Here is a 55865-nt window from a genome sequence, read left to right as displayed (position 1 = left end):
TCGCGGATCGGGCTGGAGGCGAGCGCCATTCCCTTCGAGCCGCACGAGGACCTGTTTCGGCTGATCGCGGCGCTGAGCGGAGAAGGGGCGCCGATTGCCTGTGTCTTCGTCGACGAGGCGCATTTCATGACGCCTGCCCATGTCTGGCAGCTTGCCCGCGTCGTCGACAGGCTCGGCATTCCTGTGATGGTCTATGGCCTCCGAACCGATTTCCAGGGCAAATTGTTTCCGGCCTCGCAGGAACTGCTGGCGATCGCCGACGAAATGCGCGAGGTGCGGACGATCTGCCATTGCGGGCGCAAGGCGACGATGGTGGTGCGGCTCGACGCGGAGGGCAAAGTGCTGCACGAAGGCGCGCAGATCGATGTCGGCGGCAATGAGAAATATGTCTCGCTCTGCCGCAGGCATTGGGACGAAGCGATGAACGGGGCCTGGATCGCCGAGCCGGTCTGAAGCCGCGATGCCGCCTGTTTTTAGCAGCGCAAGCGACCTGCTTTCCATTTTACGCCATTCCGGACGGAAAACCGCTTCACACTTTTCGGCATCATGCTCTAGCTTGGACAATACGAGATTCCTGGAGAGGCCTGTGCGCAAACCTCCGCCATTCCAAAGCCAATACGAAACTGCCTGCAGCCTTGCCGAGAGGATTGCGGCCGACGGAGCCTATTGCGTGGCCGCGATCAGCGCCTTCGGCGGCGATGAAGCACGTTCGGCCGACGAGATCTTCCTCGAGCAGAATGCCCGGTTCCAGGACCATATCGCCGATGCTGCAGCACTCGACGCCCTGCAGGCCGAACTGGTCTTCTCCCTTGACCGGCTGACGGCCGAGGTTTCGGCCGATCTCGACAGTTTCCGGGCGCTGACGCTGCGCGAGAAGCTGGCCGGCTGGACGTCACGCCAGCGGATGTGGCGCATGTATACCGACCGCGTGCGCGAGGCTCCGGTCATCGAACGGCTGCTCGAACTTCTGACGAAATCGGATGCGCTCGCCAGGCTGATCGGCGGCCAGCGCGCTGCGATCATCGAACGGCACAGGGCCGCCGAACGCGGTCTGGTCGACATCGTCGAGCAACGGCGCCGGCTGGTCGATTCCATCGATATCGCCCGCCTCAAAATGAAGGAGCTCAACGCCAAGGCGCTGACGACGCAGGGCCGTATCGGCGTCTACGGCAACAGGGCGCATTGGGAGCAGATGGAGGCGGAGCGGCGGGCGCTGAAGGCCGAGGCCGAGCAGATCTCCGCCGGCGAGCACGAGATGCGCGACGACAGCCAGCGGCGCGAGCGTTTCATCGGCCTGTTCCAGACCTTTGTCGATTCGCTGAACGGCCGGATCGCTGCCTGCAACGTGCTGCTGCGCAAGCTGATGATCGACGTCGAGGAACGGCTGATCATCTACCAGGCGCAGGTCGATACCGACAGGCCGGGGATGAAGATGCGGATCAAGCCGGAACTCTTTCCCGATATTGCCGCGCCGATCGGGCTGTTTGCGAAGGGTACGCTGGTTGCTCAGGATCTGGAACGGCGCAAGAGCCGCGCCGATCTGGAATTTACCGGCAGGTTTCCGACCTATGCCGAACCGCTGCCGGGGACATCGGGAGCGCCTCTGATCGACACGGCGCGCAAGTCCTTCCGTTTCAGCCTGCCTTTCCTGCGTTCCTGACCCGTAGGGCCTGGTCCGCGCCCCTGCGGCGATTCCTTCAATCCGAAAAATCGAAGGGCTCGTGTTGTGCTCGGCCCGTCGAGCGCATATGTGGGTGTGGCAATGTCCCACTGCATAACTCCTTAAATCGGAGTCGATTTAAGGAGTTATGCAGTAATTGAAAGTGTTACAGCGTCGTTGGCGCGTCTGAAAAGACGCGCGGCGCTGTGGTGTTCGCCTCGCCTTACAGGAGACGACGATGCTTGACCGGATAGCCGGTTTTTTCAGGCTGATCGGCCAGATGATCGGTCGCTGGGCCCGCCTGTTTTCCGCCTGGGCCTTCTGGCCCTTTCTTGCCGCGCATGGCTGGTATCAGCGCCGGAGCTGGATGATCCGGCTGCCGGTCATCGCGCTGGTGGCGCTCTTGGTCGTGCTTTACGGCTATTTCTTCTGGCAGACGCAGGCCTGGTCGAATTTCAACACGGCCTTTGTCGATCAATACCGGCTTTCCGAACGCAAGGTCGCCGCCGGGCAGGAAGTACCGGTCGCCGAGGGAAGCAACACCTCGGCCTCCAAGACCTGCCAGCGTTCGGCCATCGTCGACGTCACGGCCGACCTGACCGACTTCAATGTCAACCAGAACGCATGGATCTCTTCCATGCTGCTCTATAAAATGGGCTTTTTCGGCATCGACTGGGATCACACGCCTTTCCTCGACAACAAGGCGTCGTTCCAGCGGGGCATCAATCAGGCGGTCCGGCGGACGTCGGCGGAGCTTGTCGATACGCTGGGGCGCGTGCGCGGCACGTCTGGTATCAACAACGATCTGCAGAGCGCCCGCGGCAACCTGCAGTTCGACGAATACAGCTGGTATTTCGGGCTCAATCCTTTCGGGCCGAAAACGCCGACGCCCTCTTATTACCGCTCGGCGATCGGCAGCTTGCGCAAGTTCAACACCGATCTTTCCGCCTGCAATGTCATTTTCGACGGCCGCGCCGACAACCTCATGCAGTTCATCGACCGCATCGCCAACGATCTCGGCGGCACGTCCGACATGCTCGCCGAGCGTTCGGAAAATCATAATCGCGGCTGGTTCGATACGCGTGCCGACGACCGGTTCTGGTTCGCCTACGGCCAGCTCTACGCCTATTACGCCATCCTTGCCGCCGCGCAGGCGGATTTCTCGCAGGTGGTGCAGGAGCGTAATCTCGGTGCGGTCTGGGGCAGCACGATGCGGCAGTTCCAAGCGGCACTGCGTATCCAGCCGGCGATCATCTCGAACGGACGCGAGGACGGCTGGATCATGCCGAGCCATCTCGCCACCATGGGCTTCTATATTCTGAGGGTGCGTTCGAACCTCGTCGAAATCCGTTCCGTGCTCGACCGTTAACACCTTCTGGAGTCAGCGGCGCGTCGTATTGTCCTCGAAGCCGACGACGCGCAGTTTCTCGACGAACTCATAGGTGACGCCGACGATGCCGCCGCCGCTTTCACCGTCCCGGAAGCGGCCGACGCTGCGCACCAGCTTGTGGCCGCCAAGCCGATTGTCGACGCGGTATACGAAATGGAAGCCGACGCCGCGAAGGCTCGCCTCTTCGAAGGTCTGAGCGATCAGGCTGCGATCATCCTCGTGGATGCGCGACATCAGCTCGGTCAGATTGACGGGCCCGTCGCTGTAGGGGAGGTCGAAGATTGCGTGCACATCCTCGCTTGCAAAGAAATGCCCTGTCTCGATGTCGATGCGCCAGAAGCCGAAAAGGCGATAGGCAGCAAGCATCTGGACGATTTCCGCATCGGTGATGCCAATGTGGGCGCGGGATTGCTCCATCTTGTCCATGATGGGCTGTTCGAAGCGAAGAGACACGTTTCCCCCAGATCACGGGTCCCCCAGATCACGGGACGACGTCCTGACTCTCTTCCGATACCTCAGTTGATCAGCTTCAATCGAATTGCCTTGGCGACCAGCTGGGTGCGGTTGACGCAATCGAGCTTTTTGATCGCATTCGTCATATAAGCATTCACCGTATGGTCCGAGAGCGTCAGGATCTGGCCGATTTCGATCGAGGTCTTGCCCTGGGCAGTCCAGCGCACAACCTCTAGTTCTCTTGTCGACAGCGCGTTATGCGCGCATTCCTCGTTCCGCTTGACTGCGTTGTATGCGTCGAGGGCATGCAGAATGATCATCGCCAGCTCGTTGACCTCGCTCTGGCCGAGTGCGGCGCGCTCGCCGCAGAACCAGAAGACCAGGCGCTGGCCATTGGCTGCAATGGTCGGCATGGCAACACCCGCCGGTATGGCATGGCGCAGCATCAGGGCACGTAGCTCGGCGGGGAAGGCCTGACCATTGACGGCGTCGTTGAGGTGCCAGGCCGGCGGGACGGCGGATTCCCTCAGCCGTAAGCCGAAAGGGCAGCCGCGCATCATGTGCGCGCGGTCGAACTCCCTGATGTAAGCGGCCGGAAGCGAACTTTCGATCAGCAGGGGTTTCAACAGGAGATCTTCCGGGGAGGGCGCGTGCATCAGCGTCGCATGCGACAATCCAAAAGCTGCGGAGACCCTGCCGAGCGCTTGGGCAAACAGACTGCGCGTTCGGGCAGTGGCGAGCTCTGACGAAAGCAATGACTGTCTTTCAGAGGTGGTCATGTAAGACATTTATACGCCCCCGGCAGTCCCAATGTTAACGCTATCAAACACAGAAAGGCGGCCGAATGCTAGTCCCAATTGACTTCACATCTGCTGATTTACTCATATTGTGTAAAATTATCGACAGGGGATCGCGCTTTAGTTGAGTTGCGACTTGCAAATATAGCGTTGTGGTATCTTGGACTTCCTCCATGCGTATAGTCATGGGTCTCGCGCAGTGATGCAGGAAGAGAATCGCCTTGGAAAGTGTCTGGCGGCAACACTTGTCGAAAACCGGCTTGCTGGTGATCAACGCAATTGCTAAGCGTCTTGCCATGTATAATTGAGGCAATTTAATCGTGCGCTCTGCGATTTCTTTTTTCGTGAAGTCCCTATTTTCCCCGATATTGCTTGTTTTATTATTTCTGACCCTGCTGATCGGATCTGCAACCTCGCAGGCTGCCGGGCAGAAGAAGCAGGCGGGGCAGCCGCCGATGCGCTTCATCCTCGTGCGCAGTCTCCTGTGCATGGAAGACTGTCCGGAATGGATATCGGCAGAGGGACGTATAACCTCGGATACGCCGGCTCAGCTCCGAAAAATTCTGAAGAAGATCGGCGAGCGGAAATTGCCGATTGTCTTTCTTTCGGAGGGGGGTGAAGTCGACGCGGCCTATGCAATGGGCCGAATGATCCGCAAGGCCGGACTGGAAACAGCGGTCGGCGGCACCCGGCTGAAGGACTGCCCGGCGGAAGACATGCGTTGCGATGCTGCTGTCGCAAAGGACGGGGCCTCGCTTGGTGACACCTATTCCTATGGTGCATACTGCTTTTCCGCTTGTCCGCTGGTGTTTGCTGGCGGAACCGTGCGTGCGGCGCCGCAATGGGCGTTCATCGGCGTCCATCAGATCACCACCATTTATAGCAAGGTGCGCGTTTCCTATCGCATCGAATACAAGATGGTGAACGGCAAGAAGACGGAAATCTCCCGCAAGGAGGTTGGACGCAAGTCAGCGGGGCAAAGCAGTTCGACCAAACTTGGAAAGAAGGCAGCCGCTGCCCTGACCGCCTATCTGAAGGAAATGGGCGTCAGCGCCGATCTAGTCGGTGTGATGATGAGTGCCACGCCTGACAAAATTAACGTCGTACCGCCCGAAGACGCACTTCGAATGGGCCTCGCAACCGACGTGTTGGCGTATAACGAATGGCCCGGCATGCCGCTTTGCGCGTCGGACGCGGCGGCTGAGGCCGTTTGTCACCGCCGCCCGGCGGCCGAGGCGCCGGCCCAGGATGCGGCTGCGGTCACCCGCGAGCCGGAAAGCCGGCCGATGGATTTTCTGGTGATGTATGACGGCAATTGCCAGGACGAGTGCACGCAGTGGATTTCTGCGGAAGGAGACATCACGCCGGAGACCCCGGCTCGGCTGAAGGCGATCTTGAAAACGCGTGGCGAAAAAAAGCTGCCGGTCGTTCTTCAGTCCAATGGCGGAGACATGGATGCGGCTTTCGCGATGGGGCGTATGATCCGGGCTGCTGGCCTGGAGACCTCGATTGGCAGAACGCGGTTACCCAACTGCCCAACGCTGGATCCGCGCTGCAAGGCGAACATGGTCAAAAGCGGGCCGACCAAGGGCGAAGTCTCTGCCGGCGGTGCATACTGCCTTTCGACCTGTACTCTCGTCCTGATGAGCGGAACGCCGCGTCTTGTCGGATATTCCGATATCGGCCTCGTCAGACCCACGAAGGCTGAATATCCAAAATTCTTCGCCTATGTTGACGAGATGGGCGTCAATGCCGAGTCTTTCGAGACGATGATGCTCGCCAGCTCGATTGGGCAAAAGACCATACCTCGTTCCCAGGCGCTCGAGCTTGGCATCATCAATGGTATCATCCCTTATGGTGACGAACCCGGTTATCGCCTGTGTGGACCCGATGCCAATGAAAGTCTCCGGTGCCCGAGAAAAGCCGAGGCAGGGATCGCTCCTGCTGCTGCCTCGCTAAATTGATATCAGATTGCGGAAGAGAGTAACTCGGCGTTCCCGCTGTCGAAGCGTCTCTCTTCCCTTCTCTAAGCCTTATCCTTCAAGTCATTCTTCGACGTCGCGCTCATCAGCTTCTCCAGGAAGCCGAGCATGACGGCGGAGGCGACGAAGGCGAGGTGCATCAGCGTCAGCCACATGATCTTGCCATCCGCATATTTGTCGGCGTTGAGGAAGACCTGCAGCAGATGGATGGAGGAGATGGCGACGATCGAGGAGGCGACCTTGATCTTCAGGCTGCCCGAATCGAGCTTGCCGAGGAAGGAGACTTCGTTGTCGGCTTCGCTGGCTTCATCGAAGCGGCTGACGAAATTTTCATAACCGGAGATCATCACCATGACGATCAGGCTTGCGACGAGGGCCGCATCGATCAGGCTGAGCATGGCAAGGATCATCTCGGCCTCGTCGAGAGCGAAGACGCCGGCGGCGATCTTCAGAAGCTTATAGCCGAAGGAAACGGCATAGACGGCTAGCGCCGCGACCAGACCGATATAGAAGGCGACGAGGATCCAGCGGCTCGACAGAATGATGCGCTCGATGATGAGTTCCAGTGCTTTCATGTTTTCACCTCGGGGGAAATCGCGATCTTTGACCGCCACATAAACATCCAGCGTGGCGGCCGCAAGGCGCTGCACTATTCACACCCCGCCGATATTTCGCTATCCCGATGAGGAGAGAGCAACGCCTCCGCGCCCGGCGGAAGGCCGGGACGGGGAACATCCATGCCAGCGATCAAATCCGATATCGAAATCGCGCGTGCTGCGGCCAAAAAGCCGATCTTCGAAATCGGGGCGAAGCTCGGCATACCGGTCGAGCATCTCGTTCCCTACGGTCACGACAAGGCAAAGGTCAGCGCCGAATTCATCGCCGGAGAAGCGGACAAGAAGGACGGCAGGCTGATCCTCGTCACTGCGATCAATCCGACGCCGGCGGGCGAGGGCAAGACGACGACCACCGTCGGGCTCGGCGACGGGCTGAACCGGATCGGCAAGAAAGCCATCATCTGCATCCGCGAGGCCTCTCTCGGCCCCTGCTTCGGCGTCAAGGGTGGCGCGGCCGGCGGCGGTTATGCGCAGGTCGTGCCGATGGAAGACATCAACCTGCATTTCACCGGCGATTTCCATGCGATCACCTCGGCGCACAATCTCTTGGCGGCGATGATCGACAATCACATCTACTGGGGCAATGAAGAGAATATCGATATCCGCCGCATCACCTGGCGGCGGGTCATGGATATGAACGACCGGGCGCTCAGAAGCATGGTCTCCTCGCTCGGCGGCGTTGCCAACGGCTTCCCGCGCCAGGGCGGGTTCGACATCACCGTCGCCTCCGAAGTGATGGCGATCCTCTGCCTCGCCACCGATCTCAAGGATCTGGAGCGGCGGCTCGGCGACATCATCATCGGCTATCGCTTCGACAGGACGCCGGTGCATGCGCGCGACCTGAAAGCCGACGGCGCCATGGCGGTGCTCCTGAAGGATGCGATGCAGCCGAACCTCGTGCAGACGCTGGAGAATAATCCGGCCTTCGTGCATGGCGGGCCCTTCGCCAATATCGCCCATGGCTGCAATTCGGTGACGGCGACGAAGACGGCGCTCAAGCTCGGCGACTATGTGGTGACGGAAGCGGGTTTCGGTGCCGATCTCGGCGCCGAGAAATTTTTCGACATCAAGTGCCGCAAGGCCGGGCTGAAGCCGGATGCGGCGGTCATCGTCGCAACCGTCCGGGCGCTGAAGATGAATGGTGGGGTGAAGAAGGAAGATCTCGGCACGGAGGATGTCGCGGCGCTGAAGAAGGGCTGCGCCAATCTTGGCCGGCATGTCGCCAATGTGCGCCGGTTCGGCGTGCCGGTCGTCGTGGCGATCAACCATTTCGTCTCCGATACCGACGCCGAGATCGCGGCGGTGAAGGAATTTGTGTCGCGGCTCGGCGCCGAGGCGATCCTTTGCCGTCACTGGGCGCTGGGTTCGGCCGGGATCGAGGAACTGGCACACAAGGTAGTGGAACTGGCCGAATCCGGCCAGACGAAATTCCGGCCGCTCTATGGCGACGATATTTCGCTGTTCGAGAAGATCGAGATCGTCGCCTCGAAGATCTACCATGCCGGCGAGGTGACGGCCGACAAGGCGGTGCGCGACCAGTTGCAGACATGGGAGGAGCAGGGCTACGGCAAGCTGCCGGTCTGCATGGCGAAGACGCAATATTCCTTCTCCACCGATCCGAATCTGCGCGGCGCGCCGGAAGGCCACATCGTTACTGTGCGCGAGGTGCGGCTTTCGGCCGGAGCCGGCTTCGTCGTCGCCATCACCGGCGAGATCATGACCATGCCCGGCCTGCCGAAATCACCGTCGGCGGAGCGGATTTTCCTGAACGAGCAGGGCTATGTCGAAGGGTTGTTCTGATCAGAGAACGGCTTTCCAAAGCGCCCGACCAGACGACGCTCTCGGCACTTTTCAAAGTCTGGATCGATAAATAGCTGGATGAAAAGGCTTTGCAGCGTACCGAGAAGCAGCATGCCGATGGCAAAGACCCAATGGAATTCACCGGTAAAGATGAAGCCGACAGTGACGATCAGGAGTGCCGCGATGATGTTCGCCACGATCTTCATTTGTCGCTGATCCTCTTTACCCGGTTGCAGCTTCGATTTGGGTATTTCGCGGCACAATTCAAGCAAGATCGCATTCGTTGAATGATCAATGGCAATAACGATAGCCCCCCTTCCGTTCGATCACGTCGAGATGGAAATGGGTTTCATGGGCAGCGTCGCTTTCGGGGTCGAGGACGGTGGTGAAATAGAGGCAGCCGGCGGCGCTGACGGTGCGCTGGAAGGCGCCGGTTAGTGTGGAGTCCTCGCGGCGGGAGCGGACGGCGACGTCCTCGCCCTTTTCGAAATGGAAACTTGCAATATCGATGGCGTTGCCGCGGGCATGTTCGGAGATCTTGCCTGTTCCGGCGCCGTTGCGCAGGCGGCACATATAGGACGTCGCCTGGTTGACGGTGGTGAGACGCCGCTGTTCCGGCAGGGCGGCGGAGGCGGCGGGGATCACGCTCTCCTTCATCCAGCGGGCAAGGGCGAGTGCGGCCGGGCAGCGGATCGTCGCCTCCGGCTTCAGCGTGATGCCGGGCAGGGCTTCGGAAACGATGATCGGCTTGTCGATCCCGCAGCCGTTCCCGTCGTCGATGCGCGGCGCGTCCTTGAAGACGACGCCCAAGGCCTTGAGCGCAGCGGTGCATTCCGCGTGCTCTGCATCGTTTTCGGGTTCGATCGTCAGATGCTGCTCTTCGAGCGTCTGTTCGGCGGGTGGCTTATTGTCTTCCTCCGGCGTCTGCGGGCCTTTGCCCGGCGGCAGCGGCGGACCCTGCATCGGTTCTGCCGGCGCGGGCTTTGCCGGTTCGGGCTTTCCGGGTTCGGTTTGGGGCGCCAACGGCTGGTCCGGTTCCCGTGTCTCAGGCTCCTTCACATCAGGCTTCGGCTGAGGTGCGGGCACGTCATCGGGTGCCGGCGGTTCAGCCTTGTCAGGCAGCGGGGCAGGGCTGGTCGTATCGCCGGTATCCGGCCGAGGTTGGGGTAAGGGACCATGCGGGGGCAGGCGGGCACCGCCAAGAAAGGTGGCTGCCGCGAGGAGGATCGCCAGTATCGAAAGTTTTCTCAACGCATCCGTTTCCGTCATGTCGATCGCGTAGGGGGTAACGCATTATGGCGGTTTTCGTTGCAATTGCGCAACGTCAGGAAAGATCGTTAAAACTTGATTGGTATATTCAGCATAAGTCATCGGATTATGTTGACAAAACTTCTCATGTTTTTTATGCGGCGAAAAGAAGGCGGAATTTCGCACCGTCTTCATCCGCAAAAGCCCAGCCAGCCCCTCGAGCGTTCGACGCGCCACGACCAGCCAGCCCGGTAATCATCATGAGAGGGTAGGTTATGATCGTCCGGTATTGGCGCTCGGTTCTATTGGTTTGCACGGCAGTTGCAGCTGTTCTTCCTGTTTCGCAGTCTTTCGCGCAAAGCGCTGCGGCGACCACGCCGCAGGCGACGACGGATGACAGCACCGTTCTGCAGAAGATCGTCGTCAAGGGCAACCGCGTGGCGCCGGGCAGCGTCGCCGATACGCCGCTTGCAACGGAGATCACCCAGAAGCAACTGGAAGAGAAGCAGGTCACCAATTATGACGATATCGGCCGTAGCATCGATGCGGGCGTAAACTATTCGCGCGGCGACGCCGGCTTCAACCTGCGCGGCCTTTCCGGTGCTCGCATCCTGACCACGATCGACGGAATTCCGATCCCCTACATTTCGAACAGCTCGCGCCAGGGCGCTTTTGCGCCGGCCAACGCCAATGGTGGCGGCGACACTTTCGATTTCGACTCGCTGTCCTCGCTCGATATCGTGCGCGGCGCGGATTCGAGCAAGGGCGGTTCAGGCATGCTCGGCGGCGCCATCGTTCTCAATACGCTGGAGCCGGAGGATCTCATCCCCGAAGGCCGGGACTGGGGTGCGATCGTCAAGTCGACCTATGACAGCGAAGACAGGAGTCTTTCCGGCTCGGCTGCCGCCGCCAAGAAGATCGGCGGCACCTCGATCCTGTTCCAGGGCGGCTACCGCAAAGGCCATGAACGCGACAATATGGGCGATAACGACAGCTATGGTCGTTTCCGTACCCAGGCGAATCCGGCTGACTTCGATCAGAACAACCTGCTCTTCAAGCTGCGCCAGGACCTGGAAGGCGGCCATCGCATCGGCCTGACGGCGGAACGGTTCCGCCGCGATCTCAAGACCGACCTGAGAGAACTGCAGGGAACCGGGCGCCCCTACATGATCGACAATTATGACGGCCGCGAACGGCGCGACCGCGATCGTGTATCGCTCGATTATGACTATGAAGCGCAGTCTTCCGACGCGTTCTTCAGCAGTGCGCGCGCCACGCTTTATTGGCTGGATTTGAAGAAGGAAGCCGGTAGCAGGGGCCGTACGACCGCCAATGTTGCCTATGGCCGCAACAACGAGATCGAAAACGAAACCTGGGGCTTCAGCGGTACGGCGACGAAGGATTTCGAATATTCCGGTCTCAGTCATTCCGTTCGCGTCGGCCTCGACGTCGGCGTCTCCAACTGGAGCCAATATAGCTGGGCTCTTTGCCCCACATCGACAACATGCCCGGCACTGAACAACCAGGCGGAAGTTCCCAATGTGGACAGCCAGACCCTTGGTCTTGTTGTCGAAGACAAGATCGAGATCGGCAATACCGGCTTCGCGCTGACACCCGGCTTCCGCTTCGACTGGCTCAGCTACGATCCCTCGACCGGCGGCGATTTTGCCAACAATACCGGCCTTACCCGTTTCGGTGGTCTTCGCGACCGGACGGAAGCCGCCCTGTCGCCGAAGATCCTTGCGACATACGACCTGACGCCTGACGTAGAGCTCTACATGCAACTGGCGGTCGGTTTCCGTGCGCCCACCGTCGACGAACTCTACAGCCGTTTCTACAACCCCACGGGTCGCTACGCCCAGCTTGGCAATCCCGATCTGGAACCGGAAATCGGCCGCGGCATCGAAGTCGGCGCCAATTTTGACACGGGCGATGTTACCGGAAGGGTCGCGCTTTTCCACACCCGCTACCAGAACTTCATCCAGACGGTGACGAGCGTCGACGCGACCGGCTTCACGGAGTTCAATTACACGAACGTGGCAGCAGCCACGATCTCGGGTATTGAAGCCAGCGCCGTCAAGACCTTCAACAACGGCATCAACCTTCATGCGTCGCTCGCCTATGCTTATGGCAGGAACGAGGAAACCACCCAGCGGCTGCGCTCGGTGGCCCCGTTCAAGGCGATTGTCGGCGGCGGCTGGAGCAACGAGACTTTCGGCTTCGACCTTTCCTCGACGCTTTCTGCCGGCATGCTGACCGATCACCTCAAGACGCCCATCACCAACACTGCCGACACGACCTTCGATGCGCCCGGTTATGCCATCGTGGACCTGACTGGCTGGTGGACGCCGGAACAGCTGCCGGGCCTGCGCGTTCAAGCTGGTGTCTATAACATCTTCGACCAGGAGCACTACAACGCGCTCGCCGTGCGCGACGTCAATCTCAGTTCGGCGGCGGCGTCCCAGCCGCAGGAGTGGTATTCCGAGCCTGGCCGCACATTCAAGGTGTCGCTCACCAAGACCTTCTGAGCCAGTCATGCCTTCAAGGCTGGGGCAGGGGCGGCTTTCGGGCCGCCCCTTTCATTCGCGCAATCGCCTCTTGCGCGGCGGCTGATCTCAGGCTAACTGTTTCCTCCATGATCAAGTCCTTGAACATTGCTGTTTGGTGGTGGGCTCGCTAAGGCGGCCTCGACCAATCGTGTCCAAAGACGACGAGTGAGCCGCCCGAAACTTCGAGGCGGCTTTTTTATTTATCGGCGCCTGTCGTCCGGGCCCCGATAACGGAGTGGAACAATGGTAACGATCCTGCGGGATGATGGTGCGGAAATCTACGAGACGAAGGGCGGCATATCAGTCACGCGGCAGCGGCGGGCGATCCCCTACGGCGATGCGGTCTCTTCCTATATCGACAAGCTCGACGAGCGCCGCGGTGCGGTTTTCTCGTCGAACTATGAATATCCGGGCCGCTATACGCGCTGGGATACCGCCGTCGTCGATCCGCCGCTCGGCATCTCCTCCTTCGGGCGCGACGTCTGGATCGAAGCCTATAATGAACGCGGCGAGGTGCTGCTCGGCTTCGTGACCGAGCGGCTGAAAACGGTGTCCGACCTCGTGCTTGGCGCTTCCTCCGCCCGCCGTCTCGACCTCTCGGTCAAGGCGCCGGACCGGGTGTTTACCGAGGAAGAGCGCTCGAAGATGCCGACGGTCTTTACCGTGCTGCGCGCCGTCACCGATCTGTTTTATTCGCAGGCGGATGCGAGCCTCGGGCTTTACGGCGCCTTCGGCTACGACATCGCCTTCCAGTTCGACGCGATCGAGCTGAAGCTGACGCGACCGTCTGACCAGCGCGACATGGTGCTCTACCTGCCCGACGAGATCCTCGTCGTCGACAACTACGCCGCCAAGGCGTGGATCGACCGTTACGATTTCGCCAAAGGCGGCGTGACGACGGAAGGCAAGGCTCAAGATATTGCGCCGGAGCCTTTCAAGCACACGGATGCCATTCCCCCGAAGAGCGATCATCGGCCGGGCGAATATGCGGAGCTCGTCGTCAAGGCGAAGGAAAGTTTCCGCAAGGGCGACCTCTTCGAAGTCGTCCCCGGGCAGAAATTCATGGAGCGCTGCGAGAGCAAGCCTTCCGACATTTCCAAGCGGCTGAAGGCGATCAATCCGTCGCCCTATTCCTTCTTCATCAATCTCGGCCACCAGGAATATCTGGTCGGCGCTTCGCCCGAAATGTTCGTGCGCGTTTCCGGCCGACGGATCGAGACCTGCCCGATCTCGGGCACGATCAAGCGCGGTGACGACCCGATCGCCGACAGCGAGCAGATCCTGAAGCTTCTGAATTCGAAGAAGGACGAATCCGAGCTGACCATGTGCTCCGATGTCGACCGCAACGACAAGAGCCGCGTCTGCGAGCCCGGCTCGGTCAAGGTGATCGGCCGCCGGCAGATCGAAATGTATTCGCGCCTCATCCACACGGTCGACCATATCGAGGGCAGGCTGCGCGACGACATGGATGCCTTCGACGGTTTCCTCAGCCACGCCTGGGCCGTCACCGTCACCGGCGCCCCGAAGCTCTGGGCGATGCGCTTCATCGAGAGCCGTGAAAAAAGCCCGCGCGCATGGTATGGTGGCGCGATCGGCATGGTCGGCTTCAACGGCGACATGAACACCGGCCTGACGCTGCGCACCGTGCGCATCAAGGACGGTATCGCCGAGGTGCGCGCCGGTGCGACGCTGCTCAACGATTCCGACCCGCACGAAGAAGAAGCCGAAACAGAACTGAAGGCCTCTGCCATGCTTTCCGCCATCCGCGACGCCAAGACCGGCAATTCCGGCAAGACCCAGCGCGATGTCGCAAGCGTCGGCAAGGGCGTCAGCATCCTGCTCGTCGACCATGAGGACAGCTTCGTTCACACGCTTGCCAATTATTTCCGCCAGACGGGGGCGACCGTTTCGACAGTGCGCACGCCGGTGCCGGAGGAAATCTTCGACCGGCTGAACCCGGATCTGGTCGTGCTATCGCCAGGACCCGGAACGCCCAAGGATTTCGACTGCAAGGCGACGATCAAGAAGGCCCGGGCGCGCAACCTGCCGATCTTCGGAGTCTGCCTCGGCCTGCAGGCGCTCGCCGAAGCCTATGGCGGGGAATTGCGCCATCTGGCGCTGCCGATGCACGGCAAGCCCTCGCGCATCCGGGTGCTGGAGCCGGGCATCGTCTTCTCCGGCCTTTCCAGGGAAGTAACGGTTGGCCGCTACCACTCGATCTTCGCCGATCCCTCGACGCTGCCGCGCGAGTTCATCATCACGGCGGAAAGCGAGGACGGCACGATCATGGGCATCGAACACGCCAAGGAGCCGATCGCCGCGGTGCAGTTCCACCCGGAATCGATCATGACGCTCGGCGGCGATGCCGGCATGCGGATGATCGAAAATGTCGTGGCGCATCTGGCGCGCAAGGCGAAGACGAAGGCTGCCTGAGCGCAATTCCTTCGCCCTTCCTGCGTTTGCGGGAAGGGCGGGCGTCTGCCGAAAAGTTCGGTTGACTTTCCCTAGCAAATCAGAACATTTCAGGAACGATCAACCGGAACCCGTTGCCGTGGCCAGTGAAAAGTTCATCGTTCTCCCTTATCGCAAGAACCGCGGCAATCTCGTGCCCGGCGAAATGCGCCAGGCATCGAACTCCGTCAGCGCGGAAAAGATCGCCTCGGCGATGGCTGAGCGTTTCGTCGGCGTGGCGGCCTATGCCGTGATCGTCGACGAGGAAACCGGCGATATGTCCTCACCGCGACTGCTGGCGCGATATGGCGAGATTGCCGATCTCAACGCCGCCTGAGGCATCGGTGTGCCATGGAGACGTCGCTTTACCTGCCCGTCAAAGCCTTCCTGGAGGCCGCCGGCTATGTCGTGAAGGGTGAGGTCGGAAAATGCGATCTCGTCGGCTTGAGCGATGGCGACCCGCCGGTCGTGGTGGTCTGCGAATTGAAACTCTCCTTCAACCTCGAACTCCTCCTCCAGGCGGTCGACCGTGCGGCGATGAGCGATGAAGTCTGGATCGCGGCGCGCGTTTCCGCCAAGGGACGCGGGCGAGAGGCCGACAGGCGCTACCGCGACCTCTGCCGGCGGCTCGGCATCGGCATGCTCGGCGTCTCCGACGGCGGCGAGGTCAGCATCATCGTCAGTTCGATCTCGCCGATGCCACGGACCAACCCGAAGCGGCGCTCGCGCCTCGTCAGCGAGCACCAGCGCCGCCGTGGCGATCCCGCCGTCGGCGGCGGTTCGCGCGCACCGATCATGACCGCCTATCGTCAGCAGGCGCTGCTCTGCGCCTCGGCACTCGAGCAGGGGCTCAAGCGGCCGCGGGAGATGAAGGAACTTGCGGCCAACGCCGGAGCGATCCTGCGCGACAACGTCTATGGATGGTTCGAGCGAATAGAAAAGGGTATCTACGCGCTGACACCGGCAGGGCAGGCCGCGCTCCTGCGCTGGCCGCAGCCGGTCCGTTCCGACCCGGCTCCTTGAACCGTCCGGCAGCCGCCCGTGAACGACGTTTCATTCCCTTTGACAAATCCTGCTTCATCACCCATACCACCTTCAACTGAACCGCCTTCGCGATAGTCGCGTGGGCGGTTTTGCGTTTCAATGGCTTAAGAGCTGCAATTCATTCGCAACCGCAGGGGGACGATATGAGTGACAACGGCGACCTTACGGTTCGGACGCTGGCGATGTGGGGGATTCCGCTGTCGCTCGGCGTCATGGGCCTGAAGATGGTGGCCTGGTGGGTCACCGGGTCGGTGGCACTGCTATCGGACGGGCTGGAATCAACGGTCAACGTCGTTGCCGCTTTCATCGCCTTTTTCGTCATCCGCTATGCGCAGAAGCCGGCAGATCACGACCATCCTTTCGGCCATCACAAGGCGGAATATCTGTCAGCCGTCACTGAAGGCGTGCTGATCGTCGTCGCCGCACTTCTGATCGTCAACGAGGCTGTCGGTTACCTCGCCGAGCCGCGCATGCTTGATGCGCCGGGGCTCGGCCTGGCAATCAATGTCGCGGCCGGTGTCATCAACGCGGTCTGGGCGCGGCTGTTGATCCGGACCGGGCGCAAACACCGCTCGGCGGCGCTTGCCGCCGACGGGCAGCATATCATGTCCGATGTGGTGACCTCCGCCGGCGTGCTCGTCGGCCTGCTGCTGGCGCTGGCGACAGGCTATGCGATCTTCGACCCGGTGCTTGCCATTCTCGTCGCCGTCAACATCCTTTATCAGGGCTGGAAAGTGATCTCGCAATCGATTGGCGGACTGATGGACCAGGCCGTCGATCCGCTGAACGAGGAGGCGATCAAGCAGGCGATTGCCACCCATGCCGCGGGTTCGATCGGCGTGCACGACCTGAAGACCAGGCGGGCGGGCGCCGTCACCTTCATCGATTTTCATATGGTGGTGCCCGGCACTATGTCCGTGCGGCAGGCGCATGATATATGCGACCGCCTTGAGGATGCCATCAGTGCGGTGCACGAGGGCGCCAAAATAGCCATTCACGTGGAGCCGGAGGGCGAAAAGGCCCATGGCATCCGCGTCAAAGTCGTCAAGGAGGCATGATGCCGAATACCGATGTTTCCAGCCTGTCGATGCTGGGCCAGCAAACCGAAACCGCACAATCGCCGGAGGCGGCGGTGCTTGAAAAAGTGCCGTCCAACCATGCCGGCACCGACTACGTGGTGCGCTTCACCGCGCCGGAGTTCACCTCGCTCTGCCCGATGACCGGACAGCCGGATTTCGCCCATATCGTCATCGATTACATTCCGGGCGAATGGCTGGTGGAATCGAAGTCGCTGAAGCTCTTCCTGCATTCCTTCCGCAACCACGGCGCATTCCACGAGGATTGCTCGATCTACATCGCCAAGCGCATCGTCGAACTGCTCGATCCCAAGTGGCTGAGGATCGGCGCCTACTGGTATCCGCGAGGCGGCATTCCGATCGACGTGTTCTGGCAGACGGGCAAGCCGCCGGAAGGCGTGTGGCTGCCGGAGCAAGGTGTCGCCACCTATCGCGGACGTGGGTGAGCTGCGGTCGGGCGCAGCCCGAGCAATCGATCCAGTGAATCGATTGCAGCAGCGAACGCCCTGAGCCAAAGCGAAGGGCCGGGCGAGGGTGCGGCAACCGGTGTCCCTTGTCCGACCGATGGCCGAAGGCTTCAGCGCTGGTTCTCAAACATCCGTAACGTCGGACGAATCATCGCTGTAATCGTCACCGTCGTCGTAATCGGCCTGCTGCACATTGGCATTGTCGTTGTCATCGGCAGCGTTGTCCGAGGCCTGGCGGGTGTCGTCATTGCCGTAATAGTTGTTGATGACGGTTTCCTCGGTGGGCGCGCTGGCATTGCCGAAGGGGTTGGCGCCGAAGGGCGAGCCCCAGCCGAGCGAGGACATGTGATTGCCGAAGATGCCGCTCAGCGAATTGGCAAGCAGCATGCCGCCGGCAACGCCGGCTGCCGTGCCGAGCGCGCCGCGCAGGAAGCTGCCGCCGGCCGATGGCGCAGAGGCCTGCTGGCTCCAGGGGCCTGTCGGCTGCTGCTGCGGCTGGCGGCCATCGCGGTCGTAACCGCGCGAATCGTCATAGGCGCGGGACTGGCCCCAGGGACCGGGATTGGCGGGAACGGGTGCAGGCTGCTGCGTCTGGGTGTTGCCGAAGATCGAGCTCAGGAAGCCGCCGCCCTGTTCGGCCTGGCGGTGTTCGCTCGCGCCGGCTTCCAGCTGGCGGACATGCTCCTCGAGTTCCTTGATATGGTTGGCGGCCGCCTCCAGCCCCTTTTCCTGAACGATGACGGCCTGGGCGAGGTAATAGGTGGCGGAGGGCTGTTCGCGCGTCGCCTGGTCGATCAGGGCCTCGGCGTCGCGGTCGCGCGGCTGGGCAGCTGCGGTGCGCACGCGGTCGAAGAGGGCGGTCAGCAATTGGCGTTCTTCGGGTGACATGTCCTGCCTCCTGTTGGTCCGGAGCGCTCCCGTATCCGACCGGACGCGTAAAGTGCTCCACGATTTTTCGGTGCAGCTATCGCTGCGTGAGGTTGAGGTAGGAACCGATTCAGGCTTTTCAAAGCCTTTCACCGTTACATTTCAGTAAGGCTTGCAGAACGGCGCGCGGCTTCTTAAGGATATCTCCATCGCTTCGGTGCCTTGTGTTTTTCCCGCATTGTTTTAGGCATTGAGTCGCACTATGTGCGGGGAAGCCGAATTCATCTCCAAGAGGTTCGAATGAACGACGAAGACCAGGACGACAAGACGAAGGAACTGCCGCTCGGCAAGGAAACGGAGGCGAATCTTTTCAAGTCGCGTTCGATCTTCATCTACGGACCGATCAATCAGGAATTGGCGCAGAAAGTCTGCTCGCAGCTCGTGGCGCTTGCCGCGGCCAGCGACGAGGACATCCGCATCTATGTGAACTCGCCCGGCGGCCACGTCGAATCCGGCGATTCCATCCATGACATGATCAAGTTCATCAAGCCGAAGGTCTGGATGATCGGCACGGGCTGGGTCGCCTCGGCCGGTGCGCTGATCTATGTCGCCGCTCCGAAGGAGCAGCGCCTGTGCCTGCCGAACACCCGCTTCCTGCTGCACCAGCCCTCGGGCGGCACGCGCGGCATGGCATCGGACATCGAGATCCAGGCACGCGAAATCATCAAGATGAACGAGCGCCTGAACAAGATCATGGCGGCGGCCACCGGCCAGCCGCTCGAAAAGATCGCCAGGGATACGGATCGCGACTACTGGCTGTCGGCCGAAGAGGCGAAGGACTATGGCCTCGTCTCGCGGATCGTGACGTCACAGGCCGATATCTGAGGTTTCTCATTCAAAACTGCTAAGAAACCGCCCTCGCCCTGCAGATCGCAGGCGAGGGCGGTTTGCTTTTGGCGATGCCTGAACGGAGATAGGGCCTATCGGCGAGGACTGAACGGAAAGAGCTGAATTCGGACTTGCGCCTGCGGCAACCGTCATGCTCCATGCGCCATTCCCGCAGATCGCGAGTCCCGCCATGCTCAAAGATTTTTCCGTCCAGGCCCTGTTCATGGGGCTGCTGACCGCCTTCGTCGGTTCCGCCAGCTCGTTTGCCGTCGTGCTGCACGGGCTCGAGGCGGTCGGTGCTACGGATGCGCAGGCGGCCTCGGGGCTGATGGCCTTGTCGATCTCCATGGGTGTCTGCGCGATCGTGCTCTGTGCCGCCACACGATTGCCGATCAGCATCGCCTGGTCGACGCCGGGCGCGGCGCTGCTGGCCAGCACCGGGCCGATCGAGGGCGGCTTCAATGCGGCGGTCGGGGCATTCCTGATCTGCGGCGCGCTGATAGTCGTCGCCGGCCTGTTCAAGCCGCTCGGCCGGGCGGTCGCCGCCATTCCCGCGCCGCTTGCCAATGCGATGCTCTCAGGCGTGCTGATCGGCCTCTGCTTCGCGCCGGTGAAGGCGATCGGCTTCAACCCGCTCCTCGGCCTGCCGATCGTCATCGCCTGGATCGTCGTCGGCGCCTTCAAACGGCTCTGGGCGGTGCCGGCGGCACTCGCAGCTTTCGTGCTGGTGCTCACCTTCGGCGTCGATATTCCGGATGGTGCGCTCAATTCGCTCGAACAATCGCTGGTGCCGACGGCGGAAATCATCCCGCCGGTGTTCAATCTTGCCGGCCTCGTCTCGATCGCATTGCCACTGTTCATCGTCACCATGGCCTCGCAGAACATTCCTGGTATCGCCGTCCTGAAGGTCAATCACTACGATCCGAAGCCCGGTCCGCTGTTTGCCGTCACCGGCTTCTTCTCGCTGCTGTCGGCGCCGTTCGGCGGCCACGCCGTCAATCTGGCGGCCATCACCGCGGCGATGTGCGCCGGGCAGGATGCTCACGCTGATCCGAAGAGGCGCTATTGGGCAGCGCTGATCGCCGGCATCGGTTATATCATCCTCGGGTTGCTCGCCGGCGCGGTGACGGCTTTCGTCGCGCTTGCGCCTCCGATCCTGATCGAGGCGGTGGCCGGGCTGGCACTGGTCGGGGCTTTCTCTTCCTCGGCGATGTCGGCCTTCCAGGCGCCGGAGTCGCGCGAGGCGGCGGCGATCACCTTCCTCGTCACCGCTTCAGGCGTTTCCTTCGGGGGCATTTCCGGCGCCTTCTGGGGGCTGATCGCCGGCGGGCTGATGCTGGCGTTGTCGCGGCTGGTGAGTGTTTGGAAAGACCGAGGCCAGCCGCGGTAGCGGAGTGTCGTTTGCGCCGTCGGCGGCCAAAAGCCCGGGCAAGGGCTTGCCAGTTTCACCGCCCAAGGCTATAAGCGCGGCCATGAAGACCACAGGCGCCAGAATTTCCGACACGATTGCACGCGGCCGCATCGCCCTGCGTGACAATACGCGCGCCCTGACCTCGCTTCTTCTCCTCGGCCTTACGCGCGGTTGCCGGGTCCTTTGAGGAGCGCCCGGCGGCCGAAAGCCCGCCCGGCCATCGCTCCTCGCGACTCACTTTCAAAATTGACCGAACGACCGACAAGGTCCGCATTTGTTTATCGCCAAGCCTGACACGATCGGCTAAGAGCGGAGCAAATGCCGGGACGAGGAGACGATATGATGAACGCAAAGACGCAATTCTCCGAGGGAAAAACGGCCTCCGCCAAAGGCATGCCTGACGCTGCCGTGAAATATCGGGCCTATCCACAGGTGAACATTCCCGACCGCACCTGGCCGACGAAGACCATCACCAAGGCTCCGGTCTGGTGCTCGGTCGACCTGCGCGACGGAAACCAGGCACTGGTCGATCCGATGGGCCATGACCGCAAGGCGCGCATGTTCCAGCTGCTGCTGGAGATGGGCTTCAAGGAGATCGAGATCGGTTTCCCCTCCGCTTCGCAGACCGATTTCGATTTCGCCCGCTGGTGCGTAGAGGAGGGCAACGTGCCCGCCGACGTCTCTCTGCAGGTGCTGGTGCAGTGCCGCCCGGAACTGATCACCCGCACCTTCGAAGCACTGGAAGGCGCAAACCGGCCGATTGTGCATTTCTACAACTCGACCAGCGAGCTGCAGCGCCGCGTCGTTTTCGCCAAGGATGTGCAGGGCATCAAGCAGATCGCTGTCGATGCCGCCAAGATGATAACCGACATGGCCGTCAAGGCAGGCGGCGGCTACCGTTTCGAATATTCCCCCGAGAGCTTTACAGGCACGGAACTCGAAGTGGCGCTGGAAATCTGCAATGGCGTCATTGAGGTGGTCAAGCCGACGCCCGATAACAAGCTGATCATCAATCTGCCGTCCACCGTCGAGATGGCGACGCCGAACGTCTATGCCGACCAGATCGAGTGGATGTGCCGCAATCTCGACAATCGCGAGAACCTGATCATCTCGCTGCATCCGCATAACGACCGTGGCACCGGCATCGCCGCTGCCGAACTGGCCTTGCTGGCAGGTGCCGACCGCGTCGAAGGCACGCTCTTCGGCAATGGCGAGCGCACCGGCAATGTCGACATGGTGACGATGGCGCTGAACATGTTCACGCAAGGCGTCGATCCCGAGATCGACTGCTCCAATATCGAGCGCATCAAGGAAGTGTTCGAATATTCCAACCAGATGGCTATCGGCGAACGTCATCCTTACGTCGGCGAGCTGGTCTATACGGCTTTCTCCGGTTCGCATCAGGATGCGATCAACAAGGGTATGAAGGCTGCCCAGGTCGCCAACCACCCCGTCTGGGAAGTGCCGTATCTGCCGATCGATCCGCGTGACGTCGGCCGTTCCTACGAGGCGATCATCCGCATCAACTCGCAGTCCGGCAAGGGCGGAATCGCCTATATCCTGCAGCAGGATTACGGGCTGAACCTGCCGCGCAACTTGCAGGTGGAATTCCGCGAGGATATCCAGCGCATTACCGACGTCGAGGGCAAGGAGCTTCCGTCAAAGCGGATCTACGACCGTTTCATCGAGCGCTACGTGACGCAGCCCGATGGACGCCTCAAGTTCGCCGACCACCACACCTATCCCGATACTGAGCACAAGGGCCAGCGGATCGTGGCGGCCGAGATTACCGACAATGGCGAGATCAAGCGCATCGAAGGGCGCGGCAACGGCCCGATCGACGGCTTCATCAACGCGCTGTCGCATTATCTCGGCATCGAGATGTCGGTTGAGGACTATTCCGAGCATTCGCTGCAGCACGGCTCGAACGCGGCGGCGATCTCCTATGTCGAGACCTCCTATCCCGGCGGCAAGCTCTTCGGCGCCGGCATCAATACCAACATCGTCGCGGCCTCGCTGGAAGCGATCGTCTCGGCCGCCAACCGCGTGCTCGAGGTGAAGGCCGGCAAGGCCTGATCGAATTGGGTCAGGCCGCGACCGCGCTGGTGTGGCGCGGCCTGATGATGCAGTCGGCGATCATGCCGGCTTCGTCATTCGCCTCGGCATGGCGCTGGCCCCAACGGCAGAGCGCCAGCAGCACCGGCTCGAGTTCGAGGCCGAGTTCGGTCGCGCTGTATTCCACACGGGACGGGACTTCTGCAAAGACCTGGCGGGTGACCAGCCTGTGCTCTTCCATCTCACGCAGCTGCTGGATCAGCACCTTTTGGGTGATCGCAGGCATCATGCGCTTCAGCTCGGAAAGACGCTTCGGGCCGGAGAAGACATAGTAGAGGATGACGGGTTTCCAGCGCCCTGAAATCACCTTCAGCGCGCGCTCGACCGGCAATTCCGGCAGTCTTTTCATCGGTTCGGCCATGGTCACCTCCTGGTGGGTAGGGCACGAAAGAGTATGTATTCTTGCTTCCCATCCTATTGCTAAACCTGCCCCACGCCAATCAAACGTGAGGTTCCCTGTCATGAAAGCCATTCAGTTCACTCGCTTCGGTGCGCCGGATGTTCTCGAACTTGTGGAGCTGCCGGTTCCGGAGTTCAAGCGTGATGAGGTGCTGGTCCGTGTCCATGCTGCGGGCGTCAACTTCTTCGAGGTGCTGATGCGGGCCGATCGTTATGCCGTGACGCCGGAGCTGCCGATGTTTCCCGGCGTCGAAATTGCCGGTGTGGTCGAACGGGCGGGGCCGGACGCCGACGCATCGCTGGTCGGCGCACGCGTGGCGGTTCCTCTCTTCGCGGTCGGGCGCGGCGCGGGTTATGCGGAATTCGTCGCGGTCGACGGCGGATCGGTGGTGCGGCTGCCGGATGCGATCTCTTTCGGGGCGGCTGTCGGATTGATGGTGCAGGGGCTGACGGCGCTGCATCTGACGCGCCGCAGCCTTCCGAAAGGCAAAAGCGTACTCGTCAGTGCCGCAGCCGGCGGCGTTGGCTCGCTGCTTCTGCAATTGGCAAGGCGCAACGGGGCCGAGATGGTGATCGCGGCAGCGAGCGGCGAGGAGAAGGGGGCGCTTGCCCTGTCGCTCGGCGCCGATCATGCCGTCGATTATACCGCGCCTGGCTGGCAGGAAGATGTCAGGAGGCATAGCGGCGGGCGCGGAGCGGATATTATCTACGAAACTGTCGGTGGTGCGTCCTCAAAGGCTGCGGTCGATGCGCTGGCGCCTTGCGGCGAGCTGGTTCTGGCGGCGATGGGGAGGTTCGGACTCAAAGCGGAGGAGATCGAGCGGATGCTCGGCGACAACCAATCGATCAAGGGGTTTTCGCTGTTGCCGCTGCTGACGCCGCCCCACAGGCTTCGGGAGGATCTCGGCGAGCTTTTCGATCTTGCGGCAACGGGCCGGCTGACGGTCGTCGAAGGTAGTCGCTTCCCGCTGCACGAGGCGGCGGAAGCCCATCGCACCATCGAGGAGCGAAGAGCTGTGGGCAAGGTGGTGCTGGTGCCTTAAATCGAAAAAGGCGGATGCGACGCGGCTCCGCCTTCTCGCATTTTAAAGCGCGTCGCATCAAACTTGATTCATGCGACGCGCTTTAGCTCTTTGTTCTTACGCATGTCGTTGCCGCAAAACCGCTGCACACTTTTGCGCGACATGCTTTAGATCGCCGTGGCGATCTTCATGGCGAGCTGGCCGAGGGTCGCTTCGGCGGAGGGGCCGGCAAGCACATAGGAGGTGCCGGCATTGTGCCAGGTCACGAGGCCGATCTCGTCCTTGATTGTTTCCTTGAAGTCGTCGGTCTCCGGTGGCTGCGCGTCCTTGCGGAAGCAGATGGAGATGACGTCGCCGTCGGCGTTGGAATAAACGAGCTGGCCGACAGGGCGGCTGTCGCCGAGGATGACGCGCGCGCCCTGGAAGGTCCAGGCTTCGGCGCTGAGGTCGGGCACGCGGAAGGGCACGCCGATCGCCGTCGTGAGCCAGCTGGAGATTTCCTCGGCCTGCGAGGCCGGCACTTCGACGAGATGACGAGGCTGGCGGATCAGCAGGCGCTGATAGGCGGTGACGTCGCCCAGCCAGTCGCTGGTATTGGCCGGCGCCGTCGCGGTGGTCGTGCTGGCGATTTCGTCGGCATCCGGGCTGGTGCCGACGAAATAGCCGATGCCGCAACCGACGACGAAGAGGATAAGAGCGGCGGCCAGCGCCTGCGGGCCGCTCGGGGCCAGCTTCACCGGCGGGCGCGTGGCGCGCTGGGCGATCGGCGTCTTCGGCGGCTGCGTGCTCTTGATCGAGCGGACGAGGGCGAGCGGCACCGGCTCCTTCAGGATGTCGTCGAGGCGGTGGCGGCCGAAATCGGCGCCGTGGCGAAGCTTCTCGTGCAGCCGGCGCGCATTCTCGTCGGTTGCCAGGCGCTGCTCCAGCTCGTGGCGCTGTTCGGGCGAGACCTCGCCATCGAGAAGGGCGGTGAGCTGGGCTTCGAGCGGCAATTTCCTAAGATCGAGCAATTCAGTACCTGTGGATCGGGTGAGTGCTGGCGAGCCCGGCAAAATGCAGCCTTGCGGTCGCGAGCTGTGAGACGACATTTGCCACCGGCGTGCCCATGATGTCGGCCGCCTGCTGATAGCTGTGGCCTTCGACGTCGACGAGCAGGAACATGCTGGAAAGACCTTCCGGCATATCGGCGATCATGTGATGGATTGCGTCGGGATCAACTGCGGTCGAGCGTTCGCGCGCGGCTTCGCGAATATCGGTGACATTGCCGCGGAGAGAGGCCTTGGGCTTGCGCTTGCGGCTGTCGTCGGTCCATTGCTGGCGGGCAAGCGTGTAAATCCAGCTTTCCAGCCGGCCTTCACCGCTCCATTGATGGCCCTTGGCGATGGCGCGCTGACAGACCGCCTGGACGAGTTCGTCGGCCAGAGCAGCCTCACCCGCGAGCGTGATCGCGAAGCGGCGAAGGCGGGGCAGAAGGCCGACGAGATCACGCCGGAGATCGATGGTCGTTGCGGGTTGACGCATTGTTTATCCAAGAAGCATTCACAATGGTTTCGCGGACGAAGGGTTCGCCGTCGGGCGCGAAACCGGCTTTATCGACGCCGACGATGCATGTGCTTTATGAAACAAGTCTCCTGCACTTCGCAAGCATCCGGCCGTCTTCATCCCCTTTTCTCAAGGGATTTTCGTATTGTAGACCACAAAACTTGCGTCAATATGTCTTGTAGCCATTCAAGCTTTGCAGCAGAGCGCGATAGGCCCACGTGCCTTCGCCGCCGCGATCGCGGATTTCCACGAGCTGCACGCGGGCGCCTTGGATATCTCCCTGTTCCACCAGCGCCATGCCCATGTAGGAGCGGGCGAGGATGTAGTTCTCATCCGCCTGCAGCGCCTTGCGGTAGTAGGACATGCCGAGCTCCATGCGGCCGGCCTTGCGGTTGGCGTAGCCGAGGTAGTTTAGGATGCGCGGGTCGTTCTGGTTGCGGGCGAGATTGAGCACGGTGATGGCATTGTCATACTGGCCGGCATAGGCAAACTCGCGGGCGAACTTGTAAAGATCGTCGTCGTTGAAGCTGCTCTTCTTCGGATTAACGCATTCCTTCTTGGCCTTGTCCCAGACCTTGCCGCCGGTGCAGGTCTTGGTCGTTTCGGTCTTCGGCGGCGGATTGGTGTTATCGTTGCTGTCGCCGACCGCGAAAGCGGCGGTGGCGATGCCGAAGGCAAAGCCTGCGGCGAGCGAAAGTCTGGACAGGTGACGGAAAGAAGACGTCATTGGCGGGGCTCCGTTCTGAGGCGATGCAGTTGGCCGGATTGTACGCCTACCGCTAAAAATACCAAGAGGGTAAGCGGCCGCCATGGCAATTGTTGCGGCGATGGCCCGACCTCCTCTCAGGTCGGGTCAAGTGCTGGATAAAAGAGTCCGGAGCCGGCGCTAACGCGCGAAAATATCAACGCTTTCCGCCATCACCGCGTCGCCGGACCGGTTGACGCTGAAGCGCTCGCCGCTGAGCTCCCAGGCGCCGGGAGAGCCGTCGATGGAGAAGAGGTTGTAGGCGCCGGGCGGCTTGATGCTGCCAGGTCCCTGCGAGGCTGAGGCGATGCCGACGACGGGCACCGGCTGCACCTGGCCGCGCAGCCAGTGCAGCGTGTTCAGGTGTGTGTGTCCGTGCAGCACGAGCTCGGCGCCGCCGGTCGAAATTACCGCGGCGAAGCGGCGGATGCCGATCATCCGCTTGTAGAAGGTCGTGGCGCCGCGGATCGGCGGATGATGGATCATGACGACCCTGAAGAGGCCGGCTTCGCCGGCCGCCCGCAACATGTTGACGGTATCGCGCGCCTGGCGCGCGCCGAAAAAGCCGGAGGCGGCAAAGGGAGGGGTGGCGACCGCCGTCGAGCAGCCGACGATTGCGACTTTGCCGCGGACGCGCAGATAGGGAAAGATGTGGCGATCTTCCTGCCATTGCGGTGGGGAGAGATCGCCGCGGACATACTCGTACCAGGCGCGCATCGATTTCTCGTAGGCACCGGGCACATAGGCGTCATGATTGCCGGGAACGACGGAGGTGTCGGCGGGATCGCCGAGCGCGCGCAGCCAGGCGGCGGCGGCGCGGATCTCAATGCCGCTCGCCAGATTGACGAGATCGCCGGTGACGGCCAGATGATCCGCCTGATGGGCGCGGATGTCATCGAGCAACAGATCCAGCGTGCTGCCGAAAAGGTGCTTGCGTCGATTTCGATGCCAGTTCACAAAGCCCGTTATGCGTTTTGAAAACAGCTCCTGGATGGAAAGACGGGGCAGCGGCCCGAGGTGGACGTCGGAAATATGCGCGAGCTTGAACATGCTACGAGACATAGACCAGCTTATTGACAAATCAAACACATCCGGTGCGATGAAGGGCTGAAACGGAACGATGGTGGATAAAGAAAAGCGGCCTCTTCATATCAGGACGGCCCTGCGCCTTCTGCATGTCTATTTCTCCTTCGCCCGCGGCATGACGATGGGCGTCAGGGCCGCCTGCTTCGATGCGGAGGGGCGGATTTTTCTGGTGCGCCACAGCTATATCGGCGGCTGGCATATGCCGGGCGGCGGGCTGGAGCGCAACGAGACGGTCGAAGAAGCGCTGGCCAAGGAATTGCGGGAGGAGGGCAACCTCAGGATCCTCGGCAAGCCGCAATTGGTTCAGGTCTATTTCAACACCACGACCACAAGCCGGGACCATGTCGTGTTCTACCGGGCGAGTGTCGAGCAGACGGCGCCGCGCCCGCCCGATTGGGAGATCTCCGACAGCGGCTTCTTTCCGCTCGACAGCCTGCCCGAGGGCACGACCGAGGCGACGCATCGCCGCCTGGCCGAGCTTCGTGGCGAGCAGGAGCCCGACCACCGCTGGTGAGGGCTGCGCAGTTTTTTAGGCCGCGGCAAGCAATTTAAAGTTCTACAGCGTCCTTTGCGCGTCTGAGAAGACGCGCGGCCCTGTAGCACGGCCATGCGGGCTGTCGAGATCGAGCGCCGGGCCGACGGGAACGATGCCCGTCGGGTTGATCGTCTTGTGGCTGCGGTAATAGTGCTGCTTGATGTGCGTGAGGTTCACCGTTTCGGCAACGCCTGCGGTCTGGTAGAGGTCGCGCAAATATCCAGGCAGGTTGCGGTAGTCGGATATCCGGCGGATGTTGCACTTGAAATGGCCGACATAGACGGGATCGAAGCGCACCAGCGTCGTGAACAGGCGCCAGTCGGCCTCGGTCTGGCGGTTGCCCAGGAGATAGCGGCCCCTGTCCAAGCGTTCATCGAGCATGTCGAGCGTTTCGAACAGCTTACCGACATTTTCCTCATAGGCTTCCTGGGTAGTGGCAAAGCCCGCCTTGTAGACGCCGTTGTTGACAGTGTCGTAGACGATGGCGTTCAGCGCATCGATTTCGGCGCGGAGATCTTCGGGATAAAAATCGGCCTTTGCGCCGGTCAGCGCGTCGAAGGCGCTGTTGAACATGCGGATGATCTCGGCGGATTCGTTGCTGACGATCGTGCCGGTTTTCTTGTCCCAGAGGACGGGAACGGTGACGCGGCCGGAATAGTGCGGATCGGCCTTCACGTAAATCTGCCAGAGGGTGGTGGCGCCGAAGAGCTGGTCGCCGGTGGCGCCATCGCCGACCTTGAATTCCCAGCCGTTGTCGAGCATCAGCGGGTCGACGACGGAGACCGAGATAAAATCCTCCAGCTTTTTCAGCTTGCGGAAGATCAGCGTGCGGTGCGCCCAGGGGCAGGCAAGCGAGACATAGAGATGGTAACGCCCGGCCTCGGCCTTGAAACCGCCGCTGCCGGAAGGGCCGGCCTCACCGTCCGATGTCACCCAGTTGCGGAACTGCGAAGGCTGCCGCTTGAACTGGCCCTTGCTCTCCTTCGTGTCGTACCACACATCGTGCCAGACGCCGTCCACCAGCATTCCCATGATCTTCATTCCTTTGGTTGCGTGTCGGGACCTGATTTAGCTGAGATAGCGAGGCTTTGCAGGCGGTAAAGGTTGAACAGTGTGTCGCGCCGTTCCGGCACTGCATGGTCCCGGTGCCGTCATGTGCATTTTGCGTTGGACGGCGGAAATTTTTCCTGCTATCGGCCTTCACACGATTTTAGGATCCCTGCGTGATGTTCATTTCCAGAAACCCGCGACGACGCTGATGCTCCCGAACGCCGAAGGCGTGTTCGAGACCCATCAATCTGTCCATCCGGTTTCTGTCATCATGTACAAGCACGATCTCGTCTACCTCACCGAAGACGCGTCCCACGACGCCGCCATCGAACACATCAACGAAGAAGCCTTCGGTCCGGGCCGCTTCACGCGGGCGGCGGCTCGCATCCGCGAGCAGGGGCCGCACGACCTGTCTCTCTCCTTCATCTGCGCCGACGACGGCGAGACGATCGCTTCGGTGCGCATGACGCCGGTGCTGGCCGGCACGGTAAAAGGCCATCTGCTCGGCCCGCTTGCCGTCCGGCCCTCGCACAAGAATATAGGCATCGGCCGGGAGCTGGTGCGGATCGCAGTGGAGGCGGCAAGACGCAAGGGTTCGGAAGCCGTCATCCTCGTCGGCGATCCGCCCTATTACGGCCCGCTCGGCTTCGAGAAAGTCGCCTATAACGCGCTTTCCTTCCCGGGGCCGGTCGATCCCGGCCGCGTGCTCGTCGTTCCGATCGCCGAGGGCGTGCACGAGCGGCTGAAGGGCATCATCGCCTGGCACGGATGATTAGAGGTTTTTCCGGAGGAAGCTGCGCGTGCGGCCCTCCGGGAAATCCTCGAGTTCCCCAAAGACCTCATAACCCTGGCGCAGATAGGCGCTGAGAGCCTGCGGGCTGAAGGTGTCGATCCAGGCGCCGCGGCAGCCGCGCGCCCTGGCCTCTTCTTCCGCCTTTGCGAGGATCCTGCCGGCGAGGCCGGTGCCGCGCAGCGTGTCGGGAATATAGATCATCTGGGTGAAGAGCCAGCCCCAGGCAGTAAAACCAGACAGGCCGCCGGTCACCTTGCCGTCGGTGTCGCGGATGAGAACGGCGAGCGGCCGGCGGTCGGCGGGGCCGACATCAGCGGCGTTGAAGGCCGAGAGCGCATCGGTGATCGCCGCCAGTTCCTCCGGTGAGGGCGAGGCGGTCAGCTCGAATTCCGGCATGCGATTATCGCCCTTCACGCCACCACATGGTTCCGAAGGCAAGCAGCAGGATGCCGACGCCGGCAAAGCCGGCAAAGAGCGGCAGCGTGTTGATACCCTTCAAGACCGTTTCGCTGGTCATGCGGATCATCATGCGATCGTTATCGGCGACGCGGACCTGGCCGCGCACCGGCAGGATCGGCGGCACGGTGATCCTGCCGCTTTCGTTGGCGACGCGGGTGACGAGACCCTTGCTTCTGTCGGCCACCGGCTTCAGCACATCGGTCGTCGAGATCATCGCCTTGAACTCCGGCGCGTCGACGGCACCGATATGGACGAGCGTCGACAGCTTGCCGTTGTGGATTTCGAAGAGACCGATCTCGTCCATCCTTTTCTCGGCCTTGTAGAGCCCGGGTTCGGTCTGGGTGAGCGGCAGGGTTTCGGTCTTGCCCGAGGGATAACGCACGGTGGCGTTGCCGGGATTGTCGCCGATCGTCTGGCGCGTGACTTCAAGCGTCCGGCCGGAGGCGCGCGCCGTCAGCGCCTCTTCCTCGAGCGCCGGCTCCTTCATCAGCCAATGGGCGATGCGGCGATAGAGCGATACGTTCGGACCGCCGCCTTCGAAGCCGCGCGCCCAGAGCCAGCCCTGATCGGAAAGCAGCATGGCGACCCGGCCCTGGCCAGCGCGGTTCAGCACCAGCAGCGGGTGGTTGTCGGCGCCCAGCATGATCGTCTCACCCTGCGGCCGGTCGACATCGACGCTGCGGAACCAACGGCCCCAATGCGGCGGATCCTCGCCCGAGCCGTCGAGGCCGCGGGTGACGGGATGTTTGCGGCCTTCCTCGGAGAGGCGCGGGTAGAAAGCCTTTTCGATCATCTCCCCGGTGGGGGTTGCCGGCAGCACCGAGGAAAGCGGTGTCAGTGCGATGGAATCGGGGCCGGCATGCTCGGGACCGGCGGCGATCAGCAGCGCGCCGCCATTGTCGACATATTGGGCGATGTAATCGTAATAGAGCAGTGGCAGTACGCCGCGGTGCTGGTAGCGGTCGAAGATGATCAGGTCGAAATCCTTGATCTTGTCGACGAAGAGCTCGCGGGTCGGGAAGGCGATCAGCGACAGCTCGTTGATCGGCGTGCCATCCTGCTTTTCCGGCGGCCGCAGGATGGTGAAATGGACAAGATCGACCGAGGCATCGGATTTCAAAAGGTTGCGCCAGGCGCGTTCGCCGGCATGCGGCTCGCCGGAGACGAGCAGGACGCGGAGATTCTGGCGGATGCCGTCGATGACGTGAACGGCGCGGTTGTTGGCGGTGGTGACTTCGCCCGGAAGTGTGGCGACCGAGAATTCGAGCACGTTGCTGCCGCCGGCCGGCACATTGAAGGAGAAGGGCGTGTCCTGGCCGGGCGTCGCCTGCAGGGTGGCGATCTCGTCTCCGTTCAGCTTCACGGTGACATTGGCGGTGCCGCCGGGGCTCGGGCCGTCGTCGAAGACGCGCAGAACGACCTGCTGCTCCTCGTTGACGATGCCGAAGCGCGGCCCCTTGATGACTTCGATGCGGCGATCGAATTCATTGGCCTTGCCGGTGATGAGGCCATGGATCGGCGCATCGAAACCGAGCGCCTGATTGGCGGCCGGAACATCGTGGACTTCACCGTCGGTCAGCATGATGGCGCCGCCGATGCGGGCAGGCGGGACATCGGCGATATTGGCCGACAGCGCGTCGAACAGGCGTGTCGACGGCACGTCGGAATTGGGATCGCCTTCGACATCGACGAAGCGGGGCTCTATCTGGGGGAAGCGGGCGAGCTGTCCCTTCAGGGCCGCCAGCGCATCGTCGGTCGTCTTGACGCGATCGGGCGTCTGCTGGCTCTGGCTTCGATCGACGAGAACCGGGACGATCGTCGACAGCTGATCCCGGTCCTCCTGCAGCAGCACTGGATTGGCAAGGGCGGTCAGCATGGCCAGCGCCGCCAGCGTTCTGATCCAGGCGCCGCGAATGCCACGCCAGATCGCGAAGGCGGCGATGAGGACGCTGACGGCGGCCAGTGCGGCCAGAACTGGCCAGGGCAGGAAGGGCGAAAAGTCGAACGTCATCTCACTGTCCTAACCGTTCGAGAAGGTCGGGAACATGGACCTGGTCGGTCTTGTAGTTGCCGGTCAGCATGTACATCATGATGTTGACGCCGGCACGGTAGGCATATTCGCGCTGCGCTTCATCGGACGGCACGGTCGGAAGCATCGGCACGCCGTTGTCGTCGATTGCCCAGGCGCCGGCGAAATCATTGCCGGTGATCAGAATCGGCGAAACGCCGTCGGCGGTCGCAGCCGATTTTTCGGTCGCTTCGCGGCCGCCCTGCCGAGCCTCGATCCAAAGCGGGCTGCCGGTGTAACGGCCGGGAAAGCTCGACAGGAGATAGAAGGATTTCGTCAGCACGTGATCGGAGGGCACGGGTTCCAGCGGCGGAATATCGAGATTGGCAAGGATTGCCTGCAGCCTCTGGCCGTTGGCGCTGACATTGCCGCCATTGTCCAATGCGCTGATCTGATCGCGTGTGTCGAAAAGCACGGTGCCGCCATTGCGCATATAGGCGTCGATGCGGCTGATCGCCGCCGCCGACGGCATCGGCGCCGTTGCCGAAACCGGCCAGTAGATGATCGGATAGAAGGCGAGCTCGTCTTTGGTTAGGTCGATGCCGACGGGCGGCGCCGGCTCCAGGGTCGTGCGAAACGTCAGGAACTGGGTGAGGCCCTCGAGGCCGCGCTCGGATATCTCGTCCACTTCCCGTTCCCCGGTGACGACATAGGCGAGGTGCGTGTTGTCGAGCCTCTGCAAGATCAAGTCGTCGCCGGGCTGGGAGTCGTTGGCGTGAAGCGTGCCGGGCTGCATGAGAAAGCCGGCACTGAGCGCAACGGCGATCATCGCCGCTGTACGGGCAGCCGGGCGCAATCGTGAGAATGCGCCGTTCATGAAGAGGACGACCAGGCTATCGGCCAGCAGCAGCAGAAAGGCCGCGAGAAAAAGCGCGGGCTTTGCCGACCAGCTTTCGCCGCCGATCAGGCCTTCGCGCACGGCATTGGTCCCGGCTGTGTCGAGCGGCGTCAGTTCGGCGTCCTCAGGCAGTACGTTCAGGGAGGTGAAACCGTCTTCCGAACCGTAAAGCCCGGGTGGGTTGTCGAAATTCGCCGTCGGTTCGGCTCCGGCCTGTGGAATGAGGGGCCGCGCCGAACCTGTCTCGGAGACGAGCGTGCCCTTGGCCGTCAGCATACGGAATGGCGGCAGGGTTTCGGAGACACGCGCATTACCGCGCGCCTCCGGTGTCACGCCGCCGGAGCGCGATATCTGCAGGAGGTGGCGCAGCATGTCGACGAAAGTGCCGGAGATCGGCAGATCGGACCAAGTCGCTTCCGCCGTGACGTGAAACAGGACGATCTGCCCGGATGCGAGCTGTTTCATCGTCACGAGCGGCGTGCCGTCAGCCAGGCTCGCCCAAGTGCGTTCGGCCAGATCGGGCGTCGGTTCGGCCAGCACCTGCCGCTTGACGACGACATCGGCGGGGCGCGCTATGCCAGCGAAAGGCCCGAAACCCGGAAATTCGGCCAGCGACTGCGGCTCGCTCCAGGACAATGTGCCGCCCAGCGCCCGTTCTCCCTGGCGCAGGATAACGGGGATCAGCGGATCGTCCGCAGGGGCCGCGGCCATGCGCGGACCGGCGAAACGCAACAGCATACCGCCATTCGATATCCAGCGTGTCAGCGGTTCGTAGGTTTCTTCAGGCAGACGGCCGATATCGGCCATGATGATGATGGAGGGATTGCTGGCGAGCAGTTTCGGTATGGCGACCGAAAGATCGGAATCGCTGGGCTGGATCAGGTCCGCATAGGGTTGCAGCGCTCGCTGAATATAATAGAGCGGCGAGAGCAGCGGCTGGAACTCATCCCCGCCTTCACCCGACAGGAGGACGACGCGGCGGCGCTTGAATGCGTCGTCGAGAAGATGGACGGCGCCGGCCGTTGCGCCGTTATCGACGCTGACGCGGGCGAAATCGTTGCGCATCTCGAAGGGCGCGGTGATCGAACTCGTCGCAACGCTCTGGCCGGGTCGGAAATTCACCCTGCCGTTGGCAATCGAGCGGCCCTGGGTATCGACGGCGTTGAGCGCCACGGATGCGGCACGCGAAGTGTTGAGCCGTGTGACCTTGACGGTCATGGCGTCAGCCGCATTGTTGGCCGCGGTGATGGCGACCGTGCGGTCGGCATCACCCTCGATAAGGCGGAGATCGGCGGGCTGAAGTTCTGCGAGCCGTTGCACCGTCGCGTCTTCTGATTTGGCGGCGACGCCGTCGGTCAAAAAGGCGAGGGTGCCGGGCTTGATGCCGTTCAGCGCGGCGCGCAGCGCCTGGAAGGCGCGCTCACGGTCCGGCACCAGCGGTCGCGGCTCGGCGGCGCGCAGCTTGTCGCGGGCGGCAGCGGCGGTGCCAGGAACGGCGTTGTTGCTCGGATCGGCAGTGAAGGCGATCGACACCGGCGTGCCGGCGGATTCCGCATCGTCTATCAACGCATCGGCTGTCTGGATGCGGCGCTCCCAGTCGGGTGCCGCCGCCCAGCTGTTGTCGACGAAGAGGACGAGCGGACCGCCGGATGCCAGCGAACTGGTGCGCGGGTTGAAGACCGGATCGGCGATCGCAAGAATAACAGTGGCGGCGAGCAGCATGCGCAGCAGCGTCAGCCACCATGGGCTCTGCGCCGGCGTCTCCTCGCGCTTCAAGACGGAGGCGAGGATCTTCAGCGGCGGGAAGACCTCGGTCTTCGGACGCGGCGGCGTCAGCCTGAGCAGCCACCAGATGACCGGCAGGGCGATGAGGGCGCCGAGAATGGCAGGATAGGCGAAAGCGAAGGGAAGGGCGTTCACAGCTGCCCTCCATGCGTTGCCTTGGCCGGCATGCCGGACAAATACATGTGCACCGCGACCAGCGCCTCCGAGGCGAGATGATCGGTGCGGTGCGTCGCAAAGGTCCAGCCGAGATGGCGCAGCGATTGGCCGAGGCTCTCCCTGCGGGCGAGGTAGGCGTTGCGATAGGCCTCGCGAATGTGTTCGGCGCGGCCGGAGATAAGCCTGGCGCCGCTCTCCGGATCGGTGAATTCGGTGCGGCCGCTGTAGGGGAATATTTCCTCGGCGGGATCCGATATTTCGACCACATGGCCGCGCAGGCCGCGGCGGGCGAGCGGGCCGAGGCGTTCCATGATCGCCGGCGCATCATCGAGGAAATCGCCGATGAGGACCAGGTCGCTCCAGCCGCGGATCATTCCTGTTTCCGGCAGGCCGCCGGTCAGCGGCGTGTGCATGAGCGCGGCCGCAAGGCGCTCGGCGGCATTGCGGGTGGAGGCGGGTTCCATGATGCCCGGGCAGCCGATGCGCTCGCCGGAACGGGCGAGGATTTCGGCCAGCGCCAGCATGACGACCAGCGCGCGGCTTTCCTTGGAGACGCTGCCATAACTCGACTTGTACATCATCGAGGGCGACATGTCGCACCAGAGCCAGATCGTGTGGGCCGCCTCCCATTCGCGCTCGCGCACATAGGTATGGTCGTCGCGGGCGGAACGGCGCCAATCGATGCGCGACAGGCTTTCGCCCTCGGCATAGGGACGGAACTGCCAGAAATTTTCGCCGATGCCGCGTTTGCGGCGGCCATGCCAGCCGGCGATCACCGTGTTGGCGATGCGCTTGGCTTCCACCAGGCAATCCGGTACCAGGGCGGCCCGCTGCCTGGCGCGGGAAAGGGCATCGCTGCCTGACGTCGGATTGACGATCTGTCCGATAGATGCCACGCGTCCGGCTTCCTTATCCCTTTGCCTGCTTGACCAGTCCGGCAATGACATCGCGCACCGACATGCCTTCGGCGCGGGCAGCGAAAGTCAGCGCCATACGGTGCTGGAGAATGGGTTCGGCGAGCGCGAAGATATCGTCGAGCGACGGCGCCAGGCGGCCTTCGTAGAGCGCCCGGGCGCGGGCGCAGAGCATCATCGCCTGGCCGGCGCGGGGACCGGGACCCCAGGCGACGTTCTTGTCGGTCGAGGCATTGCCCTGGCCGGGACGGGCGGAACGCACCAGCGCCAGGATGGCGTCGACGACCGTGTCGCTCACCGGCATCTGGCGCACCAGGGCCTGAATCTCGATCAGCCGCTGCGCGTCGATGACGGCTACCGGCCGGGTTTCCCCCAAGCCCGTCGTCTCAAGCAGGATCTGGCGTTCGGCGGCGAGTTCGGGATAGTTGACGTCGACCTGCAGCAGGAAGCGGTCGAGCTGAGCTTCGGGCAGGGGATAGGTGCCTTCCTGCTCGAGCGGGTTCTGGGTGGCGAGCACGTGGAAGGGCGCCGGCAGATCATAGCGCTGGCCGGCGATGGTGATGTGATATTCCTGCATGGCTTGCAGAAGCGCCGACTGGGTTCGCGGCGAGGCGCGGTTGATTTCGTCGGCCATCAGCAGTTGGGCGAAAACAGGGCCCTTGACGAAGCGGAAAGAGCGGCGTCCACTGTCGTCCTGATCCATCACTTCGGAGCCGAGAATATCCGAGGGCATCAGGTCCGGCGTGAACTGAATGCGGTTGGCGGCAAGGCCGAGCACTTCGCCGAGCGTCGTCACCAGTCTGGTCTTGGCAAGGCCAGGGACGCCGACGAGCAGAGCATGACCACCGGACAGCACGGCGAGAATGGTGTTCTCGACGACGCTTTCCTGACCGAAGATCACCTTCGAGACTTCTGTGCGGATGGCGGCGATATCGGAGAGCGCCTTTTCGGCAGCGGCGACGATCGCCTTTTCATCGAGGCTGGCTTCGGTCTTCATCATACCCACGGGCATCTCCAACGGCTGAAATCATTCGGCAGCGAATCGGCGGACTTATACATCTGCCTCATACTCGATAGAGTTATGGAGATGCGACGGGCTGACAAGTTCGTTGCGAATGACTATCTCGTGACTTCACTTCGTTAAGGACAAACCGGGACGGAAGAATGGCAGCCGAGGAAATCAGCGGACAGGCGGATGCGGCGGGACTTGCCGCCATGATTTCGCGCGCGTCTGACGAAAGCGGCGGAAAAAAACGCGGTTTACCGCCGGTCGAGCGGTGGAATCCGCCTTTCTGCGGCGATATCGACATGGAGATCAGAGCCGACGGCACGTGGTTCTATATGGGCACGCCGATCGGCCGGCCGGCGCTGGTGCGGCTGTTTTCGACGGTTTTGCGCAAGGACGACGACGAGAAGACCTATCTCGTAACTCCTGTGGAAAAGGTCGGGATCAGGGTCGCCGACGCGCCGTTCATTGCCGTGGAGATGAACGTGACGGAGTGGCAGGGCGAACAGGTGCTGACATTTCGCACCAATGTCGGCGATGTCGTGGAGGCGGGAGGAGAGCATCGGCTGCGCTTTGCCATTGCGGACGGCAACGCCGAACTGAAACCCTATCTGCATGTGCGCGGGCGGCTGGAGGCGCTGGTGTCGCGTGCGGTGATGTATGAACTGGTCGCGCTTGGCGAGATCCTCGACGTGGAGGGGCTGGCGATGTTTGCGCTCCGCTCCGCCGGCCAGGTCTTCCCTGTCATGCTGGCCGACGAACTGGATGCTCTTTGCCGATGAATGATGCGATCACCCACCGTTATCCGCTGTTCTCAGCCGCCGAATTCCGCCGCCGCGCCCTCAACCAGAATGGTGGGCCGGTCGACCATGCCTGGCGCGATCACGGCGACCATATCCTCAATCCCGATATCGTCGCCGAGGTCGAGACCTTCAAGCTGCGCGACGCCGCCGTGCTCGTGCCGGTCGTCGACGACGGTGAGGAGGCACATGTGATCTTCACCAAGCGCACGGCAACGCTGCGCAAACATTCCGGGCAGATCGCCTTTCCCGGCGGGTCGATCGATCCATCCGATATCTCACCTGAGATGGCGGCGATCCGCGAGACGGAGGAGGAGATCGGCCTCGCCGGTTCCTTCGTCGAGACCGTTGGGCGGTTGCCGAATTATCTTGCCTCGACCGGCTTCCGCATCACGCCGGTGCTCGGTGTCGTCACGCCGGGGTTCGCGCTGACCCTGAACCCGGCCGAGGTGGCTGACGTCTTCGAGGTGCCGCTGTCATTCCTGATGAACCCTGCCAACCATGCCCGCGACAGGCGTGTCATCGACGGCATCGACCGGCATTTCTACCGTGTGCCCTATGAAACCAGAATGATCTGGGGCATCACCGCCGGCATCGTCCGCACGCTTTACGAAAGGCTTTATGCATGACCGGTCTTGCCGACCAAGCATGGTTCCGCGACCCGGCTCTCGGCCGGATTCTTCCGCTTCTCAATACCGATGGCGGAGAAGGGCGGGTGGTCGGCGGCGCGGTGCGCAACAGCCTGATGGGCCTGCCGGTCAGCGATATCGACATCGCCACGACGCTGACGCCGGAGATCGTCATGGAGCGCGCGGCGGCGGCCGGCATCAAGGCGGTACCGACAGGCCTGCAGCACGGCACGGTGACGCTCGTCATCGACGGCAAGCCCTTCGAGGTGACGACGCTTCGCACCGACGTCGAGACCGACGGGCGCCACGCGAAGGTCGCTTTCAGCACCGATTGGAAGGCCGATGCCGAGCGGCGGGATCTGACGATCAACGCGCTTTATGCCGATGCCAAGGGCGAGGTAGTGGATCTGGTCGGCGGGCTTGCCGATATCGAGAGGCGCAACATCCGCTTCATCGGTGACGCGGCAAAGCGCATCGCCGAAGATCATCTGCGCATCCTGCGCTTCTTCCGCTTCTTTGCCTATTACGGTTCCGGGCGGCCGGATGCGGAGGGGCTGAAGGCGTGTTCGGCGGCGCGTTCGAAGCTGAAGACGCTGTCGGCGGAACGCGTCTGGTCGGAACTGCGGAAGCTCTTGAGTGCTGCCGATCCCGGCCGGGCGCTGCTGTGGATGCGGCAGGTGGCGGTGCTGACGGAAATCCTGCCGGAATCGGAACGATGGGGGATCGATGCGATCCCTTCGCTGGTCGCCACCGAAAAGGCGCTCGGCTGGACGCCCGATCCGCTGCTGCGGCTTGCGGCGATCGTGCCGCCCGATGCGGTGCGGCTGGAAGCGCTGGCAGCCCGCCTCAAGCTCTCGAATGCGGAAGCGGCCACCCTCAGGGCCTGGGCAATGGCCGCACCTGTTAATGACGACATGTCGTCGTCGGCCTTCGAACGGCTGCTCTACCGCAACGGCGCCGACGGCATCACGACGCGGCTGAAGCTGGCGCTCGGCGTGGCGCGTGGCAAGGCTGAAGCGGATTTCGACGAAATGGCGCGGTCGGCGCGGCTCACCAAGCTCCTGGATCAGGCCGCAAACTGGAAGAAGCCGCAATTTCCGCTAAACGGCGGCGATGTGATGTCTGCGGGAATCGCCTCAGGCCCGCGCGTCGGCGAACTGCTTGCCGGCCTGGAAAACCAGTGGGTAGAGGAAAATTTCGTTTCCGACCGGGCGGCACTGCTCGCCCGGCTACAAGAACGACTGCAATAATCAGGCGGCGTTGACCTCGTCGCGGATGCGAGCCTTGATATTATCCACCATGTTCTCACGGATCGTGGTTTCGCCGTGAGCATTTTTCAGATGTTCGACGGCGCGGCGGACCACCTCGGCGTCGCTATCCGCCCGTGTATGCCAAGCGCAGCCCGGGACGAGAGTGCCGCATTCGAAAAGTCGCATGGTCTTCTCCTCTGTTCGAAACACAAAGACGATCGCGATCTGACGCGATTTATGAATGTGCGGGGGGAGGGAAGGTTCCGGCCGGCATCCATATGCCGGCCGGTAAAGGCCGTGTCAGTCGGGCATCGCCCAGGCTTTGTAGGCATCCGAAAGCTGGCCGGGCATGTTGCTGTTGGCGGCCGCTGCTTCATTCTGCAGCTGTTCCGGCGACTTTCCTCCGGCCAGCTGCAGCTTGACCTGCTCGATGAAGCAGGACAGCGGCAGATCCGAGCCGCTCTTGGCCCGCAGTTTCTCGGCGATGCGCGTCAGAAACTCGGATGTGTCGATCGTACGAGATGTTTCCTGGGCATCCGTGGACGCGGGCGAACCACTTTGTATCGTCATGACAATCCTCCTCCGATTGTTACGCACATACATATAAAGTTAGGACGCGCTTAATTTTCGTGAAGGTCAATCAACTCGAATTTATCGACGAGATATCACAGTCTCATGGCCAGCGGACGACAGGAGGCAAGGACGAAAGAATGGATTCAACGTTGCCGCCGGTCTTCAGGCCGAAGATCGTGCCGCGATCATACAGCAGATTGAATTCGACGTAGCGGCCCCGGCGGATCAATTGTTCGTCACGGTCGGCCTCTGTCCACAGCTTATTGAAGTTGGAGCGGACAATCTTCGGATAGACCATGGCAAAGGCCCGGCCGACATCGCGGGTGAAGGCGAAATCGGCGTCCCAGCCGCCGGCCTCCTCGCTCGAATGCAGCCAGTCATAGAAGATGCCGCCAATGCCGCGGGCCTCGTTGCGATGCTTCAGGAAGAAATATTCGTCGCACCAGGCTTTGTAGGCAGCGTAATCGGCGACGGCATGATTACGGCAGGCGATCTCCATCGCCTTGTGGAAGAGCTGGCTGTCCTCGTCCTCTTGGGTGCGCCGGCGCGACAGCACCGGCGTCAGGTCGGCGCCGCCGCCGAACCAGCGGCTCGTGGTGACGACCATGCGGGTGTTCATATGTACAGCCGGAACATTCGGATTGACGGGATGGGCTATCAAGGAGATGCCCGAGGCCCAGAAACGCGGATCGTCCTTGGCGCCCGGTATCTGCGCCCGGAAGTCCGGGGAGAATTCGCCATGGACGGTGGACGTGTGGACGCCGACCTTCTCGAAGACCCGGCCCTCCATCATCGACATGCGGCCACCGCCGCCGGCGCCGTTTTCGCGCGACCAGTCCTTGGCGGTGAATCGGCCGGGCTCCTGATCGGAGAGCGGGCCTTCCAGCTCGTCTTCGAGGGCTTCAAAAGAGGCGCAGATCGTATCGCGCAGTCCTTCGAACCAGCTGCGGGCGGCAGCCTTCTTCTCTTCGATATCCTCAGGCAAGCCGATCGGCAGTTCCGGTCTTTCCATGTCACGCCTCCGGCGGTCGGCATCCGTTTAGGGGTGCGACTCGCTCATTCCTCGTTGCCGGCCACGTCTAGCAGGTGGCGCCGCTTCTCGCCAAGCCAAGGGCAACGCTGCCCGGCGTTTCCAAGATTCGACTCGCAAATCAAGTATTTCGATACTACCTTTTCCGAAGAGGTAGGTTTGATGAAAAAAGTTCCAGGACCTCCGTCCTTCGACGGCCTGAAGCGCAGGATAGCAAGACATCGGGCGGAAACGTCCTCCCGCCGGAAAGACCATTTCGTGCGTGAGACATATTGCCTCGGCCTCCTCGACGCACGCGCCAAAGCGCGCGAATGGTTCGACGAATATCCGAAGGCGGCCTACTGGACAGAGGTGGAAAGCTGGCGCCAGCTCGACGGCGACCAGATCGAATTCACGATGCGCCGCCTGCCTTCGGCCGATTGACCGTCACTCCGCCGCGGGTCGTACGCGGCTTTCGATCAGCAGACCGCTCTCATCCATGATCGGATGCGCCACCGAGACGATGTGGGCGTTGATACGCTTCAGGTCGCGCAGCATGTCGAGATGCAGCGAACTCGTCTGCAGGCTGTCGGCGCGGCCGTCGCGCAGGCGTTCGAGATGGCGCTCGGCCGACTGCTTCTCCATCCGGCGCACCTCGACCTTTACCTCCATCATCTGCCGCGCGAGATTGAAATCGCGGGTGACGAAGATCGTCTGGGCGACGCGCAGATTGTCGATCGTCAGATCGAACAGCTTGCGCAGTTCCTGATGGCCGTCGTCGGAAAATTTCAGGCCGAGCGAGATCTTCTTCGCCACCTGTTCCCGCAAGCCTTTCTCGATGATGTCGCCCATATGTTCGAGATTAATCGCGTAGTCGATGACGACGATCGAGCGGCGGGCGTTCTCGTCGGTGAGACCCTCGCGGCCGAGCTTCGAGAGATAGACCTTCACTGCCTGCTGCAGCCGGTCGACGCGCTCTTCGAGAGCCGGGATTTCGGCAAGCTTGCCGGCATCATTCTGCTCGAAGGCTTCGGAGACCCTGACCAGCATGCGCTCGATGAGGTCGCCGACGCCGAGCACTTCGCGGGTGGCGCTGGTCAGGGCAATGACGGGTGTCGAAAGCTCCTGCGTGTCGAGATATTTCGGGGCGTTGTCAGGCTCGGCCTGATCCGGCACCAGCCGGGCCATCAGGGTGGCGAGCGGCCGGGAGAATGGCCAGGCGAGGGCTGCCAGCAGAAGATTGAAGGCGAGATGCGCATCGACCGGCAGCTTGGCCGGACCGAAGGGCAGCATCTGGATGAGTTCGGCGCCATAGCCCGCCAGCGGCAGGGCGATGAAGCAGCCGAGCGCGCGCACCGCGAGGTTGCCGAGAGTGACGCGCCGCGCCGAAACCGGGCCGGACAATGTCGCAATGACAGGCGGGATCGCGCCGCCGAGATTGGCGCCGAGCACGAGAACGATGACAAGTTCGGCCGAAACCAGACCCGCCGAGGCGAGCGACAGGATTAGCACCACCACAGCCAGGCTCGAGGAGGAGAGGAAGGCAAGAGCTGCCGAGAAGAGCAGCGCCACGGGCAGCGCCCCGTCCAGAAGGCCGATAAATGCGGCGAGAGCCGGGGAGGCGCGCATCGGTTCCGTCGCGAGGCCGAGCAGATGCAGCGACAGCAGCATCAGACCGATGCCGATCAGTGCCGCGCCGCCGCCCTGGCGGGTGCTGGAGCGGCCGCGGTAAAGCACGATGCCGGCCAGGATCAGCAACGGAGAGAGCCATTCGATGCCGGTGGCGACGATCCAGGCGGTGATCGCCGTGCCGACATTGGCGCCGAGCAGGACGATCTGCGCCATGCGCGGCTTGATCAGGTCACGTTCGACGAAGGATGCGGTCATCAGCGCGGTTGCCGTCGAACTCTGCAGCGCGATGGTCGCCCCCAGTCCCGACAGGAAGGAACGGAAACCGCCGCGCGTGCCGCTCGCCAGACCTGTTCTCAGCCGTGCGCCGAAGGCCCTGGACACGCCGTCCTTCACCTGCGCAAGGCCGAACAGCAGCAAAGCCACGGCGCCGAACAGGTTGATCATGATGACTGTGGAATCCATTTTCTTGCTTTTATTCTTCTTTCATCTGTCTTGAGAGGTGTAGGCTTGGGTGTAGCCTACCAAACTGTTGAAATTATGGAGGCTATACGATATGTTTGTTTGCTCGGCTAATAAATATAGACCGATTTGGCGCGGATTGACAACGTCATTTTCCGACACGGTCCGGAGCTGATCGGCTATTTCGCCGACGCCGGTGCCGGTCAAGCCCAGACGGTCAACTCCAGACGGTCTGGCGCATCGCCTCGCCGACGATCATCGCGGCCGAAACGGCGATGTTGATCGAACGCTGGCCCTCGACCATCGGGATCAGGATGCGGGCATCCGCCTTCTCATGCACATGATCCGGCACGCCTGCGCTTTCGCGGCCGAAAAGCAGGATGTCGCTGGGGTGGAAGGCAAAATCGGTGTAGCGGTCGGCCGCCTTGGTCGAGGCTAGGATCAGGCGGCGGCCGGTCGTGGCGCGCCACGCCTCGAAGCGATCCCAGTTGACATGGCGGGTCAGCGCAGCGGCGGCGATATAGTCCATGCCCGAGCGTTTCAGGTTGCGGTCGGAAACGTCGAAGCCGGCCGGTTCGATCAGATCGACCGCAAAGGCGAGGCAGGCGGCAAGTCGCAGGATCGTGCCGGTATTGCCCGGAATATCCGGCTGGTAGAGTGCCAATCTGAGGTCCGTCATCGCGCCGCTTATTTTCGTTGGGACGCGTGAGACCTAAAGCAACTGCCTTTTCGCCGCAACAGGGCGCGTTTTGGCCCGGAAACATTCAGTTTACGCCATTATGGGGCTGGAAATTTCGCAATTTTCGCGTTATCCATGCACAACTTCAATCGCCAGCAGGGAGGGCCGTCATGAATATTTTGCTCGCTATGCGCTTTCCCGCCGTGATGCCGATTAAGGCGACGCGCCGCCGCTAGGGCGCATTTCTTCCCTGAATCTCCCTTTTTGATCCATTGTGCGGCTGCTTCAGCCTCGCCCCTTGAACGTTCGGTTCCCATATGTGCATGCAGTGCGCCGGGATGGCGCGAAGCCGGGAGCCGAAACGCTGACGTTTCGGAGCAATTTCATGTTTGGCTGGTTCGAACAGCGACTCAATCCCTTTCCGAGCGAGGAGCCCATCGCTCCGCCGAAGGGTCTGTTTGCCTTTTGCTGGCACTACAGCAAACCGGCAGCGCCCTGGCTCGGCCTGATGGCCGTGCTGACGGCGCTGATCGCCGTCGGCGAAGTGGCGCTCTTCCAGTTCCTCGGCGATATCGTCGACTGGTTGACCAATGCCGACCGCGCCACCTTCCTTGAGACGGAAGGCCACAAGCTGTTCTGGATGGCGGCGCTGGTGCTGATCGGCCTGCCGCTGACGGCCGGCCTCGATTCCCTCATCATGCACCAGATGCTGCTCGGCAATTATCCGATGAGCGCCCGCTGGCAGATGCATCGCTTCCTGCTGCGCCACAGCATGACATTCTTCGCCAACGAGTTTGCCGGGCGTGTGGCGACCAAGGTGATGCAGACCTCGCTGGCGGTGCGCGAGACGGTGATGAAGATCCTCGACGTCTTCGTCTATGTCGTGACGTACTTCCTGACGATGATCATCGTCATCGCAGCTGCCGATTGGCGGCTGATGATCCCGATCCTCGTCTGGCTCGCCGTCTATATCAGCATCGTCGCCTATTTCGTGCCGCGGCTTCGCAAGATCGCGGCGGCGCAAGCAGATGCGCGCTCGATGATGACGGGGCGCGTGGTCGACAGCTATACGAATATCGCCACCGTCAAGCTGTTTTCGCATGCCGGCCGCGAGGAGGTCTATGCCAGGGAAGGCATGGACGAGTTCCTGCAGACCGTACACAAGCAGATGCGCAAGGTGACGCTCTTCCACATCAGCGTCTACCTCAACAACTGCATCGCGCTCTTCGTCGTCTCGGGCATGTCGATCTGGTTCTGGCTGAACGGGGCGATCTCGGTCGGTGCGATTGCCATCGCCATCGGTCTTGCTATGCGCGTCAACGGTATGTCGCAATGGATCATGTGGGAAGTCTCGGCGCTGTTCGAGAATATCGGCACGGTCTATGACGGCATGGAGATGATGAGCAAACAGCACGACATCGTCGATAAGCCGGACGCTCCTCCCATGACGGCGAAAAAGGGCGCGATCCACTACGACCGCATCCGCTTCCACTACGGCAAGAGCAAGGGTGTCATCGACAACCTGTCGCTCGACATCAAGGCGGGCGAGAAGGTCGGTCTCGTCGGCCGCTCCGGCGCCGGCAAGACGACGCTGATGAACCTGCTGCTGCGCTTCTACGATCTGGAGGGCGGCCGCATCACCATCGACGGGCAGGACATCGCCGGCGTCTCGCAGGAAAGCCTGCGCTCCCTGGTCGGCGTGGTGACGCAGGACACCTCGCTGCTGCATCGCTCGATCCGCGACAACATCGCCTATGGCCGTCCCGAGGCCTCGGATGCAGAGATCACCGAGGCCGCCAAGCGCGCGAATGCCTGGGAGTTCGTCGAAGGGCTCGTCGACATGCAGGGCCGCCAGGGGCTGGACGCGCAGGTCGGCGAACGCGGCGTCAAGCTGTCCGGCGGCCAGCGGCAGCGCATCGCGATCGCCCGCGTCTTTCTGAAGGACGCGCCGATCCTGGTGCTCGACGAGGCGACTTCGGCGCTCGATTCGGAAGTCGAGGCGGCGATTCAGGAAAACCTCTTCGCCCTGATGGAGGGCAAGACGGTCATCGCGATCGCCCACCGGCTGTCGACGCTGACGGAGATGGACCGGCTGATCGTGCTCGACAAGGGCCGGATCATCGAGGCCGGCTCCCACGGCGAACTGATCGGGAGCGGCGGCATCTACGCCGACCTCTGGAACCGCCAGTCCGGCGGCTTCCTCTCCGATCACGCCGAGGAGGCGGAAGAGGCGGCGGAATGATAGATGGCCCTCCCGGCACAAGAGCGGGGAGGGCTTCTTAACAGTTGAGAACAGTTAAGAAGCTGTGGTACATTTGCTGATCCCAGCAAGGAATGTGCTTATGGCGACCGTAACGATCTCATTGCCCGACAGCCTCAAGGCTTTTGTCGAAAGCCAGATGGCCAGCAAGGGCTATGGCAATGTCAGCGAATATTTCCGGGGCCTCGTTCGGGATGCGCAGGAGCGCGAAAACGAGGCGCGGCTTGAGGCCTTGCTGCTCGAGGGCCTGGCATCTGGGGACGCCGTTGAGGCAACGCCCGCATTCTGGAGCGATCTGAGGAAGGAAGCCGCGCAGTTGCTGGCAGCGCAGAGCAAGAACAAGTCGCCATGAAGCTTGCCGTCAAACCGGCAGCTCGCGACGATATGTTGTTGCAGCTTTCCTATCTTGCGGAGCGCGGCGGAGAGGAACTCGGTCTGCGGTTTCTGCATGCCGCCGAACAGTCTTTCGTGCGTCTTCTCGAATATCCGAATTCTGGCACGCCGAAGACATTCGGCAATTCAAAACTGGCGTGCATAAGATCGTGGCCCGTTCCGGGTTTCGAGGATATTCGCGCCTATTATACCGTGGAACATGAATCGGTTACGATCTTGCGCGTTCTGCACGGCCGTCGGGATGTTGTCGGTATTCTCGGCGGGAATTGATGCCGCGCTTGCTCTGCGGCGGTTCAAAGACTGTCGGCCCAGTCGATGACGCGGTCATGTTCGACGAGGATGATGGTGTTGGCGGCGGCCAGCGTGCGCAGCGCGGCGATGCGGCGGTGCTCCTCCTGGTCGAGCCAGGCGGAAACGGCCTCGGTGACGATTTCGTCGCGCGGCAATGCCAGGTCGAGAGCCAGGGCATCGAGCCTTTCCGCGAGCGGAAGCGGAATATGCGCATCGAGCATTTTCGTTTCCATGAACCTTCTCTCCGGTGAAGCGCGATCGTATCGTCAGATTGTGACCGGTTCGGGGGTAATCAATGGCGATGCCGCCGATGTTATCGATCATTACCAAAATATAACATTGCGTCCGCTTTTCATTCCCTTTGCCGCCCCGCCCAATCCGCCTATATCGCTTCCATGTTCCTGCGCCCCATCCTTCGCCTGTTCGAAACCTGGATCGATCCGTTTCGTCCGCGCGCCAATCTTCAGCCGCCGGGCTCGACGCTCGGGTTTGTCTGGTTCTATATCGGCCAGGCGAGGATGCCGTTCATCGCCATGCTTATTCTCGGCGGCACATCGGCGGCAATCGAGGCGGCGCTTTTCTGGTTCGTCGGTCGACTGGTCGATATCCTCGGCAGTATCACACCCGGCGCCGGTTGGAGCGGTCTTCTGGCAGCCCATGGCGGCGAGCTGTTCGGCATGCTCGCTCTCATCGGGCTCGTGCGTTTTGTCGTCGCCTTCCTGATCGCGCTCGTCGATCAGCAGGTGATCACGCCGGGTTTCTATAATCTAGCACGTTGGCAATCTTATCTCCATGTCTCCCGGCAGTCTTTATCGTTCTTCCAGAGCGATTTCTCCGGACGCATCGTTACCAAGGTCTGGTCGGCCGGGCAGGCCACCGGGGATCTCGTCACCTCGCTGATGGAAAGCGTCTGGTTCGTCGGCATTTATGCGGTGACGACGCTCGTGCTCGTCGCCCGGCTGGACTTTTCCCTTGCCGCCGTCGTGCTGTTCTGGCTTGGCGCCTTCGGCCTACTTGCCCGCCACTTCGTTCCCAGGATCCGCCATCATTCCCGCGAAACGGCGGAGGCCGGATCGATGCTGAACGGCCGAATGGTCGATTCCTACAGCAACATGCAGACGCTGAAACTGTTTGCCCGCGACGAGGAAAGCGACCGCTACATGCGGCAGGGCTTCGATATCTTTCAGGATACGGTGCTGCGCTTCACCCGGTTCATCACCGGCGTCAGGGCTTCGATGGCGCTTCTCTCCGGCCTGATGATCGTGACGATGGCTGGACTGAGCGTCGATCTCTGGCTGCGCGGCCTGGTCAGCTCGGGTGCGGTGGCATTCTCGCTGGCACTGGTGCTCAGGCTGAATTTCCTGCTCGGGCGGCTGATGACGCAGTTCAACGGCATCATGCGCAATCTTGGCACCATCCAGAATGCTGCCGAGCTGATCTCCCAGCCTCTGGGGCTCGTCGATCGGCCGGATGCGAAGAGCCTGCTGATCCGGCAGCCCGGCATCCGCTTCGACAATGTTTCCTTTCGCTACGGCAAGGGTCACCTGCCGGTCGTCGAGAATTTCTCCCTGACAATCCATCCGGGCGAAAAGGTCGGGATCGTCGGACGTTCGGGCGCGGGCAAATCGACGCTGATGAACCTGCTGCTGCGCCTCTACGACATTCAGGACGGCCGCATCCTCATCGACGGCCAGGATATTGCCGCCGTGACGCAGGAATCGCTCAGAATGCAGATCGGCGTCGTCAGCCAGGATACCTCGCTGCTGCATCGTTCGGTGCGCGACAATATTCTGTTCGGACGGCCGGATGCCGGCGAGGAGCGGTTGGTCGAGGCGGCCAGGCGCGCCGAAGCCATCGACTTCATCGAGCGCCTGCAGGATCAGCAGGGCCGCAGAGGTTTCGATGCACATGTCGGCGAACGCGGCGTCAAACTCTCAGGCGGGCAGCGGCAGCGCATTGCCATTGCCCGGGTCATGCTGAAGGACGCCCCGATCCTCGTTCTCGATGAAGCGACGTCGGCGCTCGATTCGGAGGTGGAAGAAGCGATCCAGTCCAACCTTCATCGGATCATGGAGGGCAAGACCGTGCTTGCGATCGCCCACCGGCTGTCGACGATTGCCGCACTCGACCGGCTGATCGTCGTCGATCTCGGCCGGATCATCGAGGAGGGCAGCCACGACGAACTGCTTCGCCGCGGCGGGCTATATGCCGAGCTCTGGGCGCGTCAGTCCGGCGGCTTCCTGGCGGCGGACGACGATCAGAACTCAGGGATCGACGACGAATTCCGCCATCAGGCCAAAATGATTTGAACCGAAACTGTCCTGAATGCGGCGGACAGATTTCAGCCGCAGCGGCGCTTTGCTGAAGACGTGATCGATTGGAATGCCGAAGGCGCCTGCCTTAATCGGCCATGTCGCCGGCTCCAGCGATACCGTGCCGAGGCCCTGGCCGCGCATGAGCCACTGCACGTCGGGCGCCAGGATCGACGTATTGAAATCACCGGCAAGGACGAGCGGCCCCGGCAGGGAAGGAATGATCTCTGCGAGATCCCAGATCTCCAGGCCGTGGAATTCGTCATAATAGGGTTTGGTAAGGTGCGCGGCGAGGAAATTGACCTTCTGCCCGTCGAAATCGATGGTCGATATCGTCAGCCGGTTGCGCCAGAGCAGGCCGAGATTGCGGATGCGGGGTTCGATGAGCGGACGCTTCGACAGCACCAGCGTATCGCATTCCTGCATGCCGACGCCGCAGCCGATGTAATAGGGATAGGTCTTCAAGAGCCGCGGCAGTTCCGACAAAACCGGTTCGGCCTCCAAGATGTTGACGACATCGGCGCCGGAGGCGATGGCCAGGTCGGCGATTGCGCCGCCGTTCGCGAAATTATCGTTCTCGATATTGAAAGACATCAGCTTGAAGAGAGCCGGCCGGCTTTCTTCCACAGCGGGCTCGGCGAATTCGCGCATCATCATGACGCCGTGGATGGCAAGGACCACGGATACGCTAAGTGTCAGCACCCCATACCAGTGCCGCTTGACGAGAAGGGCTGCGATAGACCCCGCCGCTGCGGCCACCGCCAGATGGACCTGGAAGCTGTAAAAGAAGGAAAGCAGATAGAAATCTCTGACGTAGCGCAGCGAGACGACGGCGAGGACGAGCGTCGTGAGGACGCTGAATACGCAAAAAATCGTGTCTCTCATTCGTTCCGGTCCGGCTCGCTGGCGTGGCTGCCATCGCGCCTATCACGGCGACCCTTTTGTTGCAATGCAGCATAGTGGCAAGCTTGTGTTTGCCTTAAAAAAATCCTCGGAAATTCCCGCGACATTGTGCCCTCGTCCCCTTGCCAAGGCTGGACATAATTTGCGATCAAGCTTAGAACGCGCCGGATTGCCGGGGAATCTATGGCCGAATTGTGTCCAGATCGATTCGCCGGCAGAGGGGGCAGGGCGGAATTCCGCTATAATTGCGCAGAGGATGGTTAGGCCGTGAGCGAACACGTAACGACAAGCGAGGCTTCAGCAGAGCCTACTCGCCGTGATTTCCTTTATCTCACCACTGGAATGGCGGGTGCTGTCGGCGCCGTCGCGGTTGCCTGGCCGTTCATCGACCAGATGCGCCCGGATGCGTCGACGCTGGCTCTGGCTTCCATCGAAGTCGATGTCGCGAGCCTCGAGCCCGGTATGTCGCTGACTGTGAAGTGGCGCGGCAAGCCGATCTTCATTCGCAACCGTACGCCTGAGGAAGTGAAGGCAGCCGCCGATGTTCCGCTGGCCGATCTCAAGGACCCGGTCGCCCGCAATGCCAATCTGCCGCCCGAGGCTCAGGCAACGGGCGTCGATCGTTCAGGCGGCAAGGACAAGGAAAACTGGATCGTCATGATTGGCACCTGCACCCATCTCGGTTGTGTGCCGCTCGGCCAGGCCGGCGAATATAATGGTTGGTTCTGTCCCTGCCATGGCTCGGTTTATGATACGGCCGGCCGCATCCGTAAGGGTCCTGCGCCGCAGAATCTGGCGATTCCGACCTTTTCATTTATATCCGATACCAAGATCAAGATCGGTTGAGGGGAGACTGATTAATGAGTGGCCATTCCAGCTACGAGCCATCAACCGGCCTTGAGAAATGGGTCGATGCGCGCCTGCCTTTGCCGCGCATGGTCTATGACAGCTTCATTGCATATCCGGTTCCCAGGAACCTGAACTATGCCTATACGTTCGGTGCCATGCTCGCCGTCATGCTGATCGTACAGATCCTGACAGGCGTCACGCTCGCCATGCATTATGCCGCCGACACGTCGCTGGCTTTCAACTCTGTTGAAAAGATCATGCGCGACGTCAACCACGGCTGGCTGCTGCGCTATATGCATGCCAACGGCGCCTCCTTCTTCTTCGTGGCCGTTTACCTGCACATTGCCCGCGGCCTCTATTACGGTTCCTACAAGGCGCCGCGCGAAATTCTCTGGATCCTCGGCGTCGTCATCTACCTCCTGATGATGGCGACCGGCTTCATGGGCTATGTTCTGCCCTGGGGTCAGATGTCCTTCTGGGGCGCGACCGTCATCACCGGCTTCTTCTCAGCCTTCCCGCTGGTCGGCGAATGGATCCAGCAGTTCCTGCTTGGCGGCTTCGCCGTCGATCAGCCGACGCTGAACCGCTTCTTTTCGCTGCATTACCTGCTGCCCTTCATGATTGCCGGCGTCGTCGTCCTGCACATCTGGGCGCTGCACGTCACCGGCCAGACGAACCCGACCGGCATCGAGGTCAAGACCAAGACGGACACCGTGCGCTTCACGCCTTATGCGACGATGAAGGATGCGCTCGGCGTCTCCGTCTTCCTGCTGGTCTATGCCTATTTCGTCTTCTACCTGCCGAACTTCCTCGGCCATGCCGACAACTACATTCCGGCAGACCCGCTGAAGACGCCGGCCCACATCGTTCCGGAATGGTACTTCCTGCCGTTCTACGCGATGCTGCGTTCGATCACCTTCAACGTCGGCCCGATCGATTCCAAACTCGGCGGCGTGCTCGTCATGTTCGGCGCGATCATCGTGCTGTTCTTCCTGCCTTGGCTCGATACCTCTAAGGTTCGCTCGGCCGTCTACCGTCCCTGGTACAAGCTGTTCTACTGGCTGTTCGTGATCAATGCGATCATCCTCGGCTGGCTCGGCTCGCAGCCCGCGGAAGGCCTGTTCACCACGATTTCGCAGATCTGCACGCTCCTCTACTTCGCTTTCTTCCTGGTCGCGATGCCAGTTCTCGGCCTTGTCGAGACACCGCGGCGCATCCCGAACTCGATCACCGAAGCGGTGCTCGAAAAGCGCAACAAGACAGCAGCAGCCAGTGCTGCGGCCAATGCGTAAGCGCGCGACGGAAGGAAACAGAAATATGAAAACGCTTGTTGCAAGCATTCTTCCGCTCGCAGTCGCTGCCCTTCTGGGCAGCGCCGCCTTCGCCGAGGAAGCCACGCCCGCCAATGGCGCGGCGCCCGCCCATCACGAGGAAGGTGCGACGCCGCACTATCCGCTGAAGGAGCCCAAGGAAGAGGAGTGGAGTTTTGCCGGTCCGTTCGGCCATTACGACAAGGCTCAGCTTCAGCGCGGCCTCAAGGTCTACACCGAAGTCTGTTCCGCCTGCCATTCGATGAACCTCGTGCCTTTCCGTATGCTCGACGAGCTCGGCTATAACGAGGCACAGGTCAAGGCTTTCGCTGCGAACTACGAGGTCCAGGACGGGCCGAATGCGGCCGGCGAGATGTTTACCCGCAAGGCAGTCCCTTCCGATCACTTCCCGGCGCCTTTCGCCAATGCGGAGGCGGCCGCCGCTTCCAACAACGGCGCGGCTCCGCCTGACTTTTCGCTGATCGCCAAGGCTCGCGAAGTCGAGCGCGGCTTCCCGCAATTCGTCTTTGACATCTTCACGCAGTATCAGGAGAACGGTCCGGATTATATCCACGCACTGCTGACCGGCTATGAAGAGCCGCCGGCCGGTTTCCAGGTGCCGCAGGGTGGACATTACAACCCGTATTTCCATGCTGCCGCCGTCCTCGCCATGCCGAAGCCGCTCTCCGACGGCCAAGTGACCTATGACGATGGCGCGCCGCAGACCGTCGACCAGTATTCCAAGGACGTCTCTTCCTTCCTGATGTGGGCCGCCGAGCCGCATCTCGAAGAGCGCAAGCGCACTGGCTTCATGGTCATGATCTTCCTGGCGATCTTCACGGTGCTGATCTACCTGACGAAGCGCTCGGTCTACGCCAACAAGGAACACTGAACGTTCCCGATCAACTTCAAAAGGCGGCCTCGGCCGCCTTTTTTGTTGGTTCCGCCCCGGGCAATTGATAGGGTGCCGCCGATTTAAAGCGCTCGCAGATATGGACTTTCCATGGACAAGAATATGACTTCGGAGCTTGCCGCCAGCATCCGCTCCATTCCAGACTATCCCAAGCCCGGCATCATCTTCCGCGACATCACCACGCTGCTCGGCAACCCCCGCGCTTTCCGCCGGGCGGTCGATGAACTTGTGCAGCCCTATGCCGGGACGAAGATCGACAAGATCGCCGGCATGGAGGCACGCGGCTTCATCCTCGGCGGCGCGGTGGCGCACCAGCTTTCCTCCGGCTTCGTACCGATCCGCAAGAAGGGCAAGCTGCCGCACGATACGGTGCGCATCGCCTACAGCCTGGAATATGGCGTCGACGAGATGGAGATGCATCGCGACGCGGTGCAGCCCGGCGAAAAGGTGATCCTGGTGGACGACCTGATCGCCACCGGCGGTACTGCCGTGGGTGCGACCAAGCTGCTGCGCCAGATCGGCGCCGAGGTGGTCGGCGCCTGTTTCGTTATCGATCTGCCGGACCTTGGCGGCCGCAAGAAGCTGGAAGAGCTCGGTGTCGTCGTGCACACGCTGGTCGAATTCTCCGGCCACTGAGTCCGTAGACATTCCCCAGCAGCGTCAGTCGAATTCGAGCACGCCGCTTTCGAAGCGCATGACGGCTTCGCCGTTCTGATTGACGCCTTCGCAGAGAATGGTGTTGAGGTGCCAGCCCGGCCGCGATGCGAGCGGCCGGCTGGAGAGGAGGGCGACGGAATAGGTCACGACGTCGCCCGGGAAGATCGGCCGCAGCCATTGCAGTTTCTGAAAGCCCGGCGAGGGGCCGAGGTTCGGCGCCTTCAGGCCCCTTTGGGCGAGGGCGACGCTCTGGCTTTTCCAGAAGGCGAGGAACGTCCGCATCCAGGCGGCGGTGGTGTGCCAGCCCGACGCACAAAGACCGCCGAAGAGGGTGTCCTTGGCGGCTTCCTTATCGACATGAAAACGCTGCGGATCGTGACGTCTGGCGAAGCGGATGATGTTTTCCTCGGTGAAAGTGTAGCTGCCGATCTCGGCCTTCTCGCCGACGGCGTAAAGCTCGGACATTTTCATGCCAATACCTCCGGGCTCATGCCAATACCTCCGGGCTCGTGCCGATCCCCGGCTCGGGGCGCATGCGGATCATGACGGAGTTTTCCGAGAGACAGACGAGCTCACCGCGCTGATTTTCCACCTCGTGGCGGAATTTGGCGATTCCGATGCCGGGGCGCGAGCGCATCGGCCGGGCTTCAAGCACGGTCGAGTGACCCTGCAATGTATCGCCTGAAAGCACCGGCTTTCGCCATTCCATCAGGTCGATACCCGGCGCACCCTCGCAGAGCGCGTTCAGGATGTAGCTGTCGGCCATCATCCGCATGAGCATCGCGGACGTATGCCAGCCGGAGGCGGCGAGACCGCCGAGAATGCTGGCGCGGCCGGCAGCCTCGTCGAGATGCATCGGCTGCGGGTCGAATTCGCGTGCGAATTCGATGATTTCATCGGCGAGCACCAGCTTCGGGCCGAGGGCGAAGCGGCGGCCGGGCTCAAAATCCTCGAAGGAAAGCTTTTCTGCCGACATTCGCTTCTCCCGCCATATGCAGCGCCTGGAACAGGAAGTTTTTAGGCCGGCTCGGCCTAAAATCTGAATCCTGTTCTACATTAAAGAGTTAGAGCATGATGTCGCCCGAAAACCGCTTACACTTTTCGGCATCATGTTCTAGTGCTTACAACAGCATCCGCGCGGGCTCAATGATTCCGGGGAGAGAAACCGGCATGACGGAACTGAGGTCGATACTCGACGAGGCGGCGCGTCAGGGGCTGATTTCGCCGGAGGCGGGCGGGCGGCTTTTGCCGTTCCTGAGCGAGCGCGGCGTCGCTGTCGTCGGGCATCCCGCCGGCGTCGCCGAGGTGCAGCCGGCCATGGCGGCGGAGGGGCAGGCATGGTCGGATACTGAGACGCCGCGTTTCGTGCGCGGGTTCCACGACGTGCTGATCACCATCGGCGTTATCGTGGCGCTTTGCGGCCTCTGGGGGCTTGCCGCACTTTATGCCGTGCTGCCTGCCATCATCGTGCTTTCGGAAATCCTGGTGCGCCGCCAACGGCTTGCTTTGCCGGCCGTCAGCCTGACGATCGCGCTGTTCTGCTGGACGTGTCTGCTGATGTCCCGTTTCTTCCCGCCGTGGACGCCGACCGCGCAATCCTTCGGAGCGGAGGCGACGCAGTTCGCCGCCGGATTCCCGATCATTCTCGGCGCCTATTATGCCCGCTACCGCGTGCCGCTGTCGCTGGCGCTCGCCATCATGTCGGCGCTTGCCTTCGTTCTCACCCTGCTTTT

56 protein-coding genes (2 of these 56 cut by a window edge) are annotated in these 55865 nt (G+C 62.0%); 30 read left to right on the top strand and 26 right to left on the bottom strand.

Annotated elements, in window-relative coordinates; all coding sequences use genetic code 11:
• The 3 genes from BBJ66_RS15105 to BBJ66_RS15095 form a co-directional block, all read left to right on the top strand.
• Positions 1–453: the 3' portion of a thymidine kinase gene (locus tag BBJ66_RS15105; RefSeq protein WP_049736143.1), read on the top strand. The gene continues 150 nt to the left of window position 1, outside the view; only the last 453 of its 603 coding nucleotides appear in the window; its start codon lies off the left edge, out of view; the stop codon is at positions 451–453.
• 133 nt (positions 454–586) lie between these two features.
• The gene (locus BBJ66_RS15100) at positions 587–1660 is read left to right on the top strand and encodes a hypothetical protein (RefSeq protein ID WP_049736144.1); all 1074 of its coding nucleotides are present in this window, start codon (positions 587–589) and stop codon (positions 1658–1660) included.
• Positions 1661–1898: 238 nt separating this feature from the next.
• A complete protein-coding gene (locus tag BBJ66_RS15095; protein ID WP_049736145.1) occupies positions 1899–3029 on the top strand; it encodes a DUF2333 family protein in 1131 nt (376 codons plus the stop codon).
• Positions 3030–3041: 12 nt separating this feature from the next.
• Here the strand turns inward: BBJ66_RS15095 and BBJ66_RS15090 are convergent, their stop codons facing one another.
• Both BBJ66_RS15090 and BBJ66_RS15085 read right to left on the bottom strand, forming a co-directional pair.
• Positions 3042–3503 (bottom strand): PAS domain-containing protein, encoded by a 462-nt coding sequence (locus BBJ66_RS15090; RefSeq protein WP_049736146.1) that lies wholly within the window; start codon positions 3501–3503, stop codon positions 3042–3044.
• Between the two features lie 62 nt (positions 3504–3565).
• Positions 3566–4291, bottom strand: a complete 726-nt coding sequence (locus BBJ66_RS15085; RefSeq protein ID WP_049736147.1) for a helix-turn-helix transcriptional regulator — start codon at positions 4289–4291, stop codon at positions 3566–3568.
• A 329-nt stretch (positions 4292–4620) separates the two neighbouring features.
• Between BBJ66_RS15085 and BBJ66_RS15080 the strand changes: the two genes are divergently transcribed.
• Entirely contained in the window at positions 4621–6264 is a 1644-nt protein-coding gene (locus BBJ66_RS15080) for a hypothetical protein (RefSeq protein ID WP_071087971.1), read from the top strand.
• 62 nt (positions 6265–6326) lie between these two features.
• Here BBJ66_RS15080 and BBJ66_RS15075 read toward each other — a convergent pair whose 3' ends face one another.
• The gene (locus BBJ66_RS15075; RefSeq protein WP_082336911.1) at positions 6327–6857 is read right to left on the bottom strand and encodes a TIGR00645 family protein; all 531 of its coding nucleotides are present in this window, start codon (positions 6855–6857) and stop codon (positions 6327–6329) included.
• Positions 6858–7019: 162 nt separating this feature from the next.
• Between BBJ66_RS15075 and BBJ66_RS15070 the strand changes: the two genes are divergently transcribed.
• Positions 7020–8699 carry a formate--tetrahydrofolate ligase gene (locus BBJ66_RS15070; protein WP_071087969.1) on the top strand — a complete coding sequence of 560 codons (1680 nt, stop codon included), beginning with the start codon at positions 7020–7022 and terminating at the stop codon, positions 8697–8699.
• Here the strand turns inward: BBJ66_RS15070 and BBJ66_RS15065 are convergent.
• A complete protein-coding gene (locus BBJ66_RS15065; RefSeq protein ID WP_071087967.1) occupies positions 8678–8905 on the bottom strand; it encodes a hypothetical protein in 228 nt (75 codons plus the stop codon). The two genes, BBJ66_RS15070 and BBJ66_RS15065, sit on opposite strands and share 22 nt — an antisense overlap.
• Before the next feature lie 85 nt (positions 8906–8990).
• Positions 8991–9968, bottom strand: coding sequence for an extensin-like domain-containing protein (locus tag BBJ66_RS15060; protein ID WP_071087965.1), 978 nt, complete (start codon positions 9966–9968; stop codon positions 8991–8993).
• A 254-nt stretch (positions 9969–10222) separates the two neighbouring features.
• Here BBJ66_RS15060 and BBJ66_RS15055 point away from each other — a divergent pair, with 254 nt between their 5' ends.
• From BBJ66_RS15055 to queF, 6 genes are all read left to right on the top strand, one after another.
• Positions 10223–12475 (top strand): TonB-dependent hemoglobin/transferrin/lactoferrin family receptor, encoded by a 2253-nt coding sequence (locus tag BBJ66_RS15055; RefSeq protein WP_071087963.1) that lies wholly within the window; start codon positions 10223–10225, stop codon positions 12473–12475.
• Positions 12476–12739: 264 nt separating this feature from the next.
• Complete coding sequence (locus tag BBJ66_RS15050; protein ID WP_071087961.1) at positions 12740–14929, top strand: anthranilate synthase; 2190 nt, start codon at positions 12740–12742, stop codon at positions 14927–14929.
• Positions 14930–15047: 118 nt separating this feature from the next.
• Entirely contained in the window at positions 15048–15284 is a 237-nt protein-coding gene (locus BBJ66_RS15045) for a hypothetical protein (RefSeq protein ID WP_037078786.1), read from the top strand.
• 14 nt (positions 15285–15298) lie between these two features.
• Positions 15299–15970, top strand: a complete 672-nt coding sequence (locus BBJ66_RS15040) for a DUF2161 domain-containing phosphodiesterase (RefSeq protein WP_049736154.1) — start codon at positions 15299–15301, stop codon at positions 15968–15970.
• Positions 15971–16134: 164 nt separating this feature from the next.
• Complete coding sequence (emfA, locus tag BBJ66_RS15035; protein ID WP_049736155.1) at positions 16135–17049, top strand: CDF family cation efflux transporter EmfA; 915 nt, start codon at positions 16135–16137, stop codon at positions 17047–17049.
• The gene (queF, locus tag BBJ66_RS15030) at positions 17049–17513 is read left to right on the top strand and encodes a preQ(1) synthase (protein WP_054182552.1); all 465 of its coding nucleotides are present in this window, start codon (positions 17049–17051) and stop codon (positions 17511–17513) included. The genes emfA and queF overlap by 1 nt, the downstream gene beginning before the upstream one ends.
• 144 nt (positions 17514–17657) lie before the next feature.
• Here queF and BBJ66_RS15025 read toward each other — a convergent pair whose 3' ends face one another.
• Complete coding sequence (locus tag BBJ66_RS15025) at positions 17658–18422, bottom strand: DUF2076 domain-containing protein (protein ID WP_071087959.1); 765 nt, start codon at positions 18420–18422, stop codon at positions 17658–17660.
• A gap of 279 nt (positions 18423–18701) precedes the next feature.
• Here BBJ66_RS15025 and BBJ66_RS15020 point away from each other — a divergent pair, with 279 nt between their 5' ends.
• The 3 genes from BBJ66_RS15020 to leuA all read left to right on the top strand — a co-directional run bounded on the left by BBJ66_RS15020 (position 18702) and on the right by leuA (position 22776).
• Positions 18702–19286, top strand: a complete 585-nt coding sequence (locus BBJ66_RS15020) for an ATP-dependent Clp protease proteolytic subunit (protein WP_049736158.1) — start codon at positions 18702–18704, stop codon at positions 19284–19286.
• Positions 19287–19479: 193 nt separating this feature from the next.
• Positions 19480–20679: a benzoate/H(+) symporter BenE family transporter gene (locus BBJ66_RS15015; protein ID WP_071088138.1), complete on the top strand. Its 1200-nt coding sequence runs from the start codon at positions 19480–19482 to the stop codon at positions 20677–20679.
• 363 nt (positions 20680–21042) lie between these two features.
• Complete coding sequence (gene leuA / locus BBJ66_RS15005) at positions 21043–22776, top strand: 2-isopropylmalate synthase (protein WP_071088136.1); 1734 nt, start codon at positions 21043–21045, stop codon at positions 22774–22776.
• A 10-nt stretch (positions 22777–22786) separates the two neighbouring features.
• Here the strand turns inward: leuA and BBJ66_RS15000 are convergent, their stop codons facing one another.
• Positions 22787–23278, bottom strand: coding sequence for a winged helix-turn-helix transcriptional regulator (locus tag BBJ66_RS15000; RefSeq protein ID WP_071087957.1), 492 nt, complete (start codon positions 23276–23278; stop codon positions 22787–22789).
• Here BBJ66_RS15000 and BBJ66_RS14995 point away from each other — a divergent pair.
• A complete protein-coding gene (locus BBJ66_RS14995) occupies positions 23277–24257 on the top strand; it encodes a quinone oxidoreductase family protein (RefSeq protein WP_071087955.1) in 981 nt (326 codons plus the stop codon). The two genes, BBJ66_RS15000 and BBJ66_RS14995, sit on opposite strands and share 2 nt — an antisense overlap.
• 146 nt (positions 24258–24403) lie before the next feature.
• Here BBJ66_RS14995 and BBJ66_RS14990 read toward each other — a convergent pair whose 3' ends face one another.
• From BBJ66_RS14990 to BBJ66_RS14975, 4 genes are all read right to left on the bottom strand, one after another.
• Positions 24404–25246: an anti-sigma factor family protein gene (locus tag BBJ66_RS14990; RefSeq protein WP_071087953.1), complete on the bottom strand. Its 843-nt coding sequence runs from the start codon at positions 25244–25246 to the stop codon at positions 24404–24406.
• A 1-nt stretch (position 25247) separates the two neighbouring features.
• Complete coding sequence (locus BBJ66_RS14985) at positions 25248–25757, bottom strand: RNA polymerase sigma factor (protein ID WP_071087951.1); 510 nt, start codon at positions 25755–25757, stop codon at positions 25248–25250.
• Positions 25758–25944: 187 nt separating this feature from the next.
• Positions 25945–26505 (bottom strand): tetratricopeptide repeat protein, encoded by a 561-nt coding sequence (locus BBJ66_RS14980; protein WP_071087949.1) that lies wholly within the window; start codon positions 26503–26505, stop codon positions 25945–25947.
• Positions 26506–26664: 159 nt separating this feature from the next.
• Positions 26665–27573: a metallophosphoesterase family protein gene (locus tag BBJ66_RS14975; RefSeq protein ID WP_071087948.1), complete on the bottom strand. Its 909-nt coding sequence runs from the start codon at positions 27571–27573 to the stop codon at positions 26665–26667.
• A gap of 70 nt (positions 27574–27643) precedes the next feature.
• On the opposite strand from BBJ66_RS14975, the gene BBJ66_RS14970 reads away from it, so the two are divergent.
• Positions 27644–28123 carry an NUDIX domain-containing protein gene (locus BBJ66_RS14970; protein WP_071087946.1) on the top strand — a complete coding sequence of 160 codons (480 nt, stop codon included), beginning with the start codon at positions 27644–27646 and terminating at the stop codon, positions 28121–28123.
• Positions 28124–28165: 42 nt separating this feature from the next.
• On the opposite strand, the gene BBJ66_RS14965 is transcribed toward BBJ66_RS14970, so the two are convergent.
• Complete coding sequence (locus tag BBJ66_RS14965) at positions 28166–29176, bottom strand: glutathione S-transferase family protein (RefSeq protein ID WP_071087944.1); 1011 nt, start codon at positions 29174–29176, stop codon at positions 28166–28168.
• 226 nt (positions 29177–29402) lie between these two features.
• Between BBJ66_RS14965 and BBJ66_RS14960 the strand changes: the two genes are divergently transcribed.
• The gene (locus BBJ66_RS14960) at positions 29403–29966 is read left to right on the top strand and encodes a GNAT family N-acetyltransferase (protein ID WP_082336918.1); all 564 of its coding nucleotides are present in this window, start codon (positions 29403–29405) and stop codon (positions 29964–29966) included.
• Here the strand turns inward: BBJ66_RS14960 and BBJ66_RS14955 are convergent, their stop codons facing one another.
• The 5 genes from BBJ66_RS14955 to BBJ66_RS14935 are packed head-to-tail and all read right to left on the bottom strand — an operon-like array spanning position 29967 to position 37213.
• Positions 29967–30383 (bottom strand): GNAT family N-acetyltransferase, encoded by a 417-nt coding sequence (locus BBJ66_RS14955; protein ID WP_071088134.1) that lies wholly within the window; start codon positions 30381–30383, stop codon positions 29967–29969.
• A gap of 4 nt (positions 30384–30387) precedes the next feature.
• On the bottom strand, positions 30388–32457 hold the full coding sequence (locus BBJ66_RS14950) for a hypothetical protein (protein WP_071087943.1): 2070 nt from the start codon (positions 32455–32457) through the stop codon (positions 30388–30390).
• 1 nt (position 32458) lies between these two features.
• Positions 32459–35272: a DUF4159 domain-containing protein gene (locus tag BBJ66_RS14945; RefSeq protein ID WP_071087941.1), complete on the bottom strand. Its 2814-nt coding sequence runs from the start codon at positions 35270–35272 to the stop codon at positions 32459–32461.
• Entirely contained in the window at positions 35269–36189 is a 921-nt protein-coding gene (locus tag BBJ66_RS14940) for a DUF58 domain-containing protein (RefSeq protein ID WP_049736170.1), read from the bottom strand. The genes BBJ66_RS14945 and BBJ66_RS14940 overlap by 4 nt, the downstream gene beginning before the upstream one ends.
• Positions 36190–36202: 13 nt before the next feature.
• Positions 36203–37213 carry an AAA family ATPase gene (locus tag BBJ66_RS14935; RefSeq protein WP_049736171.1) on the bottom strand — a complete coding sequence of 337 codons (1011 nt, stop codon included), beginning with the start codon at positions 37211–37213 and terminating at the stop codon, positions 36203–36205.
• A 158-nt stretch (positions 37214–37371) separates the two neighbouring features.
• Between BBJ66_RS14935 and BBJ66_RS14930 the strand changes: the two genes are divergently transcribed.
• Genes BBJ66_RS14930 through BBJ66_RS14920 form a run of 3 tightly spaced genes read left to right on the top strand, consistent with a single transcriptional unit; the run spans position 37372 to position 39892 of the window.
• Positions 37372–37995, top strand: a complete 624-nt coding sequence (locus BBJ66_RS14930; RefSeq protein WP_071087940.1) for a DUF1285 domain-containing protein — start codon at positions 37372–37374, stop codon at positions 37993–37995.
• Positions 37992–38642 carry a CoA pyrophosphatase gene (locus BBJ66_RS14925; protein WP_049736173.1) on the top strand — a complete coding sequence of 217 codons (651 nt, stop codon included), beginning with the start codon at positions 37992–37994 and terminating at the stop codon, positions 38640–38642. Before BBJ66_RS14930 ends, BBJ66_RS14925 begins: the two co-directional genes overlap by 4 nt.
• Positions 38639–39892, top strand: coding sequence for a CCA tRNA nucleotidyltransferase (locus BBJ66_RS14920; RefSeq protein WP_071087938.1), 1254 nt, complete (start codon positions 38639–38641; stop codon positions 39890–39892). The genes BBJ66_RS14925 and BBJ66_RS14920 overlap by 4 nt, the downstream gene beginning before the upstream one ends.
• Here BBJ66_RS14920 and BBJ66_RS14915 read toward each other — a convergent pair whose 3' ends face one another.
• The 3 genes from BBJ66_RS14915 to hemF form a co-directional block, all read right to left on the bottom strand.
• Complete coding sequence (locus tag BBJ66_RS14915; protein ID WP_003565542.1) at positions 39893–40078, bottom strand: DUF1059 domain-containing protein; 186 nt, start codon at positions 40076–40078, stop codon at positions 39893–39895.
• A 114-nt stretch (positions 40079–40192) separates the two neighbouring features.
• The gene (locus tag BBJ66_RS14910; protein ID WP_049736175.1) at positions 40193–40462 is read right to left on the bottom strand and encodes a hypothetical protein; all 270 of its coding nucleotides are present in this window, start codon (positions 40460–40462) and stop codon (positions 40193–40195) included.
• A 103-nt stretch (positions 40463–40565) separates the two neighbouring features.
• The gene (gene hemF, locus BBJ66_RS14905; protein WP_071087936.1) at positions 40566–41477 is read right to left on the bottom strand and encodes an oxygen-dependent coproporphyrinogen oxidase; all 912 of its coding nucleotides are present in this window, start codon (positions 41475–41477) and stop codon (positions 40566–40568) included.
• Positions 41478–41657: 180 nt separating this feature from the next.
• On the opposite strand from hemF, the gene BBJ66_RS14900 reads away from it, so the two are divergent.
• Entirely contained in the window at positions 41658–41918 is a 261-nt protein-coding gene (locus tag BBJ66_RS14900; RefSeq protein WP_003565536.1) for a hypothetical protein, read from the top strand.
• A 3-nt stretch (positions 41919–41921) separates the two neighbouring features.
• Here BBJ66_RS14900 and BBJ66_RS14895 read toward each other — a convergent pair whose 3' ends face one another.
• Together BBJ66_RS14895 and BBJ66_RS14890 are read right to left on the bottom strand one after the other, a co-directional pair.
• Positions 41922–43568, bottom strand: coding sequence for a Na/Pi cotransporter family protein (locus tag BBJ66_RS14895; RefSeq protein WP_071087934.1), 1647 nt, complete (start codon positions 43566–43568; stop codon positions 41922–41924).
• 214 nt (positions 43569–43782) lie between these two features.
• Positions 43783–44244, bottom strand: coding sequence for a tRNA (cytidine(34)-2'-O)-methyltransferase (locus BBJ66_RS14890; RefSeq protein ID WP_071087932.1), 462 nt, complete (start codon positions 44242–44244; stop codon positions 43783–43785).
• A gap of 385 nt (positions 44245–44629) precedes the next feature.
• Here BBJ66_RS14890 and BBJ66_RS14885 point away from each other — a divergent pair, with 385 nt between their 5' ends.
• From BBJ66_RS14885 to BBJ66_RS33130, 3 genes are all read left to right on the top strand, one after another.
• Complete coding sequence (locus tag BBJ66_RS14885) at positions 44630–46486, top strand: ABC transporter ATP-binding protein (RefSeq protein ID WP_071087929.1); 1857 nt, start codon at positions 44630–44632, stop codon at positions 46484–46486.
• Positions 46487–46586: 100 nt separating this feature from the next.
• A complete protein-coding gene (locus BBJ66_RS14880; protein ID WP_049736180.1) occupies positions 46587–46856 on the top strand; it encodes a ribbon-helix-helix domain-containing protein in 270 nt (89 codons plus the stop codon).
• A complete protein-coding gene (locus BBJ66_RS33130) occupies positions 46853–47167 on the top strand; it encodes a type II toxin-antitoxin system RelE/ParE family toxin (protein ID WP_082336912.1) in 315 nt (104 codons plus the stop codon). Before BBJ66_RS14880 ends, BBJ66_RS33130 begins: the two co-directional genes overlap by 4 nt.
• 23 nt (positions 47168–47190) lie before the next feature.
• On the opposite strand, the gene BBJ66_RS14870 is transcribed toward BBJ66_RS33130, so the two are convergent.
• Positions 47191–47421, bottom strand: coding sequence for a hypothetical protein (locus tag BBJ66_RS14870; RefSeq protein ID WP_049736181.1), 231 nt, complete (start codon positions 47419–47421; stop codon positions 47191–47193).
• A gap of 162 nt (positions 47422–47583) precedes the next feature.
• Between BBJ66_RS14870 and BBJ66_RS14865 the strand changes: the two genes are divergently transcribed.
• A complete protein-coding gene (locus BBJ66_RS14865; protein ID WP_071087927.1) occupies positions 47584–49497 on the top strand; it encodes an ABC transporter ATP-binding protein in 1914 nt (637 codons plus the stop codon).
• Here the strand turns inward: BBJ66_RS14865 and BBJ66_RS14860 are convergent.
• Positions 49453–50385, bottom strand: a complete 933-nt coding sequence (locus BBJ66_RS14860) for an endonuclease/exonuclease/phosphatase family protein (RefSeq protein ID WP_071087925.1) — start codon at positions 50383–50385, stop codon at positions 49453–49455. The two genes, BBJ66_RS14865 and BBJ66_RS14860, sit on opposite strands and share 45 nt — an antisense overlap.
• Before the next feature lie 285 nt (positions 50386–50670).
• Between BBJ66_RS14860 and petA the strand changes: the two genes are divergently transcribed.
• The 4 genes from petA (at position 50671) to BBJ66_RS14840 (ending at position 54111) form a co-directional block, all read left to right on the top strand.
• Positions 50671–51249, top strand: coding sequence for a ubiquinol-cytochrome c reductase iron-sulfur subunit (gene petA / locus BBJ66_RS14855; RefSeq protein WP_082336913.1), 579 nt, complete (start codon positions 50671–50673; stop codon positions 51247–51249).
• Between the two features lie 14 nt (positions 51250–51263).
• On the top strand, positions 51264–52544 hold the full coding sequence (locus BBJ66_RS14850) for a cytochrome b (RefSeq protein ID WP_049736184.1): 1281 nt from the start codon (positions 51264–51266) through the stop codon (positions 52542–52544).
• Positions 52545–52569: 25 nt separating this feature from the next.
• Positions 52570–53454, top strand: coding sequence for a cytochrome c1 (locus BBJ66_RS14845; RefSeq protein WP_071087923.1), 885 nt, complete (start codon positions 52570–52572; stop codon positions 53452–53454).
• A 111-nt stretch (positions 53455–53565) separates the two neighbouring features.
• Positions 53566–54111: an adenine phosphoribosyltransferase gene (locus BBJ66_RS14840; RefSeq protein ID WP_049736186.1), complete on the top strand. Its 546-nt coding sequence runs from the start codon at positions 53566–53568 to the stop codon at positions 54109–54111.
• A 24-nt stretch (positions 54112–54135) separates the two neighbouring features.
• Here the strand turns inward: BBJ66_RS14840 and BBJ66_RS14835 are convergent, their stop codons facing one another.
• Positions 54136–54603: a MaoC family dehydratase gene (locus BBJ66_RS14835; protein WP_071087921.1), complete on the bottom strand. Its 468-nt coding sequence runs from the start codon at positions 54601–54603 to the stop codon at positions 54136–54138.
• Positions 54604–54619: 16 nt separating this feature from the next.
• Positions 54620–55108, bottom strand: coding sequence for a MaoC family dehydratase (locus BBJ66_RS14830; RefSeq protein WP_071087918.1), 489 nt, complete (start codon positions 55106–55108; stop codon positions 54620–54622).
• Between the two features lie 194 nt (positions 55109–55302).
• Here BBJ66_RS14830 and BBJ66_RS14825 point away from each other — a divergent pair, with 194 nt between their 5' ends.
• Positions 55303–55865 carry the 5' portion of a hypothetical protein gene (locus tag BBJ66_RS14825; RefSeq protein ID WP_071087916.1) on the top strand. It continues 541 nt past the right edge of the window, so only the first 563 of its 1104 coding nucleotides appear in the window; the start codon lies at positions 55303–55305; the stop codon falls past the right edge of the window.

Origin of the sequence: Rhizobium sp. RSm-3 (assembly GCF_001854685.1) — a bacterium.
Lineage (GTDB): Bacteria > Pseudomonadota > Alphaproteobacteria > Rhizobiales > Rhizobiaceae > Rhizobium > Rhizobium ecuadorense.
This window is presented reverse-complemented; position numbering and strand designations above follow the sequence as displayed.

Coding starts and splice junctions, on each gene's coding strand:
- BBJ66_RS14900 (WP_003565536.1), top strand. CDS start 41,658: ATGAAAAAAGTTCCAGGACCTCCGTCCTTCGACGGCCTGAAGCGCAGG.
- BBJ66_RS15040 (WP_049736154.1), top strand. CDS start 15,299: ATGGAGACGTCGCTTTACCTGCCCGTCAAAGCCTTCCTGGAGGCCGCC.
- BBJ66_RS14840 (WP_049736186.1), top strand. CDS start 53,566: ATGGACAAGAATATGACTTCGGAGCTTGCCGCCAGCATCCGCTCCATT.
- BBJ66_RS14845 (WP_071087923.1), top strand. CDS start 52,570: ATGAAAACGCTTGTTGCAAGCATTCTTCCGCTCGCAGTCGCTGCCCTT.
- BBJ66_RS14955 (WP_071088134.1), bottom strand. CDS start 30,383: ATGCCGGAATTCGAGCTGACCGCCTCGCCCTCACCGGAGGAACTGGCG.
- BBJ66_RS15060 (WP_071087965.1), bottom strand. CDS start 9,968: ATGACGGAAACGGATGCGTTGAGAAAACTTTCGATACTGGCGATCCTC.
- BBJ66_RS15050 (WP_071087961.1), top strand. CDS start 12,740: ATGGTAACGATCCTGCGGGATGATGGTGCGGAAATCTACGAGACGAAG.
- BBJ66_RS14995 (WP_071087955.1), top strand. CDS start 23,277: ATGAAAGCCATTCAGTTCACTCGCTTCGGTGCGCCGGATGTTCTCGAA.
- BBJ66_RS14985 (WP_071087951.1), bottom strand. CDS start 25,757: ATGCGTCAACCCGCAACGACCATCGATCTCCGGCGTGATCTCGTCGGC.
- BBJ66_RS14835 (WP_071087921.1), bottom strand. CDS start 54,603: ATGAAAATGTCCGAGCTTTACGCCGTCGGCGAGAAGGCCGAGATCGGC.
- BBJ66_RS15055 (WP_071087963.1), top strand. CDS start 10,223: ATGATCGTCCGGTATTGGCGCTCGGTTCTATTGGTTTGCACGGCAGTT.
- BBJ66_RS15075 (WP_082336911.1), bottom strand. CDS start 6,857: ATGAAAGCACTGGAACTCATCATCGAGCGCATCATTCTGTCGAGCCGC.
- hemF (WP_071087936.1), bottom strand. CDS start 41,477: ATGGAAAGACCGGAACTGCCGATCGGCTTGCCTGAGGATATCGAAGAG.
- BBJ66_RS14970 (WP_071087946.1), top strand. CDS start 27,644: ATGGTGGATAAAGAAAAGCGGCCTCTTCATATCAGGACGGCCCTGCGC.
- BBJ66_RS15085 (WP_049736147.1), bottom strand. CDS start 4,291: ATGTCTTACATGACCACCTCTGAAAGACAGTCATTGCTTTCGTCAGAG.
- BBJ66_RS15095 (WP_049736145.1), top strand. CDS start 1,899: ATGCTTGACCGGATAGCCGGTTTTTTCAGGCTGATCGGCCAGATGATC.
- BBJ66_RS14975 (WP_071087948.1), bottom strand. CDS start 27,573: ATGTTCAAGCTCGCGCATATTTCCGACGTCCACCTCGGGCCGCTGCCC.
- BBJ66_RS14960 (WP_082336918.1), top strand. CDS start 29,403: ATGCTCCCGAACGCCGAAGGCGTGTTCGAGACCCATCAATCTGTCCAT.
- BBJ66_RS15025 (WP_071087959.1), bottom strand. CDS start 18,422: ATGTCACCCGAAGAACGCCAATTGCTGACCGCCCTCTTCGACCGCGTG.
- BBJ66_RS14925 (WP_049736173.1), top strand. CDS start 37,992: ATGAATGATGCGATCACCCACCGTTATCCGCTGTTCTCAGCCGCCGAA.
- BBJ66_RS14895 (WP_071087934.1), bottom strand. CDS start 43,568: ATGGATTCCACAGTCATCATGATCAACCTGTTCGGCGCCGTGGCTTTG.
- BBJ66_RS15020 (WP_049736158.1), top strand. CDS start 18,702: ATGAACGACGAAGACCAGGACGACAAGACGAAGGAACTGCCGCTCGGC.
- BBJ66_RS14870 (WP_049736181.1), bottom strand. CDS start 47,421: ATGGAAACGAAAATGCTCGATGCGCATATTCCGCTTCCGCTCGCGGAA.
- BBJ66_RS14980 (WP_071087949.1), bottom strand. CDS start 26,505: ATGACGTCTTCTTTCCGTCACCTGTCCAGACTTTCGCTCGCCGCAGGC.
- BBJ66_RS15015 (WP_071088138.1), top strand. CDS start 19,480: ATGCTCAAAGATTTTTCCGTCCAGGCCCTGTTCATGGGGCTGCTGACC.
- BBJ66_RS14965 (WP_071087944.1), bottom strand. CDS start 29,176: ATGGGAATGCTGGTGGACGGCGTCTGGCACGATGTGTGGTACGACACG.
- emfA (WP_049736155.1), top strand. CDS start 16,135: ATGAGTGACAACGGCGACCTTACGGTTCGGACGCTGGCGATGTGGGGG.
- BBJ66_RS14885 (WP_071087929.1), top strand. CDS start 44,630: ATGTTTGGCTGGTTCGAACAGCGACTCAATCCCTTTCCGAGCGAGGAG.
- BBJ66_RS14915 (WP_003565542.1), bottom strand. CDS start 40,078: ATGCGACTTTTCGAATGCGGCACTCTCGTCCCGGGCTGCGCTTGGCAT.
- BBJ66_RS14920 (WP_071087938.1), top strand. CDS start 38,639: ATGACCGGTCTTGCCGACCAAGCATGGTTCCGCGACCCGGCTCTCGGC.
- BBJ66_RS14910 (WP_049736175.1), bottom strand. CDS start 40,462: ATGACGATACAAAGTGGTTCGCCCGCGTCCACGGATGCCCAGGAAACA.
- BBJ66_RS14860 (WP_071087925.1), bottom strand. CDS start 50,385: ATGAGAGACACGATTTTTTGCGTATTCAGCGTCCTCACGACGCTCGTC.
- BBJ66_RS14880 (WP_049736180.1), top strand. CDS start 46,587: ATGGCGACCGTAACGATCTCATTGCCCGACAGCCTCAAGGCTTTTGTC.
- BBJ66_RS14890 (WP_071087932.1), bottom strand. CDS start 44,244: ATGACGGACCTCAGATTGGCACTCTACCAGCCGGATATTCCGGGCAAT.
- BBJ66_RS14830 (WP_071087918.1), bottom strand. CDS start 55,108: ATGTCGGCAGAAAAGCTTTCCTTCGAGGATTTTGAGCCCGGCCGCCGC.
- BBJ66_RS14950 (WP_071087943.1), bottom strand. CDS start 32,457: ATGACGTTCGACTTTTCGCCCTTCCTGCCCTGGCCAGTTCTGGCCGCA.
- leuA (WP_071088136.1), top strand. CDS start 21,043: ATGAACGCAAAGACGCAATTCTCCGAGGGAAAAACGGCCTCCGCCAAA.
- BBJ66_RS14930 (WP_071087940.1), top strand. CDS start 37,372: ATGGCAGCCGAGGAAATCAGCGGACAGGCGGATGCGGCGGGACTTGCC.
- BBJ66_RS15000 (WP_071087957.1), bottom strand. CDS start 23,278: ATGACAGGGAACCTCACGTTTGATTGGCGTGGGGCAGGTTTAGCAATA.
- BBJ66_RS14865 (WP_071087927.1), top strand. CDS start 47,584: ATGTTCCTGCGCCCCATCCTTCGCCTGTTCGAAACCTGGATCGATCCG.
- BBJ66_RS33130 (WP_082336912.1), top strand. CDS start 46,853: ATGAAGCTTGCCGTCAAACCGGCAGCTCGCGACGATATGTTGTTGCAG.
- BBJ66_RS15065 (WP_071087967.1), bottom strand. CDS start 8,905: ATGAAGATCGTGGCGAACATCATCGCGGCACTCCTGATCGTCACTGTC.
- BBJ66_RS14850 (WP_049736184.1), top strand. CDS start 51,264: ATGAGTGGCCATTCCAGCTACGAGCCATCAACCGGCCTTGAGAAATGG.
- BBJ66_RS15070 (WP_071087969.1), top strand. CDS start 7,020: ATGCCAGCGATCAAATCCGATATCGAAATCGCGCGTGCTGCGGCCAAA.
- queF (WP_054182552.1), top strand. CDS start 17,049: ATGCCGAATACCGATGTTTCCAGCCTGTCGATGCTGGGCCAGCAAACC.